The sequence below is a fragment of the Desmonostoc vinosum genome (assembly GCF_059505385.1).
On the sequence record NZ_JCACKM010000296.1, the window covers coordinates 4,566 to 62,236 of the forward strand.

General features: G+C 41.0%; 45 protein-coding genes (1 of these 45 only partly in view). 15 read left to right on the forward strand and 30 right to left on the reverse strand.

Annotated elements, in window-relative coordinates:
• Positions 1 to 863: calcium-binding protein (locus AC5JMF_RS30515; RefSeq protein ID WP_495799454.1), on the reverse strand; the 863-nt coding region annotated here is incomplete at its 3' end.
• A gap of 552 nt (positions 864 to 1,415) precedes the next feature.
• Here AC5JMF_RS30515 and AC5JMF_RS30520 point away from each other — a divergent pair.
• Both AC5JMF_RS30520 and AC5JMF_RS30525 read left to right on the forward strand, forming a co-directional pair.
• Positions 1,416 to 2,849, forward strand: coding sequence for a folate/biopterin family MFS transporter (locus AC5JMF_RS30520; RefSeq protein ID WP_495799455.1), 1,434 nt, complete (start codon positions 1,416 to 1,418; stop codon positions 2,847 to 2,849).
• Positions 2,850 to 3,047: 198 nt separating this feature from the next.
• Positions 3,048 to 4,553, forward strand: coding sequence for a carotenoid oxygenase family protein (locus tag AC5JMF_RS30525; RefSeq protein WP_495799456.1), 1,506 nt, complete (start codon positions 3,048 to 3,050; stop codon positions 4,551 to 4,553).
• A gap of 41 nt (positions 4,554 to 4,594) precedes the next feature.
• Here the strand turns inward: AC5JMF_RS30525 and AC5JMF_RS30530 are convergent, their stop codons facing one another.
• Positions 4,595 to 8,593 carry an ELWxxDGT repeat protein gene (locus AC5JMF_RS30530; protein ID WP_495799457.1) on the reverse strand — a complete coding sequence of 1,333 codons (3,999 nt, stop codon included), beginning with the start codon at positions 8,591 to 8,593 and terminating at the stop codon, positions 4,595 to 4,597.
• 366 nt (positions 8,594 to 8,959) lie between these two features.
• Between AC5JMF_RS30530 and AC5JMF_RS30535 the strand changes: the two genes are divergently transcribed.
• Positions 8,960 to 10,249, forward strand: a complete 1,290-nt coding sequence (locus tag AC5JMF_RS30535; RefSeq protein WP_495799458.1) for a Glu/Leu/Phe/Val family dehydrogenase — start codon at positions 8,960 to 8,962, stop codon at positions 10,247 to 10,249.
• 115 nt (positions 10,250 to 10,364) lie between these two features.
• On the opposite strand, the gene AC5JMF_RS30540 is transcribed toward AC5JMF_RS30535, so the two are convergent.
• The 7 genes from AC5JMF_RS30540 to AC5JMF_RS30570 all read right to left on the reverse strand — a co-directional run bounded on the left by AC5JMF_RS30540 (position 10,365) and on the right by AC5JMF_RS30570 (position 17,679).
• Positions 10,365 to 10,967 carry a hypothetical protein gene (locus AC5JMF_RS30540; RefSeq protein WP_495799459.1) on the reverse strand — a complete coding sequence of 201 codons (603 nt, stop codon included), beginning with the start codon at positions 10,965 to 10,967 and terminating at the stop codon, positions 10,365 to 10,367.
• Positions 10,968 to 11,147: 180 nt separating this feature from the next.
• Positions 11,148 to 11,342: a hypothetical protein gene (locus tag AC5JMF_RS30545; protein WP_495799460.1), complete on the reverse strand. Its 195-nt coding sequence runs from the start codon at positions 11,340 to 11,342 to the stop codon at positions 11,148 to 11,150.
• 324 nt (positions 11,343 to 11,666) lie between these two features.
• Positions 11,667 to 12,323: a hypothetical protein gene (locus tag AC5JMF_RS30550; protein ID WP_495799461.1), complete on the reverse strand. Its 657-nt coding sequence runs from the start codon at positions 12,321 to 12,323 to the stop codon at positions 11,667 to 11,669.
• Between the two features lie 333 nt (positions 12,324 to 12,656).
• Positions 12,657 to 13,757, reverse strand: coding sequence for a D-alanine--D-alanine ligase family protein (locus AC5JMF_RS30555; RefSeq protein ID WP_495799462.1), 1,101 nt, complete (start codon positions 13,755 to 13,757; stop codon positions 12,657 to 12,659).
• An 88-nt stretch (positions 13,758 to 13,845) separates the two neighbouring features.
• Entirely contained in the window at positions 13,846 to 14,766 is a 921-nt protein-coding gene (prmA, locus tag AC5JMF_RS30560; RefSeq protein ID WP_495799463.1) for a 50S ribosomal protein L11 methyltransferase, read from the reverse strand.
• 316 nt (positions 14,767 to 15,082) lie between these two features.
• A complete protein-coding gene (serA, locus tag AC5JMF_RS30565) occupies positions 15,083 to 16,663 on the reverse strand; it encodes a phosphoglycerate dehydrogenase (protein ID WP_495799464.1) in 1,581 nt (526 codons plus the stop codon).
• 779 nt (positions 16,664 to 17,442) lie between these two features.
• Complete coding sequence (locus AC5JMF_RS30570) at positions 17,443 to 17,679, reverse strand: hypothetical protein (protein ID WP_495799465.1); 237 nt, start codon at positions 17,677 to 17,679, stop codon at positions 17,443 to 17,445.
• Positions 17,680 to 18,290: 611 nt separating this feature from the next.
• On the opposite strand from AC5JMF_RS30570, the gene AC5JMF_RS30575 reads away from it, so the two are divergent.
• Positions 18,291 to 19,286, forward strand: a complete 996-nt coding sequence (locus AC5JMF_RS30575) for a cyanophycin synthetase (RefSeq protein WP_495799466.1) — start codon at positions 18,291 to 18,293, stop codon at positions 19,284 to 19,286.
• A gap of 235 nt (positions 19,287 to 19,521) precedes the next feature.
• Here the strand turns inward: AC5JMF_RS30575 and AC5JMF_RS30580 are convergent, their stop codons facing one another.
• A complete protein-coding gene (locus AC5JMF_RS30580) occupies positions 19,522 to 23,085 on the reverse strand; it encodes a WD40 repeat domain-containing protein (RefSeq protein WP_495799467.1) in 3,564 nt (1,187 codons plus the stop codon).
• Positions 23,086 to 23,275: 190 nt separating this feature from the next.
• Here AC5JMF_RS30580 and AC5JMF_RS30585 point away from each other — a divergent pair, with 190 nt between their 5' ends.
• Both AC5JMF_RS30585 and AC5JMF_RS30590 read left to right on the forward strand, forming a co-directional pair.
• The gene (locus AC5JMF_RS30585; RefSeq protein WP_495799468.1) at positions 23,276 to 27,352 is read left to right on the forward strand and encodes a putative Ig domain-containing protein; all 4,077 of its coding nucleotides are present in this window, start codon (positions 23,276 to 23,278) and stop codon (positions 27,350 to 27,352) included.
• 191 nt (positions 27,353 to 27,543) lie between these two features.
• Positions 27,544 to 28,206, forward strand: a complete 663-nt coding sequence (locus AC5JMF_RS30590; RefSeq protein ID WP_495799469.1) for a PEP-CTERM sorting domain-containing protein — start codon at positions 27,544 to 27,546, stop codon at positions 28,204 to 28,206.
• A gap of 283 nt (positions 28,207 to 28,489) precedes the next feature.
• On the opposite strand, the gene AC5JMF_RS30595 is transcribed toward AC5JMF_RS30590, so the two are convergent.
• The gene (locus AC5JMF_RS30595) at positions 28,490 to 28,828 is read right to left on the reverse strand and encodes a hypothetical protein (protein WP_495799470.1); all 339 of its coding nucleotides are present in this window, start codon (positions 28,826 to 28,828) and stop codon (positions 28,490 to 28,492) included.
• A 418-nt stretch (positions 28,829 to 29,246) separates the two neighbouring features.
• On the opposite strand from AC5JMF_RS30595, the gene AC5JMF_RS30600 reads away from it, so the two are divergent.
• Positions 29,247 to 30,185: a DMT family transporter gene (locus AC5JMF_RS30600; protein WP_495799471.1), complete on the forward strand. Its 939-nt coding sequence runs from the start codon at positions 29,247 to 29,249 to the stop codon at positions 30,183 to 30,185.
• An 11-nt stretch (positions 30,186 to 30,196) separates the two neighbouring features.
• Here the strand turns inward: AC5JMF_RS30600 and AC5JMF_RS30605 are convergent, their stop codons facing one another.
• The 8 genes from AC5JMF_RS30605 to AC5JMF_RS30640 all read right to left on the reverse strand — a co-directional run bounded on the left by AC5JMF_RS30605 (position 30,197) and on the right by AC5JMF_RS30640 (position 37,605).
• Entirely contained in the window at positions 30,197 to 31,168 is a 972-nt protein-coding gene (locus tag AC5JMF_RS30605) for a protochlorophyllide reductase (protein ID WP_495799472.1), read from the reverse strand.
• A 140-nt stretch (positions 31,169 to 31,308) separates the two neighbouring features.
• Entirely contained in the window at positions 31,309 to 31,446 is a 138-nt protein-coding gene (locus AC5JMF_RS30610) for a hypothetical protein (protein WP_495799473.1), read from the reverse strand.
• 519 nt (positions 31,447 to 31,965) lie between these two features.
• Positions 31,966 to 32,091, reverse strand: a complete 126-nt coding sequence (locus AC5JMF_RS30615) for an SUMF1/EgtB/PvdO family nonheme iron enzyme (protein ID WP_495799510.1) — start codon at positions 32,089 to 32,091, stop codon at positions 31,966 to 31,968.
• Between the two features lie 21 nt (positions 32,092 to 32,112).
• Positions 32,113 to 33,171: a reverse transcriptase domain-containing protein gene (locus tag AC5JMF_RS30620; protein WP_495799474.1), complete on the reverse strand. Its 1,059-nt coding sequence runs from the start codon at positions 33,169 to 33,171 to the stop codon at positions 32,113 to 32,115.
• Between the two features lies 1 nt (position 33,172).
• The gene (avd, locus tag AC5JMF_RS30625; RefSeq protein WP_495799475.1) at positions 33,173 to 33,520 is read right to left on the reverse strand and encodes a diversity-generating retroelement protein Avd; all 348 of its coding nucleotides are present in this window, start codon (positions 33,518 to 33,520) and stop codon (positions 33,173 to 33,175) included.
• Positions 33,521 to 33,707: 187 nt separating this feature from the next.
• A complete protein-coding gene (locus AC5JMF_RS30630) occupies positions 33,708 to 35,636 on the reverse strand; it encodes a bifunctional serine/threonine-protein kinase/formylglycine-generating enzyme family protein (protein WP_495799476.1) in 1,929 nt (642 codons plus the stop codon).
• 561 nt (positions 35,637 to 36,197) lie between these two features.
• Positions 36,198 to 37,091 (reverse strand): hypothetical protein, encoded by an 894-nt coding sequence (locus tag AC5JMF_RS30635; protein ID WP_495799477.1) that lies wholly within the window; start codon positions 37,089 to 37,091, stop codon positions 36,198 to 36,200.
• Between the two features lie 391 nt (positions 37,092 to 37,482).
• Entirely contained in the window at positions 37,483 to 37,605 is a 123-nt protein-coding gene (locus AC5JMF_RS30640; protein WP_495799478.1) for a hypothetical protein, read from the reverse strand.
• Between the two features lie 601 nt (positions 37,606 to 38,206).
• Here AC5JMF_RS30640 and AC5JMF_RS30645 point away from each other — a divergent pair.
• Positions 38,207 to 38,560, forward strand: a complete 354-nt coding sequence (locus AC5JMF_RS30645; protein ID WP_495799479.1) for a hypothetical protein — start codon at positions 38,207 to 38,209, stop codon at positions 38,558 to 38,560.
• Between the two features lie 189 nt (positions 38,561 to 38,749).
• Here AC5JMF_RS30645 and trpC read toward each other — a convergent pair whose 3' ends face one another.
• Positions 38,750 to 39,634: an indole-3-glycerol phosphate synthase TrpC gene (trpC, locus tag AC5JMF_RS30650; protein ID WP_495799480.1), complete on the reverse strand. Its 885-nt coding sequence runs from the start codon at positions 39,632 to 39,634 to the stop codon at positions 38,750 to 38,752.
• A gap of 63 nt (positions 39,635 to 39,697) precedes the next feature.
• The gene (locus AC5JMF_RS30655) at positions 39,698 to 39,976 is read right to left on the reverse strand and encodes a HetP family heterocyst commitment protein (protein WP_495799481.1); all 279 of its coding nucleotides are present in this window, start codon (positions 39,974 to 39,976) and stop codon (positions 39,698 to 39,700) included.
• Positions 39,977 to 41,197: 1,221 nt separating this feature from the next.
• On the opposite strand from AC5JMF_RS30655, the gene AC5JMF_RS30660 reads away from it, so the two are divergent.
• A complete protein-coding gene (locus AC5JMF_RS30660; RefSeq protein ID WP_495799482.1) occupies positions 41,198 to 41,530 on the forward strand; it encodes a sensor histidine kinase in 333 nt (110 codons plus the stop codon).
• A 98-nt stretch (positions 41,531 to 41,628) separates the two neighbouring features.
• Positions 41,629 to 42,489, forward strand: a complete 861-nt coding sequence (locus tag AC5JMF_RS30665) for a response regulator transcription factor (RefSeq protein ID WP_495799483.1) — start codon at positions 41,629 to 41,631, stop codon at positions 42,487 to 42,489.
• Positions 42,490 to 42,502: 13 nt separating this feature from the next.
• Here AC5JMF_RS30665 and AC5JMF_RS30670 read toward each other — a convergent pair whose 3' ends face one another.
• The 4 genes from AC5JMF_RS30670 to rsmA form a co-directional block, all read right to left on the reverse strand.
• Entirely contained in the window at positions 42,503 to 43,210 is a 708-nt protein-coding gene (locus AC5JMF_RS30670) for a Uma2 family endonuclease (protein WP_495799484.1), read from the reverse strand.
• A gap of 14 nt (positions 43,211 to 43,224) precedes the next feature.
• Positions 43,225 to 43,545 carry a DUF3082 domain-containing protein gene (locus AC5JMF_RS30675; RefSeq protein ID WP_495799485.1) on the reverse strand — a complete coding sequence of 107 codons (321 nt, stop codon included), beginning with the start codon at positions 43,543 to 43,545 and terminating at the stop codon, positions 43,225 to 43,227.
• A gap of 31 nt (positions 43,546 to 43,576) precedes the next feature.
• Positions 43,577 to 44,530, reverse strand: coding sequence for a 4-(cytidine 5'-diphospho)-2-C-methyl-D-erythritol kinase (gene ispE, locus AC5JMF_RS30680; protein ID WP_495799486.1), 954 nt, complete (start codon positions 44,528 to 44,530; stop codon positions 43,577 to 43,579).
• A gap of 90 nt (positions 44,531 to 44,620) precedes the next feature.
• Positions 44,621 to 45,460, reverse strand: a complete 840-nt coding sequence (gene rsmA, locus AC5JMF_RS30685; protein ID WP_495799487.1) for a 16S rRNA (adenine(1518)-N(6)/adenine(1519)-N(6))-dimethyltransferase RsmA — start codon at positions 45,458 to 45,460, stop codon at positions 44,621 to 44,623.
• Between the two features lie 528 nt (positions 45,461 to 45,988).
• On the opposite strand from rsmA, the gene AC5JMF_RS30690 reads away from it, so the two are divergent.
• Positions 45,989 to 48,241 (forward strand): DUF4912 domain-containing protein, encoded by a 2,253-nt coding sequence (locus AC5JMF_RS30690; protein ID WP_495799488.1) that lies wholly within the window; start codon positions 45,989 to 45,991, stop codon positions 48,239 to 48,241.
• 12 nt (positions 48,242 to 48,253) lie between these two features.
• Positions 48,254 to 48,781 carry a DUF937 domain-containing protein gene (locus tag AC5JMF_RS30695; protein WP_495799489.1) on the forward strand — a complete coding sequence of 176 codons (528 nt, stop codon included), beginning with the start codon at positions 48,254 to 48,256 and terminating at the stop codon, positions 48,779 to 48,781.
• A 16-nt stretch (positions 48,782 to 48,797) separates the two neighbouring features.
• Here the strand turns inward: AC5JMF_RS30695 and AC5JMF_RS30700 are convergent, their stop codons facing one another.
• Positions 48,798 to 51,464, reverse strand: a complete 2,667-nt coding sequence (locus AC5JMF_RS30700; RefSeq protein ID WP_495799490.1) for a PAS domain-containing sensor histidine kinase — start codon at positions 51,462 to 51,464, stop codon at positions 48,798 to 48,800.
• Positions 51,465 to 51,622: 158 nt separating this feature from the next.
• Positions 51,623 to 53,092: a site-specific integrase gene (locus AC5JMF_RS30705; protein WP_495799491.1), complete on the reverse strand. Its 1,470-nt coding sequence runs from the start codon at positions 53,090 to 53,092 to the stop codon at positions 51,623 to 51,625.
• A gap of 283 nt (positions 53,093 to 53,375) precedes the next feature.
• Between AC5JMF_RS30705 and AC5JMF_RS30710 the strand changes: the two genes are divergently transcribed.
• Positions 53,376 to 54,023 (forward strand): sporulation/spore germination protein, encoded by a 648-nt coding sequence (locus tag AC5JMF_RS30710; RefSeq protein ID WP_495799492.1) that lies wholly within the window; start codon positions 53,376 to 53,378, stop codon positions 54,021 to 54,023.
• Positions 54,024 to 54,050: 27 nt separating this feature from the next.
• Here AC5JMF_RS30710 and AC5JMF_RS30715 read toward each other — a convergent pair whose 3' ends face one another.
• Both AC5JMF_RS30715 and AC5JMF_RS30720 read right to left on the reverse strand, forming a co-directional pair.
• Positions 54,051 to 54,329 (reverse strand): CopG family transcriptional regulator, encoded by a 279-nt coding sequence (locus AC5JMF_RS30715; RefSeq protein WP_495799511.1) that lies wholly within the window; start codon positions 54,327 to 54,329, stop codon positions 54,051 to 54,053.
• A 157-nt stretch (positions 54,330 to 54,486) separates the two neighbouring features.
• Positions 54,487 to 55,077: a ParA family protein gene (locus AC5JMF_RS30720; RefSeq protein ID WP_495799512.1), complete on the reverse strand. Its 591-nt coding sequence runs from the start codon at positions 55,075 to 55,077 to the stop codon at positions 54,487 to 54,489.
• 447 nt (positions 55,078 to 55,524) lie between these two features.
• Here AC5JMF_RS30720 and AC5JMF_RS30725 point away from each other — a divergent pair, with 447 nt between their 5' ends.
• Complete coding sequence (locus tag AC5JMF_RS30725; RefSeq protein WP_495799493.1) at positions 55,525 to 55,647, forward strand: DUF8629 family protein; 123 nt, start codon at positions 55,525 to 55,527, stop codon at positions 55,645 to 55,647.
• A 264-nt stretch (positions 55,648 to 55,911) separates the two neighbouring features.
• Positions 55,912 to 57,576: an MBL fold metallo-hydrolase gene (locus AC5JMF_RS30730; RefSeq protein WP_495799494.1), complete on the forward strand. Its 1,665-nt coding sequence runs from the start codon at positions 55,912 to 55,914 to the stop codon at positions 57,574 to 57,576.
• An 84-nt stretch (positions 57,577 to 57,660) separates the two neighbouring features.
• Here the strand turns inward: AC5JMF_RS30730 and AC5JMF_RS30735 are convergent, their stop codons facing one another.
• Positions 57,661 to 57,671, reverse strand: partial view of a DUF6679 family protein gene (locus tag AC5JMF_RS30735; protein WP_138497463.1) — the end only. It continues 301 nt past the right edge of the window; 11 of the gene's 312 nt are visible here — the last part of the coding sequence; its start codon lies off the right edge, out of view — the gene reads right to left on this strand; its stop codon occupies positions 57,661 to 57,663.

Below are 57,671 nucleotides of genomic sequence, written 5' to 3' on the forward strand. Positions count from 1 at the left end.
AAGTCGCCTTTTTCGAGTGTGCCAGTCGGTAAAAGGGTGATGCTTTCACCAAGTTCGCTGTAATCAGCAGTATCGCTACCATTGCCACCATCTAAAATATCATCACCCGCACTGGCAATCAGAAGATCATTGCCACCATTGCCAAACAATAGGTTATCTTGCTCGTCACCTGCAATCGTGTCATTTTGATTTGTCCCTTTGACATCATCAAAGTTGACAACTTTAAATGGCCCAACGCCAGGAACGCCATTGACTTTTAAAGTGAGATTTTGCAGGTTGACATTAATCGATGCACCTACTGCTGTAGATGCATCAATCGTATTATTTAGTACACTAGCATCAGCAATGATAGTCTCGACTTTCACAAGTTGGTCTGTACCCAAGTCGCCTTTTTCGAGTGTGCCAGTCGGTAAAAGGGTGATGCTTTCACCAAGTTTGCTGTAATCAGCAGTATCGCTACCATTGCCACCATCTAAAATGTCATTGCCAGAACTTCCTGCTAGTCTGTCATTGCCATTACCACTGTCTAGCTTGTCATCGCCAATACCGCCAGAGATTATGTCACTGCCGTCATTACCAGAAATCGTGTCATTTCCACTACCACCAGAAATTGTGTCATTTCCACTACCACCAGAAATCGTGTCATTTCCACTACCACCAGAAATCGTGTCATTACCAGCATTACCAAATATGGTATCATCGCCGTCATCGCCATTAATGGTGTCATTTCCAACACCACCGTTTATCTCGTCATTGCCACCACGACCAGAGATCGTATCATTCCCATCAAGCCCAAAAATCTGATCGATATCATTCGTGCCAACAAGGGTGTTAGCTTCCGAATCACCAGTAATAAGAGCCATAATGCTAATTATTTAGTGTTATTTGATTGATACCTGACTCTTCTCATTCTGACTATATACGGAAAATTTTTAGTAAAAATTTATAACAAAAATATTAAGTGGTGATTAAGGAAGCAAAAATCAAGTTAGTTATATTTGTTCAATTAGTTGGATTATTAAATCATTATCACAGGATAAAAATTACTACATAGTTATGAAAAAACATCAACAAAATAAGAAAAAATAAGAACTATAAAGAAAAATATTAGGTAGTAGTTTTAATTATTGTCGAATGTATAAAAACACTTAAACGCGTTGCGTATAAAAAAAATTAAGTGTTGCGATCGCTCTCATCAATTTTCAATCACATAAGGTACGGTTTAGTCTCTAATTTCTAGCCCCTAGCCCTTATTCTTAAAGAAATGTACCTTATTTAAAACAAGAAACGCTGTACTGAGTGTTCAATTTACATAAAATCACAGCGTATTGCTAATTCTCAATTCCCCAAACACAGAAAGTCATAAGAAATCGATATGATATAAAAGTCGATAAAACTTCAAAAATATTCATCAAATGCTGATTCACTCCTCTGGCTTGTCCAAGGTCAAAGACTCAGTAACAGAGAAAATCTTTTTGGGTCATGAACCCAACGCCGAATTAATTGCAATTCTGACTGTCTACTTTGTCCAAGGAATTTTGGGTTTAGCACGCTTGGCCGTTAGCTTTTTCCTCAAAGATGAGCTAATGCTGAGTCCAGCTCAAGTATCGGCAATGCTGGGAATTGTCGCGCTACCTTGGATGATTAAGCCAGTGTTTGGCTTTATTTCAGATGGTTTTCCGATATTGGGCTATCGCAGGCGTCCGTATCTAATTTTGTCAGGAATACTAGGAACTGTCTCTTGGATCAGTCTTGCGACAATAGTTCATAATAGCTGGACAGCAACAATTGCGATCGCTTTAAGTTCTCTTTCTGTGGCAGTGAGTGATGTAATAGTTGACTCACTAGTTGTTGAACGGGCCAGAATAGAATCGCAGGCAAATGCAGGTTCTCTACAATCTCTGTGCTGGGGTGCTTCTGCGATCGGGGGCTTGATCACAGCTTACTTCAGCGGTATGCTATTAGAGCATTTCACCACCCGCACTGTTTTTTGGATTACTGCTTTATTCCCCCTCATCGTTTCAGGAGTAGCTTGGTTGATTGCCGAGTTACCTTTAAGTCAAGATACAAAAGACAGTAACTATAACAACTTCCTCAACGTTAAGCATCAAATTGGGCAGCTACGCCAAGCCGTTACCCAAAAAGCAATTTGGCTACCAACAGCTTTTCTCTTCATCTGGCAAGCCACTCCAACTGCTGACTCTGCTTTCTTCTTCTTCACCACTAACGAACTTCACTTCCAACCAGAATTTTTAGGGCGAGTACGTTTAGTTACAAGCTTTGCTTCTTTAATTGGTGTTTGGATTTTCCAGCGTTTTCTTAAAACTGTCCCCTTCCGAGTAATTTTTGGTTGGGGGACTTTCATCTCCGCGACTTTGGGGATGACAATGCTGCTATTAGTCACTCACACAAATCGACTTCTGGGTATAGATGACCATTGGTTTAGTTTAGGTGACAACCTAATTCTTACTGTGATGGGACAAATTGCCTTTATGCCGGTGTTGGTGTTAGCAGCAAGACTTTGCCCCCCTGGAGTTGAAGCAACATTATTTGCATTGTTAATGTCAGTATTCAATTTAGCAGGAATGGTATCCTATGAATTCGGAGCATTAATTATGCATTGGTTAGGAATTACAGAAAAAAACTTTGAAGCACTTTGGCTTCTAGTTATAATTACCAACCTCAGTACCCTATTACCCCTGGCATTTCTTCACTGGCTACCTGCGGCTGAAGAACAAACACAGACATCAACATCACAACTAGCCTCTGCAAAAAATGGAGAAGAACTATTTTTGCCCAACGTCTCTGAGTTAATGCTGCAAAAACCCCAATCAGAGGCAGTTGAGTAAGTCATTTGTCATTGGTAATCGCTTCAATTACGAATTACGTTAGCGAAGCGGTAGCGGTAGCGAGTCATCGAGCGTCGGTACGAGCGTCAGCGTAAAGCCTACGGCATAGCTTCGCTTAGAGCGACACAGGAGCGTCGCGTCATTACGAATTACGAATTACGAATTACCCAAATTGGTGTGAGTTAAAAAACTAAATTTATGACGCAGAGTTTTAAGCTTCAAGAAAGCCAAATTTCCCCAAAATCTTACACTCGTGGTGACTGGCAGAGAGGATATGAATCTCTACCTCAAGAATTTGATTACTGGATTGATGATATAGAAGGGCAAATTCCTCCAGAACTTCAAGGTACCTTGTTTAGAAATGGCCCTGGTTTGCTAGATATCAATGGACAATCTATTCATCATCCCTTTGATGGCGATGGCATGATTAGTCGGATTACTTTTATAAATGGGCGTGCCCATTTTCGTAATTGCTTTGTTCAAACTGAGGGTTATTTAGCAGAACAAAAAGCTGGAAAAATTCTTTATCGCGGTGTATTTGGTACACAAAAACCTGGCGGTTGGTTGGCGAATATTTTCGATTTCAAATTCAAAAGTATTGCTAATACTAATGTTATTTACTGGGGTGATAAACTGCTGGCATTATGGGAAGCTGCTGAACCTTATCGCCTCGACCCCTATACTCTAGAAACATTAGCAAAAGAATACTTTGATGGTGTATTATCACCTGGCGATGGCTTTGGCGCCCATCCCCGTCTTGACCCTAGTTGTGAACAAGATGGGGGTGCGCCTTGCCTGGTCAACTTTTCAATTAAGCCTGGATTATCAACTACAATTACTATTTTTGAACTAAATCCAACTGGTCAAGTTGTTAGAAAATACGCTCACATTTTTCCAGGGTTCTGCTTTATTCATGATTTTGTCATTACATCAAACTACTGCATCTTTTTTCAAAATCCTGTCACCTTCAATCCCATACCTGTTGCTTTAGGAATTCGTGCAGCAGGGGAATGTATTAAGTTTCAAACAAATCAGCCAACTCGAATTATAGTTATTCCCCGCACGCCTAAAACAGAGCCAACACAAGTCAAAATTCTCGAAACTGAGTCTGGTTTTGTCTTCCACCACATTAATGCTTATGAGGTAAAAGATGAAGTTGTAATTGACTCTATTTGTTACCAATCTCTACCACAAGTAGAGCCAGAAAGCGATTTTCGACAAGTTGATTTTGAAGCAGGTTCACCTGGGCAACTTTGGCGATTTAATCTTAATCTCCAAGATGGGGTGGTACAACGAAAGTTAATTGAGAGTCGCTGTTGTGAGTTTCCTAGTATACATCCGGCAAACGTTGGACGTTCTTATCGATACATGTATATAGGTGCAGCTCATGCAGAGACTGGTAATGCTCCTTTACAGGCATTGCTGAAAATTGATCTAGAATCTGGGACAAGACAACTCTGGAGTGCTGCGCCTGGTGGTTTTATCGGTGAGCCGATTTTTGTTTCGCGTCCAGGTTCTGTGACAGAAGATGATGGTTGGGTACTGGCTTTGGTTTATGATGCAACTCATCATCGATCTGATGTAGTGATTTTAGATGCGAGTGATTTTTCTCAAGGCGCGATCGCACGTCTCCATCTTAAACATCATATCCCCTATGGGCTACATGGAAACTTCACTTCTGAGGTTTTTGTGGGTAATTCGTAATTCGTAATTATTGACTCTCCCTCATCCCCCCATCCTTCCAGCTACATGATCGCAATTTGGGTATTGGTCAATTGTGGTTTGTTGGATAACTGAGCTATGATAGCTTGTGCTGCAATGCCAACTCCATCAGCATCAAAGAATAGATTGCCTGTGGTTTGCTCGTAGATCAAGCGATCGCTTGTCGTTGTAGCACTAGCCCCTAACCGGAATATACTAGCGTTAAGTATACCCATTGCTTGGCTGAGTCCGAATTCTGACTTGGATAAAATGATTGTGTCCTCTAAAACATTAAAATCAGTAATAATATCAAAGCCACTACTCAGAGTCTCAGTTAGGTAAAAGCTATCTCGACCAACTCCGCCAGTCAGTTTATCTTGATCAGTTCCACCGATCAATATGTCATCACCAGCATTACCAGCTAAGTTATCATTACCAGCACCTCCGACTAAGATGTTAACGCCAGAGTTACCCGTTATGGTGTTATTGAGGTTGTTGCCTATACCGTTAGTTACTTGAGTTCCAGTTAGAGTTAAGTTTTCTAGGTGATTTCCTAGCTGATAATTAATAGAGGATTCAACTAAATCTATACCTGCATTCAAGTCTTCAATGACTATATCCCCAAAGCTATCTATGATGTATGTATCGTTGCCAAGTCCACCATTTAAAGTATCATCCCCAGCACCACCATTGAGAGTATCATTATTATCCAGCCCTTGAAGTGTGTCATTACCTTCAAGTCCTGATATAATGTCTACATAATTGCTACCAATGAGGTTGTCTGCATTTGCAGTACCTTGAATTACATTGGCGATCGCTAAATTAAACACATCACTAATATTAGCCCCAAAATCATCTGTAGCTGTGACTTTGATATTCAAACTACCGATATCTGCATTGGTCGGTGTACCGCTAAAAATACCAGTTGTCGCATCAAAAGTCACCCAACTAGGTAATGAGAGACCATTTTCTAACTCAACTGCATATGCGATCGTATCCTCAGCATCTACATCGCTGAAAGTATTATTGGCAATAGTGAAGCTGAAAAGACTATCCTCAATAGCTGCTTGATCATTAATTTCAGTAGTTAAAACTGGTGCATTATTGAGCGACACAGCCCAAAGTTCCGTTCCAATAATGCCATTGTCAGCAGTAAAATAAAGTGTACCATTAACGTTGGTCAAGCTACTAACAGCAGAACCTTTAGATCCTGTGTTGATATCCTTGAGAAGCACAGCATCACCCGTAACTTTGTCAATCTTCCATAACTCATTGCCGTTGATACCGTCATTAGCAGTAAAGCAAAGCGTACCATTAACATTGGTTAGATTGTTGACAGAAGAACCCCCAAACCCGACATTGATATCTTCAACTAACACCACTTCACCTGTGAGATTGTCAATCTTCCACAACTCATTTCCGTTGGTTGGGTCAAAAGCGCTGAAGTAAAGCGTGCCATCAACGTTGGTCAAGTTACTGCAAGAAGAACTCCCAGAACCCAAATTGATGTCTTGAACAATTACAGCATCACCCGTAGTGTTAATCTTCCATAACTCATTGCCTTTAATGCCGTCATCAGCACTGAAGTAAAGCGTGCCACCAACGTTGGTCAAGTTATTAACAGAAGAACTTGCAGAACCTGGGTTGATGTCTTGAACAATTACAGCCTCACCCGTAGTGTTAATCTTCCATAACTCATTGCCGTTAGTGGGGTCAAAAGCACTGAAGTAAAGCGTACCATTAACGTTGGTCAAGTTATTAACAGAAGAACTTCCAGACCCCACATTGATATCCTTGACTAACACTGCTTCACCTGTGGTATTGTCAACTCTCCACAACTCAGTGCCATTAATGCCGTCATCAGTAGTGAAGTAAAGCGTTCCATTGACGTTGGTTAAGTTAGTTAAGGTAGAACTTGTAACTCCCGGATTAATATCCTTAACTAAGGATGGATTGCCTGTGGTGTTGTCAACCTTCCACAATTCAGTTCCTTGACTAGGGCTATATGCAGTGAAGTAAACTGTGCCATTAACGTTGATTAAGTTACTAGGTGAGGAACTTCCCTGACCAAGATAAACATCAACTACCACTGCGTTACCTGTGGTGTTATCAACTCTCCACAACTCAGCCCCATTGTTGAAGTTATAAGCGGTAAAGTAAAGTGTGCCATCAACGTTAATCAAGTTACTGGGAGAGGAATTATCAACTCCCAAATTGATATCTTTAACCAGGACTGCCTCACCCGTGGCATTGTCGATTCTCCATAGCTCAGTGCCGTTGGTTGTGTCAGTAGCTGTGAAGTAAAGCGTGCCGTTAACGTTAGTTAAGTTATTAGCCGCAGAATTGCCTAGACCTGGGTTAATATCTTTAACCAGCACTGCCTCACCCGTGGCGTCGATTTTCCACAACTCAGTGCCGTTGGTCGAGTCAGTAGCTGTGAAATAAAGCGTGCCATTAACGTTGGTGAGATTTTGGGGATAGGAAGGATAACTCAGGAATGAACTCCTCAAAATCACCACATCACCAGTAGTGCTATCAATTTTTCGCACCTTATACCCGTGGATGCCGTCAGTGGCACTAAAGTAAAGTGTGCCGTTATCATTCTTGAGGTTACTAGGAGAAGAACTGCTAGACCCCAAATTAATATCTTCAACTAGGACTGCTTCACCCGTGGCGTTGATTTGCCACAACTCAGTGCCGATGGTTGGGTCAGTGGCGGTGAAATAAAGCGTGCCATTAACGTTAGTTAAGTTATTTGCAGAGGAACTCCCAGACCCGACATTGATATCCTTGACTAACACTGCTTCACCTGTAGCGTTGTCAATCTTCCACAACTCATTACCGTTGGTCGGGTCAGTGGCGGTAAAGTAAAGTGTGCCATTGACATTGGTTAAGTTGTAGGGGTAAGAACTTGCCGACCCGACATTAATATCTTTAACCAAGACAGCATTACCTGTAGTGTTGTCAATCTTCCACAACTCGTTGCCATTAGTCGAGTTAGTAGCACTGAAGTACAGCGTGCCGTTGACATTAGTAAATCTATTGGGATAAGAACTTGCCGACCCGACATTAATATCTTTAACCAAGACAGCATCACCTGTGGCGTTGTCAATCTTCCACAACTCAGTGCCGATGGTTGGGACAGTAGCGGTGAAGTAAAGTGTGCCATTGATATTAATCAGGTTGTTAACAAAGGAACTTCCAGAACCCGAATTAATATCCTTGACCAGGACTGCATCACCTGTGGCGTTGTCAATTCTCCATAACTCACTGCCGTTGATTGGGTCAGTAGCGGTGAAGTAAAGCGTGCCGTTGATGTTGGTCAAGCTGTAAGGAGAAGAACTTTCAGACCCGACGTTAATATCCTTGACCAGGACTGCATCACCTGTGGCGTTGTCAATTCTCCACAACTCACTGCCGTTAGTTGGGTCAGTAGCATTGAAATAAAGCGTGCCGTTGACATTAGTCAAGCTGTAAGGAGAAGAACTTCCCGACCCGACATTAATATCCTTAACCAGGACTGCATCACCTGTAGTGTTGTCGATTTTCCACAACTCAAGACCGTTAGTTGGGTTATAAGCAGTGAAGTAAAGCGTGCCATCAACGTTGAGGAGGTTGTTGATATTGGAACTGATGAAATCTGGGTAGATATCTTTGACCAGGACTGCATCACCTGTGCTGTTGTTGATTTTCCACAACTCAGTGCCATTGGTTTGGTCAAAAGCACTGAAGTAAAGCGTACCGTTGACGTTGATTAGATTATTGGGATAGGAACTTCCAGAACCGAGATTGATATCTTTAACCAGCACCACATCACCTGTAGTGTTGTCGATTTTCCACAACTCGGCCCCGTTAGTAGGATCGTAAGCAGTAAAGTAAGATGCGTCATTGACGTTGGTCAAACTATATATATTAGAAAAGTCTAATAATGATGTATTTATATCTTTGACTATGTATGGCTCAGAGTTTAATGCTGCCCCATAAGCCTTGATTGTGATAGGTAAAAATGCTACCTCTTGGATATAACTTTTTTTTTGTAACATAAGCTGGATAATTCTAATTTAAGTGTTAGGACATAGGGAGTGGCACTTCGACTCTGCTCAGTGACCGAGAGTAGGGAGTGAGAAAAAAGTGTTTATTTTATTCGTAGCGGGTGGTGCGCCGCCTGTAGGAAACTTTGATATAAAATACAGAACACGCATTTTACGTAAGTATTGTCTTTTTTATATGAAATTTGCCAAGATAAAAAACCGTATAAATACTAGGATTTTCGGCGATCGCAATTTTGGTGTGTGGTTAAGCTTTAGCCTTTAACAAAATTTACAAATACCCTAGTTCCGCAGAAAAACAGGATAAGCTAGGCGTACATAATCCGGTTCGCGAAAATACCGCGAAGAGGAGAAAATTTTATGATTTCCAAATCTTTACTACCACTAGAAGCTGCTTCTCCGGCATACATATGCCCATATGACCAGGCTTGTAGCTACCTGGAGGCAGCAGCTAAAGAATTAAAATTAGATCAAGGTTTACTAGAAATTCTTAGTCATCCACGCAAAGTGGTGACAGTTTCCATCCCCGTCAAATTGGATAATGGTGAGGTACGGGTTCTCCCTGGACACCGAGTACAACACTCTGATGTTTTGGGCCCTTATAAGGGTGGCATTCGTTATCACCCAGCCGTCACATTACGAGAAGTATCAGCTCTGGCGATGCTGATGACATGGAAGTGTGCTTTGTTAGGTATTCCCTACGGTGGCGCGAAGGGAGGTGTCCCCATAGATCCCAAACGCTATAGTGTTGGTGAATTAGAACGCATTACCCGTCGTTACACCAGTGAGTTAATTAAAGATATCGGCCCTGCCATCGATATCCCTGCGCCAGATATGGGTACTTCGGCGCGGGAAATGGCTTGGATGATGGATACTTACTCTGTGAATGTTGGTCACGCTGTACCAGGAGTTGTCACTGGTAAACCGCTTGCTATTGGTGGTTCGCGGGGACGAGAAATGGCAACCGGACGCGGTGTGATGATTATTGTACGTGAAGCACTGACAGATCGAGGTCAATCTCTAGTAGGGGTGAGAGTAGTTATTCAAGGTTTCGGTAATGTTGGCTGTGCAGCAGCAGAATTATTATACCAAGCAGGAGCCAAGATTATTGCCGTTTCTACAGGAGCAGGAGGAATATTTGCTCAAAATGGTCTTGATATTCCAGCTTTAAAAGCCTACGCCGCAGAAAACCACAAGAGTATTGTAGGATTTCCAGGAGCGATCGCAATTAGCAACGCAGATTTACTAACTCTATCCTGTGATGTTTTAATTCCAGCAGCTTTAGAAAACCAAATTACTCAAGAAAATGTTCATCAAATCCAAGCGCAAATTGTCGCAGAAGCTGCCAACGGCCCAGTGACTCTTGAAGCAAATCAGTTGTTAGAAGCGCGGGGTGTGACAGTGCTACCAGATATCTTGGCGAATGCTGGCGGTGTCGTTGTCAGTTATTTGGAGTGGGTGCAAGGTCTTTCATATCTATTTTGGGATGAAGAACGCGTCAACCGCGAAATGGAACATTTGATGGTGCAAGCCTACCATCAGGTAATTCAACAATCAAAGACACGACAAGTTAATCTTCGGCTTGCAGCTTATACGCTAGGCGTAGGTCGTGTAGCTCAAGCGCTTACTGTTAGAGGTCTTTATCCTTGAGTAGAGAGTGGGGAGTGGGGAATTGTCGTTTGTCATCCGTCATCCCTTCTCCTGGCAAAGACGCTACTCGTAGCTTTGCGTCCTCCTCATCTCCCCGCTCCCACTCCCCAAACATCTACGAATTAGAAAGCTTGAATACGCCTCCATTACTAATTGGGAGGGGATAGACAATTTGATCAAGTCCAATATCAGCTAAAGTTTCACCCTTTAGATCTTTGAAGAAAGTACCCCGCTGTTCAGGGGTTATTAGTAGTGTGGCAGTATCTGAACCTGAGAGCGAGGATAAGAAAATTTCTACATACCCACGAGCCTCAAAATTGGCTGCGGTTAGTAGTCCAGGTTGGTTAATAAAATCAGGTTGCAGTATGAGTAAGCTAGTAGTGTTATCAGGAATTGTGAATGTCAGTCGTGCTTTGTTATTCTGAGGCACTATTTCTGGCACAAGGGTAGCTTGAGAAAAAGCCCCCGAAAAAAGGTTCTGTCCAGAAATATCGACAGCATTGATAAAGTCTTTAAATGAAGTAGGTGTCTCTGCGGGATCAGTAGGATCTGCGGGAAACTTAATTGTAAAGACTAGAGATACGGTGACAGGAAAGAAGTTAACATTAGCAATGGTCAAGAAATAGCCTTGAATAACTGTTCGGCTAATCTGGTTGAAACCTCCTGGATTAGTGGGAAATTGGGGTTTGAGCAAAACTTCAAAGGTAGAAACAAGCATAGGATTTGTCTTCCTTGAGAAATTTACCACTCAAACATAAGTTTTTATAGGTTGAAATAGATATTACCCCTGAGGGTACTTTTTTTAGCCTAGTTTTTATGACAAGTAAATATGGATTTAGGGGTGTAAGGGTTTTGTACACCTAGACCCTTACACCCCTAAACCTTTCAAAATAAAGGGTTACTCTTCAGAGTTTTTACCAAAGTAATCCTTTTTACATCCATCTCCATTACACTTATCACTTGTATGATGATGGTGGTGATAGACGCAAAAATCATATTTTTTTCTGCATCCTCCATATCCTCCAGAAAGAACTTCTTGCTCTGCTGTGGATAACTCGATTAATGCATCGCGTTCTATAATTTGAGTTGTCATGATTGTGGCCTCACTTACGTTAAAAGTAGTTACTACACATTGTTTAAATAAAACTCATGTGTAATATCTATGTTTTATTTTTAAAGGCATTTTTTAGAGATTAAACTATACTCCAGTTATAAATAAATAGATTAAATTTCTTACTTTAGACTCAAGACAAATGCAGTTGTCTGCATAAGTTACAATCACGATCAGGAAAATGACACCAAGGCACGCGATCGCCACTCTTACTTTTAATACTGAAAAAAATTGGGTAAGGATCTATTTCGACCTTACCCAATTTTTCTTTAAATGTTGACTCTTAATGCACCAAAGGTTTTGAAACTAATTTTTCTGTAATATGGTAGACAGCGAACTTTGTTTGCGAATGTCCAATAATTCTGCTAAAGATTCTTGGCGTTTATCTAGGTGATGCTTGTGTTCTGGAGGCAGAACTGTTACCAGTGGTTTTGATTTTGCTGTTAGCGGTGTCACTGGCGTCAATTGTTGCTGTGGGACAAAAACCGGCGGATTTTTGGGAAGGCGTGGTTCTGTCTTCGGGTAGCGGCTTTGTGTTAAGTGTGCTTGATGGCGGTTGATACTTGGTTTTGGGACTTTTAGTGGTTGCTTGGAACGGTTAAAAAGTCGGAAAATAATTAAGCAACCGCTACCACAACTGAGAGCGATCGCTGCTACCATCCACAAAGGCGTAGGATTGCTATTCTCAGAGGGCGTTGTAATTGGCTGCTCAACCACAACTTCTGGGATTTTTTCTGGTTCTTCCTCTGCCACACGCCCAACATGACTTATGCTGTACAAGGCAACGGCCGCACTTCCTAAAAGCATGGCTAATAACCCAGTGAATAATAGCCAAGGATGGTGTGCAACCAGATTTATCAGAATACTTGAGCTTTTGATTGATATCGATTTACTGTTTGTCAGCTCTGGAGTAGCCCCTATAATTTGGGTTGGCTCATGCTGTACATTCTGACTATTTTCCATGATTACTTTCAGATTTGTACCCCTCTAGTCCACGATTGTACTGGAGGAGCGAAGAATCATGTATCCGTAACGAAACTTGGGATTTAGTAGCTTTTTTGTAATACAAAAGCTACCAAATAAAACAAATTTTTTCAAAAAATCTGTCTTTTTTGCTACTTTTCGTTGTAATTGGGGAGTGGGGAGTGGGGAGTGGGGAGTGGGGAGTGGGGAAGAGGACGCGGGGATGCGGGGATGCGGGGATGCGGGGATGCGGGGATGCGGGGATGCGGGGACGCGGGGACGCGGAGAAAATTACTCCCTCATCTCCCTCATCTCCCCACTCCCCACTCCCCTTCAACTAGCAGGATGCCTTTCCAGAGCCAATTGAATCAATCGGTCGATTAATTCTGGAAAAGGGATACCACTGTGGGCCCAGAGTTGGGGATACATGCTGGTTGCAGTGAAGCCAGGTAGGGTGTTGATTTCGTTAATCAAAATTTCTCCTGTGGCTTCTACATAGAAAAAGTCTACTCTTGCTAAACCAGCAGCATCAACAGCCATAAATGCTTGTAGTGCCATGTCTTGAATTTGACGAGCGATCGCATCGGGAATCGGGGCTGGTATCAGTAAATCTGCTCTACCTTCAGTATATTTGGTTTCATAATCATAAAAATCGCTGCTATAAGTAATTTCGCCTATAACAGAGGCTTGGGGTTGGTCGTTTCCTAAGACTGCACATTCTACTTCTCTAGGGGAAGCAACACCAGCTTCTACGATTAGCCGTCGATCATAACCAGCAGCAGCATCTAATGCTGTTTCTAATTCAGAGCGCGATCGCACTTTGGCAATGCCTACTGATGAACCTAAATTAGCAGGTTTGACAAAACAGGGATAACCTAATGTTGCTTCAATTTCATCACATAATTTAGGAAACACACAGGGATTAGACCACACTTGCGCTCTAGTTAAAGCCTTGTACTTCGTCTGTGGTAGTCCTGCTTGCTCAAAAGCCATTTTCATAGCTATTTTATCCATACCCATTGCAGAACCTAATACCCCAGAACCAACGAAAGGGACTTGCATTAAGGTGAGTAGTCCTTGAATTGTCCCGTCTTCACCGTTAGGGCCGTGGAGAATGGGAAGCCAAACATCCACTTCATTAACTTGAGCAGGTGATTGCCATTTGCTGAGGGTTTGGGAGTTGGGTATTAGATTTGGCGCTTCCAGTGCTGCTACAGGAGATTCTAATAGGGGGATACCAGTTCCTAGAACCTTTTGGGGTGTTTCTCCTGCTAACCAACGGCCATCTTTTTGAATATAAAAAGGTAGTATTTCGTACTTATGGAGATTTTGCCCTGCACTTAAGGCTTTAGCGATCGCTCGTGCTGAGCTTATCGAAACCTCATGCTCTCCCGAACGACCACCAAACAATAACCCCACGCGCAGCTTAGTCATTTTTAGTACCTCTACATTCCTCAAGCAGATAGCGTATCATAACTTTCCTGCTACGCCACTGCGGTCTTAATGATAAAAATTTACTGTCTCAAGAACGGCGCACGTTCAAGCAACACCATTCTTTTCTTTTCCATAGGGTAGCAACTACCCAATCATGTTTTTCTAAAGCATCGGCAACAGCTTTGGATTGTTCGAGTAGAATGCCACTAAAGATTGCCCAAGTGCTGGGTTTAGCGATCGCATTCATCTGTGGGATTAGTTCTATAATCACATCAGCCAAAATATTGCAGACGATACCATCCACTGGTTGAGAAATTAGCTGTGTTAAAACATCTACGCTGCCTAGTGCAGGTAATAAACGCTCTGAATTAATATCGTTGAGTGTGCGATTGCTAATAGTTGATTGCACTGCTAAAGGGTCATTATCTACTGCATAAACTTTCTTGGCTCCCAGTAGCAATGCTCCAATTGCAAGGATACCAGAACCACAACCAATATCTGCAATTACTGGGGGTTCTTGTTGATCGTTAGTATTCACAAAAGATTGCGGAATTTCACTTAACCGCATTTCCAAGGATTCCAAACATAGCTGCGTAGTGGCATGATTACCAGTGCCAAATGCAACCCCAGGATCGAGGCGAATGACTAACCGTGTCGAGGCTTCGGGTAATGGTAGCCATGCGGGATTAACCAAAAAGCGATCGCCAATTTCTAGGGGTTGCCAGTATTGTTTCCAGCTACTTGCCCAGTCTTCTTCGTCTATCAACTGCCAATCTAGAGTGGGAGATGACAGTCCTACGCACAGAGCATCTTGACGCAGCCACAACGATAGCGCCGCCAAATCTAATAACTGCGCTTGAAATCTGGGTAAGTAAGCCTTCACCAAAGAAGAATTTCCTTTCGTTTCACTAGCTGTACCACGACAGCCAAAATCATCTAGTCGCCAAAAGACCGAATCTTCTAGATCTGGCTCACATAAAATCTTGAGTTCCCACCAAGTATTTGTCAAGTCGCTTTGCTCCAATTCGTAATTGCTAATGACGCTCTCTACGAGACGCTAAAAGCGACTGCTGCGAGGCGCGTAATTTGTAATGAATTAGTTATTAATTTTGTCCGTAATTACGAGTTACGTTAGCGTAAAGCCTACGGCATAGCTTCGCTTAGAGCGAGGTACGAGCGTCAGCGGTAGCGAGTCATCGATAGCGTTAGCGAAGCGGTAGCGAGGTACGAGCGTCATTACGGATTACGAATTATTCGGTCATAAATTCAGTTATCAGTTATCAGAATTTTGATAACTGGTAACTGATTAAGTAAGCTTATCCCGACTATAGTGTTACCGTATATGCGTCTCGAATGCCAGGGACTTTAACAATTTCGTCTAAGATCCCTTCTGGCAATGGATCGTCGATGCTGAGTGCCATCACTGCATCACCACGGACGATTTTACGCCCTACTTGCATACTGGCAATGTTTACATTAAAACTGCCGAGTAAAGAGCCGAGTTTGCCAATGATTCCTGGCATGTCGCGGTGTAGGGTGAATAGCATATATTTGCTGGGTGGGACGTTAATGGGAAAACCATCAACGTCTGTGAGGTGGATTTCTCTTTCACCTAACAAAGCACCCGTCACAGAATGAGTGCCAAGAGAGCCTGTGGCTTCTAGATGCAATGAGCCGGCGTAGTCACGGATGGAGGCATCCCGCGTTTCAATCACGCGGATTCCCCGTTCTTTAGCCTCTAGGCTGGCGTTGACGTAATTTACCCGTTCCCGCAGGGCTTGGTAAAGTAGCCCTTTCAAGGCTGCTACTACTAGAGGCTGACTCTTGTTGGTTGCCAGTTCACCTTGCAATCGCACATTCAGTAATTCTACTCGACCGCCAGCTAGTTGTCCTACTAGGTTCCCTAGAGTTTCTGCTAGTTGCATGTAAGGTTTGAGTTCTTCCAAGACATCGGGGCCGAGTCCGGGAATATTGACTGCTGAACGTGCTGGTAGTCCTAGTAGAACATCGCGAATTTGTTCAGCAACATCAATGGCAACATTGACTTGAGCTTCTGTGGTTGAGGCTCCCAAGTGGGGGGTAAGGATGACTTGTTTGTTTAGCGATCGCAAATCAGATTCACCTAGCGGTTCTGACTCGAACACATCCAAGGCTGCACCCGCTATTTTGCCATCTTTGATGGCTGCTGCAAGAGCTGCTTCTTCAATCAAACCACCGCGAGCGCAGTTAATAATTCTGGCGGTAGGTTTCATCTTCGCCAGAGTCACACCATTGATTAAGTGGGTGGTTTCTGGTGTTTTGGGGATGTGTAGTGTAATGTAGTCTGCTTGCTGCATGAGCAAATCTAGATCTACCAACTGACAGCCTAGTTGTTCGGCTCGTTCTGTGGAGATGTAAGGATCGTAAGCTAGCAGTTTCATCCCCATGGCTTTGGCTACAGCAGCCACATGGGAGCCGATTTTACCTAAGCCGACAATGCCGAGAGTTTTTTTGTAAACTTCTGCACCGATAAAGCTGCTACGATCCCAGGCACCGCGTTTTACAGAAGTATTCGCATCGGGGATGTGGCGAGACAAAGCTAACATCATGGCGATCGCATGTTCGGCGGCGGCTATGGTGTTGCCTTCGGGAGAATTGACAACAACGATTCCTCGGCGCGTGGCTGCGGGAACATCCACATTATCCACACCCACCCCAGCACGGCCAACAATTTTTAGCTGTGTGCCAGCTTCAATGATTTCTTTAGTAACACGCGTGCCGGAACGAATCATCAGCGCGTCATACTCACCTATGATGTTTAACAGTTCTTCTGGTTTTAGCCCTGTTTTAACATCAACAGTAGCAACTTGGGAAAGAATATCAATTCCAGCTTGGTCAATAGGATCGGAGACAAGAACCTTGGACATAATTATTTCATTTCAAGCTACAGGTTTTGCTATACAAGACTTTTTAGTCTAGTCTTTATCCGTTACGATTCAGTAAAAATTATTTGTTTTAATATCGATTTAACCATCATTTACCTCTGGTGATGATGGTATCAGACAGAGCGGACACATGAAAACAACAAATTAAGGGTTTGGGTAAGGCGGCTTGTGATTGTCGGAATATTGGTCGAGGAAAACCTTTACACTCCTATATCCTGTTTCAATATACAATCTTTACGCATAATTCTTAACTTGCGTTATGAGTAGGGACTGCGTGCAATATTTTTGTTCAATTCGGTGTTGGAAATTTCTATTCTTAATCAAAATACGAAATCCCACTCACCTATGCTCGCAGTATCTCTGTGTATCTAAAATTTAGATGGCTATTTGCGCCATGTTATCGCTAAATAAAAGAGCATGAATTGTGCTACATACTTAAATCTTATCAAATTCTTAAGTTTGTCTTGGCACACCACTAGACAAGCTATTGTCAAGCAGTTAGTATGTTAGCACGATATTTTTGTATGATGTTTAGTAAAGTTAAATACCCACTTTGAGTGGGTATTTTTGTTTTATAGCTCAAAGGGTATGTGGCGATAAAAGGATGTAGATGCGTAGCGGCAAGATGCAAAATTTCAAAAATTAATACTTGTAATTTCCTCTGAGTTACTAGCTTTTTCCTGCTAGTAGGGATTCGTTTTCTTTTTATCCCTTTGGATAGACAATTCTTTTGCTGTATCTACGTTGTTTTTGATCGTGAGCTAATTTACAACTTCTTCGCGTTGACAATCAAAGACAACCATAAAAGAAGCGTTAGGTACTATCTGACACAGGTGCTGCATATAGCCATCTGCATCAGAGCGATTGCGGAAGCGAGCTACAATTTGCCTTTGTGTATCAGGAAGTAAACGAGCGATCGCCCATGAATTCAAGCGTTCTTTGTAGGCGATCGCTTGAGTTTCTGAGTTGGTAGCTTTGTATTCCGTATTTTGTGGCATGATTGATGTTATCCGTATGAAGTTTAGTAAGTAGCGTTACTGAGTCTCTTGGCGAGGATAACAGTAACGCCTTTTTAAAGATGCTGCCACCTTGTTATTCGATTATTTATAAATTGTCAATACTTAGCACAAGAGGTAAATTAGCCAAGTTACCCTCAATGCCTTAACTGGCAAGCGAAAAAAGAAAAATGAAATGAGAAATAGCAAAAGTATTTTAATCGCATAATTTGTATAAATTTACATCAGTAAAATTATAAATAGTAATTAAAATATATAAATTGTTTTCAAATTTTAATAGTTGCATCCGAGAAAATAGAATCCCAATTACCTATTACCAAATTTGTGGGACTTTCCTTGCTACCCATACTTTTGTTGAAGTTTCTCGTCGCAGTCAATAAAAATTTCTCTTCTCTAGTCCCTAGTTCCTATTGAATATTGTCAAATTTTACTAAGCTAAAAAACATCTAAATTACATAATCAAATTAAATAAAACTCTTGTGGGGTGGGCATCTTGCCCGCCCTAATTATGCAAGTTATATGTGGAACAGCTTATCTTGACCAATTTCTATAAATTAGTTAAAATTTTTGCGCTTAAATTATAGACAATAAGAATGAAAACGCCTTTTGTAACCTCAATAATTCAGAAAGTAGCAGAGCAAGTAGGAGCAGTTGTTGTAGTAGAACCAGAATATAGTTTTGTGGGATGTATTAAGTTTAAGAACGGGCATCAAACCTTTTTTCGTAACAATAAATTTGACATTAATTGTTTTGGCTCAGCAGAAATAGTCAAAGATAAAAATATAGCAAGCTTTTATTTGAAGCAATTTGGCTATAATGTTACTGAAGGTCAAACATTTTTTAGTGAAGAGTTATGTGAAAAAATTTCTAATTCTAGAAATGTTGATGCCGGCTTTGATTACGCTAAAAATATAGGATTTCCTGTTATTGTTAAACCAATTAATCTTAGTCAAGGAATATTGGTAACAAAAGTTTATAATAAAAAAGAATATTATCAAGTAGCCAAAAAAATTTTAAAAGACAACTCAGGATTCATCGTGGAACGATTCTATAGTGGTAATGACTATAGAATCGTAGTATTGGATCACGAAGTTTTCTCAGCATATCAAAGGATTCCTCTATCTATAACAGGGAACGGAAAATCTACTGTTTTAGAACTTATGCAGCAAAAACAAGACACTTTTATTAAAAATAGTCGTCGAAAAATTATAGATTTTGAAGATTATAGAATCAAAAAAAACCTACAAAGATACAAACTAAATTTTAATAGCGTTATACCCCAAGATACTATTGTTTATCTTTTAGATAATGCAAATTTATCAACTGGAGGTGAAGCAGTAGATTTAACTGAGAGTATTCATCCTGATTTTCAGAAGTTAGCGATTCATATCACAAAAGATATGAATCTGAGATTAGCAGGAGTGGATATTATTGCTGATGATATAACTTTGCCACTAGCAGATTACACCACTCTTGAAGTTAATGGTTCTCCTGGATTATTTCACTATGCCTCAATTGGAGAAACTCAAATGAAAAGAGTAGAAAATTTATATCTCAAAGTTCTTATAGCATTAGAGAATGAGATATAATATTATGTCCGTCTGAAGACTTATCGTTATGGCTGACGCGGGGACGCGGGGAAGCGGGGACACGGGGACGTGGGGACGCGGGGACAGGGAGAAATTTTAATAATAAGTAATTACAATTACCCGTGTTCGCTTGAAGACTTATCGTTAGGACTAACGCAAAGACGCACAGAAATTTTAATAATAAGCGATTATCCGAACTTGATATGACATCTGCTTGCGCGGTCAAAGTCGTGGATCAATTCACTTCTAACGCCCCCAAAGCTTTTAAAGTTGCTGCCTGTGCTTCAGTCAAACCTGTTACTCTAGTAATAACCATGCCTTCATATGGACGGGCTGGTCTTAGGGTTTGTAGACACTTCTCGGTAGCAATATCCCAACAGTTGATTGTTTCATCCCAACTTCCACTGAGCAAAGTTTGATCGTCTGGGGTTATATTGAGTGACCACACCCAATGGAGATGATTTTGTAGTGTTGCAAGGCAGTCTCCAGTAAGTACATTCCAAATTTTGATAGTGCGATCGCTACTACTGCTAATCATGCGGTTGCCGTCGGCGGTGAACAGAATACAGATTACCTGGCTGGTATGTCCTGTGAATGTACGCAGGCAAACCCCTGTGTGGATGTTCCACAGTCGCACCAAGGAGTCATCACCACCAGTAGCAACGTATTGAGTATCTGGACTCACAGCAACTGCCCAAACACGGTTTGAATCTGCCTCCCAAGTGTTCAGACAATTGCCTGTTTTCACATTCCAGCGTTTAACTATCGAAGCATAGCCACTGCTGAAAAGAGTTTTGCCATCTTGGCTAAAAGCGATCGCCAACACAGAACCAGGATGCTCATGCAATGTCTGCAAACACTCACCAGAATGCACATCCCATATCTTGATTGTATGGTCGTAGCTGGCACTAGCAAGGAAGTTACTATCTGGACTAAAAGCAATTGCCCAAACCCAACTACCGTGACCATGTAAAGTTTTGAGGCATTGCCCTGTATGGGGACTCCAAAGCTTGATGGTGCGATCTGCACTGCCGCTAGCAAGAAACTGACCATCGGGACTGAAGGCAACAGAAAATACACGATTGCTGTGTCCATGTAATACACGAAAAGGCTGGAGGTCAACTTTTAAGAGTTGTGGTGTATCTAGGTTGACATCCCAAAGTTTGATTGTTTGGTCTTCGTGTCCACTAGCAAGTAAGTTTTGCTGCCAACTGTGGGCGATCGCATAAACAGCATTGCTGTGTCCTTGGAAGGTTTTGGTACATTGTCCACTCTGAAGTTCCCAAACTCTAGCCGCGTGGTCATCTCCACCACTAACAATCAAGTGTCCTTGAGGATGGAAAGCCACTGACCAAATCCGATTTGTATGTTTTTCTAGCGTATCCAGACATTTACCGGTGTTTATGTCCCAAATCTTCACGGTTTGGTCATAGCTGCCACTTACGAGTTGTTCACCGTTAGGGCTGAACGCTACCGAGGTGACGACTTCTGCGTGTCCCAACAATGTCATCAAACACACGCCAGTATGTAAATCCCACAGTCTCACGGTTTGATCGAAACTGCCACTTGCTAACATTTGCCCTTCTGGACTGAAGGCGATCGCTTTTACCCAGTGCTGATGTTGTTTGAGGGTTTGTACACAGCATTCAGTTTCTAAATCCCACAGCTTGATTGTGTGATCTTCACCAGCCGTTGCTAAGATTTGACCTGCCGGATGAAAAGCTACACTCCACACACAAGCATTATGTCCTTTGAGAGTTTGGACACATTGCCCTGTGGCCAGATGCCAGACTTTAACTGTGGCATCATAGCTAGTACTAGCAAGCAGTTTCGCATCAGGACTAAAAGCGATCGCTGTGACAATGCTGGTGTGTCCATACAGCGTTTTGAGACATGCTCCTTTAGTAATGTCCCAAAGTTTGATTGTATGATCCTGGCCGCAACTAGCTAAAATTGGCTGCACAGGGCTAAAGGCCAGATTCCAGATCCAACTGTTGTGTTGTTTACAGCTAAAGAGTTGTTTGCCATTGCTGACATCCCAAATGTGAATTTCACCATTTGTATCACTGGTAGCCAGACTGTGCCCATCTGGACTAAAGACAACGCTAGTAATCCCGCCAAAGGTCGCAGCAAAAACACAATCTCGAAACGTTGTTTGAGTAAAATTGACTCGATGTAAGTTGAGCCGCAAATCACAGTCACGGATATTGAGGCGCGAAAAGTCGTATCCAGTTAAATTGGTTTCTAATTGTGCCAGTAAATTCAACAGATTACCGCCACCATACCCAACTGGATCTATAGCTTCATTTTGGAGCTTTTTAACTAGTCTGTCAAGTTTATGCTCAAGTTGGTGAGTAGAGCCAAGCCTGATTTGTAGTTGACTGAGGATAGGTCGTACAATCAAGTGAATTTGACTGTCGCGGATGTAATCTTTTGCTTGAGCTGGCATCAAAGCATGAGTCAGCAAGTATTGCGGTGATTCTGTGATTATTTCCTGGCAGATTTGTGCAATCAAGCAGTCTGTCACGTATTCCATGACGACAGGTTGCTGTGTGAATCTCCCAGTATTGCTTTCGATCAAGCTACGCCAGCGTAAAGACTCTAGCACCTCCATTAACTTAGACTTAGCCATTGCTGGTGTGAAGGCTGTTTGTAATTCTGCGACAGAAACCTTCTCGCGGTTAATCGCCAGCCAATACATCACTTGCTGTTCCCTGGTGGAAAGTCTTTGGAATTGCTGGTCTAAAAGATTACTTATACCCTTAAATACGCTTGTACCTTCGGTAAAGAAGTGGGCGATGTTGCCTTCATGTAAGTCGCGAATTGAGGTGGCAGCAATTTTTAAAGCTAGTGGATTGCCACGGTAACACTCAACCAGTTGGCGGGTTTCGTCCTGTGAGCCTGATAGCCCTTTGAGTGTTAAGATTGTTTGCCCAACTGCGACTTCTAAGCCCGATAAAGCTAAGGTGCGAACTGGCAAACCATCACCTTCTAAAGCAGCGATTTGGTCAGGTTTTTCGCGGCTGGTAAGCACGATACAGCTTTGATGCTTAGTTTCTCCCAATCGCCACAAAAGTTCACCATAAGATTCGTAGCCTTCACGGTAACAGCTTGTCCCTTGACCTTGCTGTAATAGCGTGTCGAAATTATCTAGAATTAGCAAGCATCGGGATTTGCGTAAGTACTCGATTAAACAAGTAATTTGATCGTGAGGGTTAGCAGGCAATGTTGTAACTTGCTGATGAGAAAGGATTTTGATACATTCCGTCACCTTGTCATGAAAAAAAGGTGCGTGCCGCACCGATCGCCAAATCACATACTCAAATTCTCCCTGCAATTGTTCTGCCAATTTCACCGAGAGTGCGGTTTTGCCTATACCACCCATACCTAGCAGTGTGACTACACGAGTATTATCGCGCCCAATCCATTGGCTGAGGGTTTCTAATTCAGTAGTACGCCCATAGAACTGGGAAACGTCGATTGCTTCCCCCCAATCTGTGTAATTCGTGAATGGTTGGAAGTTGATGGGGGCGTTTGTGTCCTTTTGTGCCTGCGTGGTTCGCTTCAATACTCCGTGCAGATTATTCTTGGTAACTTTTTCGCCTAAAGCTTGAGAGAGCGATCGCCACAGTTCATAACCAATGTCTTTGATATGACCGGGGTCGTAATCGGACTCTACAGCCATATCTAAGTAAGTTTGTCCTGCCCATGACTGACGAAACACAATTTCTTGAACTTTCGTTAAGCGTCCCCGTTCTAATAATTGCTCGACTAGTGCGATCGCTTCTTCAACCGTCATCTATCTACATACCAATACTGAGATTAACTACGATATTCGCACTATAACCTTTGTGATTTTGAAAAGTTTACGTAAATCTACCAAGAAGAACCGACTTTTTTCCGACTTTTTCCGACCGTCAAAGTTTATACCAAGCAGTAGAGTATTGAAACAATAACTTTTAATCGTTCGATAAAAACTGCTAATAAAGATGAAAAATGCACGTTTGATTGTTAAGTCTTCTTTAATCCTTGACCCAAAACAGTTAACTTCTATAGAACAAGCCCTAGTTTTAGCGCCAGAAAATTTACAGAATTTTGCGAGTCAGCCTGATTTTAGTCAAAAAATAGCGATCGCTTTTGGTGAGGGTGCTAAAGTTGATTCCCTAATGACAGCGTGGTTAGCTGGGGATTTTAGTATTTTTCCTGAAATAGAGATTCGTCACACAGCAGATATCAATGGGGCGAATGGAGCTTTTGCAGCGGCGACGAATAAGATTTATTTATCGCAGGAATTTATCATAAATCATCAGGGGGATGTGGGGGCGATCGCGCGTGTCATTTTAGAAGAATTTGGTCATTGGGTTGATACTCAAGTTAATACGACTGATGCACCTGGCGATGAAGGGGATATTTTTGCCAAATTGGTGTTAGGAGATACTCTAACTGAGACAGAATTAAATGCTTTGAAGCAAGAGAATGATGTAGCAACAGTTGTTCTTGATAGTGAAACAGTTCAGATCGAGCAGGCAAGTTCAACACCCTCCAATCCTTTCTATAAATATGAAATCATCGCCAAGACTGGAGATAAAGGAATCCAGAAAATTGAGAATAGGACATCAATCAATGATTTAGGGAAAGTTGCCTTTGTTGGAGATCTAAATACAAGTGTTTTTGGTTCAAATGCTATTTTTGTTGGTAGTGATTCACTAACTTTAACTAATATTGTTCCAGGTACAGTAACAAGCAACCTTCAATTTGGTACAGCTGTACAAATCAATAATAAAAATCAGGTGATTGGAAGTTGGCGAACTTCTGGAACTTCGTCCATATCAGACTTGCGTCTATATAACAGTGACAGTACTGATAGTGGTTCGCTGATTGCTACTGGTGGCGGATTTCAAACAGGTGTTTCTTATCCCTTCGATTATTACTCTGTTTTGCCGATCAATAGTGTTAATAACAAAGGAGAGAGTGTATTTGTTGCGTTTAAGCAGAATTTTGAAGTTGATATATTTTCTGGCCCACGATACGAACTTGGCGATCGCCAGCTTGTCACTCCATCTACGTCTCTATTTTCTAAATTTAATGAAAGATTATTACCAGGTTCGGCTACGGTTAATATAGCAATTGCGGACGACGGGAGCGTTTTAGTTTCTGAATCTCAATCTGGTATCAGAGCAATTAATTTATATAACAATCAATTAAGTACAGCCAAAACAATTGCTGTAACAAGTACCGATGGATTCACTCAGCTTGGAAACAGTCCTGTTATTAGCGATGATGGGCAAATTGTCACATTTTATGGTGTTCTCAATGAAGCGGGAGCAACTGCACTGAAGATAACTCCTGGTGCAGGCATTTTCGCCAGTATCAATACAGGCGGCACTAGTCGGGTAATTCAGCGCATTGCTGGAATTGCAGGCAATGGGTTTTTAGATCCGGGTGAAGAATTTGATGATGTTAATAAAAACGGAATATTAGATACAGGTGAAGATAAAGGAATTTTTTCTAGCTTTGGTGTCAACTCTCGTATTGGTGTTAGCTACAACTTGTTCCAAGAAAAGGGTTTAGGAATAGGAACAATCACTTATCTAGCTTCTGACCAATCTGGCAAAGAGGGGCTTTACACTAACAATCTCAGTGTGTCCTTAAAAACAACGCCAACATTTAATGTCGCCGATCCCAAGTTAGTTGTTAAAGTAGGCGATACCGTAACTTTATTAGAGAAAGAGGGTACTGTTCAAGATTTAGAGATTTACGATCCCATTAACCAGGCGGGTCAAATTGCTTTTTGGGCTTCATTTTCAAACGGAAGTAGCGCAATTTTACGCGCTGATCCTCCCCCACCAAAAGTTTTAAACATTGCAACCCACGGTTTCGGCAGAGACGTCTTTCCCAATTTTTTAGATGGGTGGTTCAAGCTGGGTAAAAAGTTAGATGCACTCTCTTTCGGCACTCCGCTTCAAGGAGATGTCAAAACTTATGTGTCGAACTGGGATTCCTCAACCGGATGGGTTGCAGGTATAGGTTCGATGGTTACTTCAATTGCATTTGGAGCATTCGGTCAAGTAAAATTGGCTGCCATTGCTATAGCTATCGCAAAGCTTCAACTCAAAAAAGGCGGTAGTTTAGCTGAAAATGCAGCACAGACAATTGTTCAAGACGTAAGACTTTCTAATTTACTGGCAGATCCAGAACTTAGCCAAAATGGAGAACAAATTATCCACTTAGTTGGACATAGCCGAGGTGGAGCAGTCAATGCTCGTGTTGCTACCTTATTAACAAAGATGGGGTATCACATTGACCAATACACTGCACTAGATGGCTACTCAACTGATTGGCCCGGTATCAGCAGTATTTTGAGTGATATTAGTATTCCAGACGAGGTTAACGCTGCTGATATTGAGCGGAGAGTTAATTATCGAGTTCAAAATGGGCTTGAAACCAAAATCACCACTATTTTTAATCTGATTAAATCTGAGCTAGGTGATTTTAGCTCTGCCACTCAAACGTTGGTTCAAAACGCCTTACCTGATTGGAAAGCACCAGAAAGAGGAGGAACCCCAAAATATGGCGAGGCTTTTGAAAACTATGTGATCAGAGGATTAGATGAGCCTTCAGATCACCTTAATATTACAGAAATTTATACAGACTCAGATACTCGTCCTTTGACTGGTGAGAGGTACATTCTAGAGAACTTTGTAGGAAAACAAACCACAAGCTCTAAATTACTCAAGTTTGCAGCAAGCTTTAGCTCTTTGAGTGCAGAACCCGACAATGCTTTTACTCTCAATCAATCTGTAGCAAAATCAGCATCTTCCACTACAGCAGATGATTTTAGCAACTTTACAGATGGCTCATTTGAAGATTTAGCTGATTTACGCCAAGAAATATTGGCAGTTGATTTCACACCCACAGATGATGAAGCAATTAACAATTGGGTTGCACAAGCACGAGATGCTTCTAAAATTGTCACCGTTCTCTGGGATGTCGTAGGAAATGTAAAGCTGGTAGATGATGGAACAAACGCACAGGTTGAACTTGTCCAGACGGCTGATACTTCGCTAGGACAGGTGTTGAGTTTCAATGACAGCAGTCCGCAAAGTATCGAGTTTGATCTGTCAGTAGAGACGGTTGGAGAGGGCGATCGCCTTCAGGTAGTCTTTGATAATAGTGTATTAACCGATTTGGATCTCAGTACTTTGCCTACTAATGGACATTATTCAGTGTCCCTTGCAGGCTTAACCTCTCAATTTGGTGAACTAAGCTTCCGACTAACCGGGCCGCAGGATTCACCAGCGATTGTTAAGCTAGACAACCTCTCTGTTTTATTTAAAGATACCCCCCCTGTTAATCATCCACCAACTTTAAATCAGGCGATCGCCTCTCAAACGGCTACCGAAGATGCAGCCTTTAGCTTCACTTTCGACGCTAACACCTTTATTGACATAGACGCTGGCGATAGTCTTAACTATAAAGCAACGTTAGCTAACGGTAATCCTTTACCAGCTTGGCTCAACTTCAATGCCGCTACACGAACATTCAGTGGTACACCAACTAACAGCGATGTTGGTACTCTCAGCCTGAAATTAACAGCAACAGATATTGCTGGCGTGAGTAGTGAAGATATCTTCAATCTGGAAGTTATTAAGATTGACAACCCACCTATCATCGGTACTTCTGGACGTGATGTATTAACTGGAACCTCAAAGAGCGATCGCATCATTGGTCTCCAAGGTGGAGATACACTTACAGGGGGTGGCGGTAATGACCAATTTGTGTATATTGACATCCGCGATCGCGGTGACACGATTACAGATTTTGAGGTTGGCAAGGACAAGATTGTCTTTACCCAACTGCTCGATAGCCTAGTTACAGGAGGCTACAACGGCGTCAACGCCATAGCCGATGGCTATGTCAAAGTTGTGCAAGGTACTAGTGCTAGCAACTTCAGCGTTCAAATTGATGCTGATGGCCCTACAGGTAAAGATATCTTCCGACCTTTAATCACGGTAAATTTAGCAAGTAGCGGCTCTCTTAATAATCCTAATAACTTTGTATTTTAGGAGCTTAACTTTTAGTCTTTAAACAATTCGCAATTCTGTTACTCTAGCAATCCTATTTGAGTTAAGGCTACCGCCAAGGCGACAAGTGCGCCAAGAAAAGAAACAGAGAAATTTAAAACTTATTTAGGATTGCTATATCTACTGGATGTTTACTAACAATTTGGTTCAAAAATTTTTAGGAGGTTTATATTATGTTGATTGCAACTGTTATCAAACAAAACATTAATAAAGCTATAGTGTTCAGCTGCTTGAGCTTAAGCAGTTTTACGATTGCTTCCCCTGCTTTTGCTGCCAGTCTTGATTTAAGCAATTGGGACAAATCAGGTGATGTTGTTGCAGTTCCAAATCAAGCGACACTCACAAATGCTTTCGCTGATGGTACTGATGATGATGTCAATTACAATGTCTCAGGTAATGACCCAGATTATATTAGTTCCTTAGAAACTTTTTTAGGTCTCGACTCAGGAAACCTTGGTCTTGATGCTACCGAAGGATCTGCAATTAAGAAAGCTTTTAATGTTCTGGCTGGGGATGTAATTAGTTTTGACTATTCCTTTTTAACCTATGATACTTCCTTGAGCGATCGCGCCTTTGTCACAATTAGCAATTCAGTTATCCCTCTAACTGGAAATTCCTCTTTTAGTTATACCTTTGCAACAGCTGGTACTTATAATGTAGGCATCGGTGTTATCGATGTCATTGATAACATTGGTTCTTCAACATTGTCGTTAACGAATGCTTCGGTGACAAATGCTAATCCTCAACCAGTCCCCGAACCTTTAACTACCCTTGGTTCTATATTGGCTGGCGGGTTTGGAGTTATGTTAAAAAGAAAATATATAAAAAAAGCTTAACAAAATTAGCTAAGAAAGCATACTTTCTGCTAATTTAGCGATCGCCCTCTTTGAGCCAATGCTGAGCAAAATTGTATAACAGCATCGGCTCTCAAACATCGCAACGATACAGCACCTTTGCAAATATCACTTATTCATCAATAAACCTCTTGCATAAATATTTTTTTGTTGGGCTACGCCCCGCTTTGCTAACATGCAGAGGCGCAAAGACGCAGAGAAGAGAACGCAAAAAAGGACTTTTACAAGAGGTCTAATATCTAAAACTACAACAAATTTTCAACTACTACAGTAAAGATTCAAATTCAGCCTGTAGAGCAACAATATCTGCAACTCTCGCTACCAGCAAACTATCTCTACCTGCGGCATTTAAACTTACTTTCCAAAAACGAATACTCTCTGAGTTATTTAACCAAAACTGAATTACTGTATCTACTACTTGATCTAAATTCCAATCTGACTTTACCGGAACTGATTCTACAGATTCTAGAAATGCATCCAGAGTACACTTGTGAGTTCCTAGATATTCCACTCCTTGGTGTTTTGGTTTTTGCCAACTTTGCTGTTGATGATTAAAAAACGGCAAAACTGGCGATACTCCTATGATGTCAAAAGTGTATTTCATTGCAGTCTTATCCCTTTTGAATCAATTATATAAAACTTTGGTTTAGAAAAAATAATTATGTCTAAAAAATCTTAATTTTCATCTAAAAGAAGTAGAACTATGCCTATATCGTAGTGATTAAACTTTCGTCATCGGTTAAGCTAAAAAACATCTAAATTACATAATCAAATTAAATAAAACTCTTGTGGGGTGGGCATCTTGCCCGCCCTAATTATGCAAGTTATATGTGGAACAGCTTAGCACTTGCCAACGGAGAGTGCTAATTTTATTTATTTTTTTTGATGTATGATTAAAAAGTTTCCGATGATAATTAACGAGTTCCGTGGGTTTAAGTCCCCTGGTTCTATAATCGGCAAGTTTTGTGTTGCGGTCAAATCGCCATTACAAAACTTAATTACGAATTACGAATTATTTAAAGGTGTATATTATTTTTAATAATTATTTAATTATTTCGCCTCATGCTTGGAGTGGTGAGGTGGCGGCTTTATCTGCTGCTTGTTTGTGGGCAGTAGCATCGGTGATATACGGGCTTTTGGGGCAACGGATTGGGCCACGACAATTAAATTTAATTAAAGGAGTAATAGCGATCGCCTTACTTGTGATCACTATATTGATCAAAGGAGAATTCTCGCCAAACCTTTCACCTATGCCTGTATTCCTACTTTCTCTTAGCGGAGTTGTAGGCATTGGCTTAGGGGATACAGCTTTCTTAGCTGGGATCAATTACTTAGGGGCACGTCGCGTTTTACTAATAGGAACCCTAGCCCCACCACTGACAGCGATCGCAGCTATGATGATTCTGCAAGAACATCTCAATATCAGTGCTTGGTGCGGGATTTTGCTAACTATTTTGGGAGTTGCTTGGGTAGTCACAGAACGTGTCCCTGGTACAGATGATGCTAACTCAACGCATATATGGCAAGGAGTCGGCTTTAGTTTATTAGCAGCAATCGCAAATGCTATCGGCACAGTTATCTCCCGCGTCGCATTTACAACCGCTGGTGTTACACCGTTGTGGGCTGCCTTATTACGATTGAGTGCAGCCGTGTTAATCCTTTTAATCTGGGCATGGTTTCCTATACGTCAACAAACAGCTTTCTCCTATCCCTATTGGCAATCTTGGCGCATAATTCTAGCTAGTATCTTGGCTGCTTTTTGTGGCACCTACCTGGGAATTTGGTTGCAACAAACAGCAATTAAACTGACAGCGGCGGGAATCGCCTCAACACTATTGCAGACTAGCCCATTGTTCGTTATCCCCATCGCGATTTTAATGGGCGAAAAAGTGAGTTGGCGAGCGATTGCTGGTGTGATAATTGCGATCGTCGGAATTGGATTATTGTTTTATTTGAAATAGGTTCCGACTTTTCACGCAAGTCCAACCAACTTTTCGCTCAAATCCCACAAGCGTTTTGCTTTGTCATCATCGCTCGCTTCGTCTGAGACTTCTTGAACAAACGACTTACCATTTTTTTTCTGTCTATTACCCCAACTCCAATACACACCGGATTTTTTATATGCAGGATTAGCAACCACCTCTGCAACCCTCTCACCTGCCAGTTCCTCAGATACAAATCCCCCTGTAATATTCTTTTGGAAGAGTGGGAAAATTTTCTGAAATAAGGAATAGTGATTTCTAAATAGAGCTGTTGTTGCTACACATCCAGGGTACAAAGAACTAAAAGTGATGCCAGTTGATTCGTGATAGCGCCGATGCAGTTCTCGCATGGTTAACACATTGCAAAGTTTGCTATCTTTATAAGCCTTGCCAGATTTAAACTTCTTGCCGTTAATCATTGAATGAGGCGCTTTGAATCCCTCTACAAAACCTTGTAAATCTCCCAAGTCGGGGGGTGCTGGAATTGGAATCTTACCACCCAATTCTTTTGGGTTAGCTGTCACAGTTCCCAAAATCACGAGTCTTTTATCTAAAGCAGGTGAATTTTTCAGATCCTCTAGCATAAGTTTACACAAGAGGAAATGTCCCAGGTGATTTGTAGCAACGCTCAATTCATATCCATCTACGGTTCGCATCGGTTCTTTTAATAAGGGCATGTACACTGCCGCGTTGCACACCAAAGCGTCTAAAAATCTACCACTTACTCTAAAGTTCTTGACAAACTGCCGAACACTCTCTAAAGAGGCTAAGTCAAGTTCCATAATTGTGTAGCTGTCTGGTGACATTCCCACACTTTGAGCAGCTGTTTCTGCTTTCGAGAGATTCCGACAAGCCATTACTACATGCCATTGTCCTGTTTGGGAAAGCGCTCTAGCAGCTTGCAAACCGACTCCTGATGACGCACCTGTGATTACAACTGTTGACTTGCGATGTTGTTGCATTCTGTTCTGACTTTTTTAACCGCTATTAACTTTTCCTATGATCTCATACCACGCTCGTCACCATGATAAACACTTGTAGAGACGCGCCATAGCGCGTCTCTACCAAAGGATTTATTATTCAGGAACTGAAACAACTGAAATTAAGCGTTAGCAAACATTGCCAGTGTGACTAATAGTACAGCTAATGCACCTATCCAAAGAGCTAAAGATCCCCAACTAACAGAATCTTTTTGTACTCTCTGCCACAAGTTGGCGACTAAGTTATTTCGTATTGCCATTTCGTAACTCCCAGATTTTCATTAAGTCTGAATGAAACTTGACATGTTCAATCTGCGCTCAACTAAATTTCATTTTTGAAAGTATTAGTTTGGATTTTTATAACTTTCAAAAAGTAAATAATTGCGCTTGAAATTATCAACAAAGTGACAGCGATCGCACACATCTAAACGCATTCACCCGTTGAAAAGTAGACAGAAATTTTTAAGGGGATATATTTTAATTCTTAACTTTATTCTCCCATATGTCGTTGTTGACACTACTAAATTTCACTATGTCGTAAAAAATCTTAACCTTGTTTTAACTTTACCTGAAACAGCAAGCAAAGTGCCTAAAGTCCTTACTAAGAACTGATAAATTTATCATGTTTATGTCGAATAGCTGTTCAGTATTGCAACTTACCAAGCTACCCGACTTAGTTTGATTTTTGGAGGTCGTCGCCTTCCTCGCTGGAACAGGTCTGGACTCCCTGATGTACACCCGATAAATTCCCATCTATCAGTTCTGACCTTTGGGAGCGCTCACGCGGGAACGACAGAGACAACACGAAAACCAATGTTGTTGTTACGGTTGTCGGCTTCGTTCCTGTTGCGGTTCGCACTGCGACAGTTTTCTGGGTTGTTGTTCCAAGAACCACCGCGCAGCAGTCGGAAGTGCCTGTCCCTTCTTCACACTCTCGAAAATACGAGAGTAGCGAATATCTTATCTCGTAAATGCCAGGTATCCCCGTGTTCTAAATGTGCTACCCAGCTTTGTAAGCTTTGTAATACTTGTTCTAGATTAATTTTACCTTGAGCATAATCTATTTGCATTTGTCGCAATCTGCGCCGTGATCGACGTAAATTTTCTGTGCGGACACGAATATAGTCTGGTAATATACGGAAACCTAAAAAATTTACTCCGTGTTTTGTCTCGAACAACTGACTCTTTACAGGATGAATTTTTAACCTTAAAGTTACTAAATATTCTTCTATTGCTTGACGAGCATCTACTAAAAAATTGCGATCTTCAGCGAAGATCGCAAAATCATCTACATATCTGATATATTTTCGTGCTTGTAATTTTTCTTTAACAAAATGGTCAAAACTATTTAAATAAATATTTGCAAAAAACTGACTTGTCAGATTGCCAATTGGTAAACCTCGCCTGTGTTGTATCGGTGCAAACAAATCATCTCCTGGGAAATACTCTACTATATTTTCTTGCTCGTTACTATTATCAATAATTGTATCTATAAGCCAAAGTGTATTTGGACATTTTATTTTCCGTCGTACTATAGTTTTTAAAATATTATGGTCAATACTGGGAAAATATTTTCTAATATCGCACTGAAGAATATAACGACTGGAACGAGAAAATTCTGTAAAACGTCGTAAGGCGCGATGAGTGCCAAAGCCAAGGCGGTTAGCGTAGGTATCAGCTATTAATGTGCGCTCGAAAATAGGTGTGATGATATTACATAAGGCATGATGTACTACTCTATCTCTATATGGTGCAGCAGATATCATACGCGGTTTTGGCTCTACAATTGTAAAGGTTTTATAACTACCGGGAATATATGTTTTTGACTCTAATTTTATTTTTAGTTTTTCAAGTTCTGATTCTAAATTGTAGTTGAATGCTAAAACGTTTTCTCTATAACGCTTTCCTTTTTGTGCGTTTTTGGCAGCAGTTAGTAAGTTTTCAAAGTCTATAATTTTTGTCCACAAATTGCCGTAACGTTTCATGTTATTTTGTTATTGATTGCCGTTGCTGTTTAATCCAAGCGCCTAAGTCAATTCCAATTTGATTGATTAATTTTCCTATGTACTCATATCTATCAGATTTGATTAACTCAAAATCTAACAATAATCTTGTTTGATGACGTAAAATATCTAATTTGCTGTTTATAGCTTCTAGTTGGGTGAGTTTCTCTCTAGAATAACGGGCTTTGATTAATTCTTCTAAAAGGTCGTATAATCCTTCTATAATTCTGTCACCCAAGAGAAATTTGTGGTTATGTGGCAGGCGATTTAATATAGGTACATACCATTTAATTAAGTCATAAGTTTTTTGAATGATAGGTAATTCACTCATGATGAAAACGTGTTATACTTTTTTTAAAGTTAACTTACTTATGTTATCTTTTCTCGCAACTCTACAATAAATTTGCTTTTAATCGCTTAAATGTAAAAAAAATTTTTGATCCGCCTGCGGCGGACAGAAAAAAGAGTAAAGAGGTGTAAAGGGCAAAAGGGCAAAAGAGTATAGGGCAAGGGAGTCCTCACGCGGGAACGACAGAGACAACACGAAAACCAATGCCGTCGAGACGGTAGTCGGCTCCGTTCCTGAAGCGGAACGCACTGCGACAGTTCTCTGGGTCGTTGTACCAAGAACCACCGCGCAGCAGACGATATTGATTATCATTATCATTGAACCATGCACTACCATTAGTGGGTGCGCCTTGATAATTATCATGGTAATAATCTTGACACCATTCCCAAACATTGCCATGCATATCGTATAAACCAAAGGCATTGGGCGGAAAAATGCCTACTTCTGTTGTTTGCTGACGATATTGACCTTTTGATGCTGAGGCGTAAGTATAAGTGCCTTTGTAGTTTACTAAATCACTGGTAATAGTTTCGCCAAAATAAAAAGGTGTGGTGGTTCCAGCACGACAAGCATATTCCCATTCAGCTTCGCTGGGTAGTCGATAGGTGCGTCCCATCCTCTGGCTCAACTTTTTACAAAATTCTACAGCATCATTCCAACTCACCTTTTCTACAGGTCTTTTTTCTCCTTTGAAATTGGAGGGATTATTACCCATGATTGCTTGATACTGTGCCTGCGTGACTTCATATTTACCCATGAAGAATTCAGGGACTGTTACTTGATGTTGCGGCCCTTCATCTGAGCTTCGTTCCTTCTCCCCTGCTGGTGAACCCATTGTAAAAGTTCCGCTTGGTATCTGCACCATATTTAAAGTGACGCCACCTCCCAAGTCTTCAACGAAGTATTTCGCCTGACGGTTGCGGCGGTTAGCGATGTTTCCCCGCACATCCACCGTTACAACCTCAAATTGAGAGGTTTGTAAGGTTAGTCCTTGTTTAGGTGTTGAACTTTTGGAAGTTGGAGACTGGGTAATGGGGGGTTCTGGTTCTGGTGGTGTTGTGGTTGTACCAGCGTCAATAATAGGGCTTTCTCCTGCATTCGGGCGAAATAATAAACGTTCTGCTGCTATTGCTAAACCAAACCCAACACCTAATAACCCCATAGTCTGAATTACTCGCCGTCTTGGTATGTCGGGCGTTGATGACTGCTGTGATGATATTGGTGGCGTTGGTTGTGGTTTTTGTCGTGGTGCTGGCGCTGGTTTTTGCGGTGGTGGTGCTGGCGTTAATGCTTGCAGTGCATCTGTTGCTGTGCGATGGCGCTGGTTGAAGTGATAACTCACCATCTTGGTTAATATCTCTGCTGTGTTCTCGCTGACGTTTGCCCAATTGCGCCAAATCACTTCGCCGTTGGTGGGATCTTTGGGCAACTCATGAGGCTGTAAACCCGTCAGGGCATGTATTCCCAACATCCCTACTGCATAGATATCGCTGGCTAGTTTGGGGTCGCTGTTTGCCTGTTCGCTGGGCATATAACCAGCTGTCCCTATTGCAACTGTAAAGCTACTTTGTCCTTGGGCATTCATTACTAAGGTACTGATTTCTTTGACTGCACCAAAGTCTATCAGTACTATTTTGCTGTCTTGCCGACGCCGCATTAAGTTTTGCGGTTTGATGTCTCGGTGAATGATATTTTGTTGATGGACGATGGCTAAGACTTGTAGTATGTCTTGTAATAACTTTTTGACTTCGCTCTCACTCAACCGCTTACCAGGAATAATTTCTCGGCTCAAGTCTTCTCCATCAACAAATTCCTGCACTAGATAAAATTCACCTTTCTCCTCAAAGTGGGCGAATAGTCGCGGAATTTGGTCGTGGTTGTTGCCTAATCTATATAGTGTCTGTGCTTCACTGTCAAATAGTCGTCTGGCTATTTGTAATGTGGAAAGCGAGGAATCTTTTGGTTTGAGGTGTTTAACAACACACACCGGATGGTTCGGTAAATCCACATCTTCTGCTAGGTATGTGTCACCGAAACCGCCGCTTCCCAATAGTCTGATTATTTTGTAGCGATTCCGAAGAATTGCGCCGATGAGCATTAGGTTTACCTAACAGGAGAATGGATGGTGTTATTTTGCCAAATTTAATACCTATTAAGCAAGGGGGAGGGGTGATTCTTCTGGAACGATCAGATTGGCAAAAGTGCGATCGCGCCTTCATTTAATATATCAGCCCAAGGATAGCAGGAATAATTGAGCAAGCGATCGCTTAGATCTTGCACCTGTCAAACTTTCAGTCGTCCGCCAGTCCACCAGTCCACCAGTCCACCAGTCCGCCAGGGATTGTAAATCCCTGTCTTATAGCGAAAGTCCATTAGAAATGGACTCAATACACTGGCAAATTTAATACTTATTAAGCAAGGGGGAGGGGTGATTCTTCTGGAACGATCAGATTGGCAAAAGTGCGATCGCGCCTTCATTTAATATATCAGCCCAAGGATAGCAGAAATAATTGAGCAAGCGATCGCCTACCATCCAAGCGACAGCAATTAGTTATTTTTAATCTAAATTATTTCACAGACCCTAGTTCACCTTCTCCCTACACCGCAGTTTGGGCAGAAGTTGGTTTACAAAATTAAACTATAGAGAGATTTTTCTAGCTTAAGACTTACTTTTCTTTGCTTCTTGTTGTGCTGCTTCACTATATTTCTTATAAAGTTGAGTCCGAATTTTCGCTTCCTGATGTCGATTATGGCTTGATGGCACTGTACTCATTAAATCTGAAGCTCGTTGCCACATAGCCGCTAACTCTAACCACTGAGTTGAAGTTATAGCTGTTTTACCTGATGCTGATGCTTGATTAGCAACACGCACCGCTGCTACAAATGGATCATTCGATGAAATGTCTAGACTCTCTTCAGCAGTATGAAGTGAGGTTTTAGTTTTAGCACTATTTGGTGTATTTGAAGATTTGTCTACTTTTGGCTGTATTAAGTTGTTTACTCTACTGCCTAACTGAGCATAGACAAACCACCCCAGTAACAGTAATAAGCAGAAACCAGTTACTGCTACTATTTTACCATTTCTCGGTTTATTTTTGTTATTAATTACTAAAGATAACGACGATTTTGTCTTAGGTAGATTTGGCTTTTTAAGTTCGATTCGAGCTTCCGAAAAATCTTTAATTATTTGTTTGACAATACTAGGTGTAGCTAAAGCAATCTCTTCTGACCAAAGTAATTGATTTTCGCGATCGCGATTAATCTCTTCTAACCAAAGTAACTGCTGTTCCCGAACAATTCGACTGTTAATATTGACTCGACGAATGTTACGAGGTGCAATTGCATCCATGATTTGCTGGATTTGTTGTACTAAAGCAGATTGCTCAAGTTGCTCTACCTTAGCTGCCTCGCACAGAAGCTGTAAGACACCATTGGCAAAAATAGCCCTAATCCTGACACCAGAATTGGCTAGTTTTTCGTTCAATAGTTGAATAATCGCAGCAACGCTACCCTGGTGAGCCTGCCAAGCGATATCGTTTATCCGATCCATCATTTGAGATTTAATGATAGTTCTTTCACCCTGACTGATTGACGGATTCATTAATTTAGGGGTTCTATTCTACTGACCTTTGACTTGTCTTCGATTTTACGAGCAAAAAGATGAGGTTGCCAAATAAAATCATAAAAATCTTACACCCTTGTGTTGGTAGTTAGAAAGGTCTATATTTACTGCTTCACAGCCACATTTAGACAAAACTAAATTTTATCAGAGTCAATACCCAGCGATGTCTAACGACAAGCCGCTTCTCTTCCCCTAACTAAAGACGCTGACGCGAACGAGACGCTAAATAACTACTTTAACCTTGCACAAGGGCAAGTATTTGATTTTTACTGAGACGTTGATATCATACAATAATTTTTCTTGCTTAGTGGAATGCGTCAAACTAGCCCAAAAATTCTGATAGTGCTGGTGAAAGGGCAAGCGATCGCAAATCAGCAGCTTGGAGATGAGGCGATTTAGATAACCGATGAATTTTTGCCTGAGTAAAATGAAACTGAGCTAGCAAAAATGCTAAATATACTTAAAAATGTTGATTTTGCAATACATACATCAACGTTTGTTTGAAATTTTTTTTGTTATGTCTGATCAGTTATTTTTACTCCTTGTAAGTGTAAGTCACAGATATTACTAAAAGTTTGATTAATTCATTGGTATACTATGATGCTGCTAGTATTCCATTTGACAGATATTTTCAAATATTCATTTACACAGCTGTAAGATAAAAACTATAACTTTTACTTGAAAATAAGTAATTTTTTGGGCATTACAGTCTTTTCAACTGTCCTAACTGGAGTAACTTGTGTATTTATATCCAGAATTTATGGGTTTACACCAGTTTAAATAGCAGAGTCTGGGGATTGATTTTTAAGAATGAATCTACGAGCCATGTCTGATGTGAAGCGGCTTTGCATCTATACATAAGCAAGACTAAAAACTCTTACTGAATGGCTGACTAGAACTAGAGTTATATCATCATAGTCATCTTTGTATCTTCAAAGGAGTGATTTCCAGTGGTTTTACTGCGTTCAAAGTTATATCTATTAAGTATAAAAAAGATATACAGTTTAGCTCCTTTAATACGTATGTTTTTGAAGAAACTTAATATCATGGCGATAATGCTGGCTTTTTCGTTTAGTGGTGCGGCGATCGCCCAGACAACGGATAATAATATCTATATTCAAGTAGGTGAGGATAATAATGGAAACCCGATTACTCTTGATGTCACATCTATTAAGGGAACTGAATATACCCTTTTATATGAGCAGGGTGAAGAAATAGCAAGAACAACTTTTCATGCTTCTTGTGGTAAGGGTAGGTTATTTTCTAAGAGAGTTTCTTTCTACACTGCTGCTGGTAAGTTGACAAGAGAGAATAAAATTGAGCGAGAAGTTTTCCCTAAGCCTGGGACGGCTGATGCTAACTCTATGGCGATTGTTTGTCAGGCAGCAGAGACACAATGAGTATTCAAAGATGAGACAAAATTTGCTATTTAACTAAGTCAAAGTATTTGATAAAAATCACAAAGATTTCAAAAATTTTCCCCTTGCGTTGGAAAGCGCAAAGGGAACTTTTTTAAGTGTTATTGATAAAATAACAATTAAAACTTGTACAAAAACTAGAATATTATCAAAATCTTTAAGCTTTCAGAACTATCTTTCTCTTATCCCTTTTTTTAGGAGATCGTTACGAGTGAGAGGATCAAGTTTGAGAAGACTACGCACAGCCTGTTGTATGTCTTCTTCTTTTACTAAAGCTTCTCCTAAAAGAACTGCATGTATGCCGGCTTGAGCCATTAAAGATAAATCAGTAGGTGTATACAATCCAGATTCGCTAACGACGATTACACCCAGGTTTTGCAGTTGCGATCGCCTTGCTGCTAGTAATTGTTGAGTGGTGCTGATATCGATGCTCAAATCCTCTAAACTCTGGTTGTTAATTGCTACTAAACGGATGTCATCCAGTGCTAGTACTCGATCTAGTTCAGCCAAAGTATGGACTTCTACTAAAGCATTCATCCCTAAATAGTGAATTACTCGTAAAAAGTCTTGGAGTTCTCGATCACAGAGAATTGCTGCTATCAATAGTACAGCATCTGCGCCTGCTGCCCTTGCCAGATAAATTTGACAAGGATCTAGGATAAACTCTTTGCACAGTAGAGGTACAGCTACTCGATGACGAATAGCACGTAGATTTTCAAAGCTGCCATGAAAGAACTTTTGATCTGTAAAGACGGAGATGCAGGTTGCGCCTCCACGTTCATATGATTTGGCGATCGCCACTGGGTCAAAATCTGATCTAATAATTCCGTTAATTAGAGATGCTTTTTTGATCTCTGCAATGATGCTAGGTCGATAAGGACTTTGTTGCAAAGCAGTTATGAAATCTCGTACTGTTGGAGCAGCAGTTAACTGGCGTTGCAAAGAAGCTAAAGACATCTGTTGCTGAATTTGTGCAACCTCATACTTTTTATGCCATACAATTTCTTTAAGAATGGGTTGCAAACGGTTGTTAGGAGTAGTAGCTGAGTAAGTCATAAGCTGCTAGGAATGAAGAGAGTCCTGATGAGACTTGTATTTATCAAATTTATACTGTTGTTCTCAAAGCTGAATCCAGGTTGATTTGATATCAAATACTTCTGTGGACTCACGATTAGTTTGATTTGGCTTTGAGCTTGCAACTAAGTAGTTATTTTTGAGTAATCGAATGTAAGTACGGTAGGGTATGTAGTCTATGGGATTGTAACCAGAAAAACGCAATATTAAAACACATGCCCAGGAATATTTACCTGCGATAATTGCTTTGACAATTTGCTCAATTTGTTCGGTGTTAATTTTTCTACTTACTGGTGTTTGATAGTCAGTTAGGTTTTGAGTCATGGCATGTACTGTTTTTTGTAAATTTAAACTGGTTTATATCTAGTAGATTTTCTCCTTTCTTAACTTGGTTTTTATCATACGCTAAATTCAAAAATACTTTAATTTCTGTCTATTTGAGAAAAGCTCAAATAGTGTGGATATTTCTGCTTTATAAGACGCGATCGCGTCTTATTATTGGAAAAATCAAATACTACCTAAACAGAAATCTATGTCACAACATAGATCAAATTAATAATTATTGCAGATTTATATTTCAAGGAGAGGTGGGTTTAAACAGCCTAAATAAATATGCAGTTAAACCCACACTTAACAGATGAACCGTATTGCAGAAGCAGCTTCTTGATTAAGTTTACTCACCTTCGACGATGAATATATGATCTTTTTTTTGTTAAATGTGCCTATTTTTTCGTTCTTGAAATTTTTATTCTTATTAGTTGAAATAGTTGGTATAGCTATCCTCAGATTTTAGATGATAAAACACCTTACTAATTGACTTGTCACGAGTTGTAATATTTTTTCATTCTACTTTTGAGAAGACAGTGACTGATAGAAGTTACTCATGATATTAAATAATCTTCCATTAAAAAGAATTACTATTGATAGATTTTAGTCTATGTAATTAAATCTACGTCAATACTAGCACTAAGTACATTAATTTATTGTAATAAAAAACACAATAAACTTAATATATTACTGAGATATCTCAAAAACAGCAATTCTTTTTATTAGAGCGCTATGAAGTTCTTGTGCGGTCTGTAACACTAGGATTAGTCAGTTAGTTTGCTTGGTGTTACCAAACACTATTAAGCTTAATTTTTTTGTAGTTACGAATACATAGACTATTGACGGTATCTATTTCTTTAGATAGATACTTTATCTTGATATATAAAATTATACAACTATAATGTATTCCCAATGACAGATGACCAGGCTCATTATTATATAGTTAAATCCCTGAGTGAGTAAATAAAAATAAACCAGATTGATGGGCATAAATTTCATGATATAAACCCTAAATCACTACTATCTTAGTTATTTGTAAGTGCCATTTTAACTAAAACATTTGATAGTTATAGCAGTTCTCTCTAATTCGTGAAAGTAAATGTTAAATAAGTAAACCGCACAGATGCAGAGTATACAAATGAAAAGCACGGAGCGATTTTTACAAATGATTTGGGAGCGCTATATGTTATTTCACACATATTTATTCAAAGCTTATTGATGTTGCTTGATGAACATAATTCACTCTTGCTCGTTAAAATCAAATATTCTCCAGTTGATTTCAAACTCTCTTGTAAGGATGGGAATATTATTTTTCAGGTCAAAGATAGAGGAATTGGTATTCCAGCAATAGATCAAAAGCGATTGTTTGAACCATTTTATCGGGGCAGCAATATTAATAAGAAACCGGGTAATGGACTTGGGCTATCGGTTATTAAAACACTTGTAGACTTACATGGTGGTCAAATTGCTGTGGAAAGTAAAGTTGATGCAGGTACTACTTTTACTATCAGATTGCCATTTGTCAAACAAACTTCAGCCAATTTTGAGTAATGAGTGTTGAATCGTAACTTAACACTTATAACTTCAGAAAAGATGTAATTCAAAGATTTTGCTAACTACTCCTCACCAAAAATTCTAGTGGTAGAAAAATGATGTACGAATCGTCTACAACTATTCTGGTAATTGAAGATGATGCTGACACCCGCAATATCTTCTTAGCCAGCCTTGAGGCTGAAGGTTTTGCAACTATGGGTGCTGAAAATGGTATTGTTGGTATTCAGCAGGCACGAGAGCATTTACCCGACTTGGTGATTTGTGATATTTTTATGCCTGATATGGATGGTTACGATGTGCTGATGGCACTTCGCCAAAATCATGACACGGCGATTATTCCCTTTATTTTTCTGACTGGCTGTAATACTCAAGCTGCTCTTCGCAAGGGTATGGAATTAGGAGCTGACGATTATCTTACCAAGCCTTCTACTGTAGAGGATTTGTTGAGAGCGATCGCAACTCGACTTGAGAAGCAGGCTCTGATGAAGCGCTGGTATGCGAATCAAATTTCTAAAGCCTCAACTTTATCAGTAGCTACTGATGCTTTCTTTCCATCGATTCCTCAACTTAAACCGGTTTTCGATTTTATTGAGACTAACTATTGCCAAGGTATTACTTTATCTGATGTAGCTGAGGCTGTTGGCTATTCGCCTGCTTACTTGACTAGCCGAGTGGCAAAACAAACAGGAGAGACTGTAAATGGTTGGATTGTGAAGCGTCGCATGGCAGCAGCTCGTCCTTTACTGCAAAATACTAATCAGTCAATTGAACAGATTGCGATCGCATTAGGCTATCAAAATGCGTGTCATTTCTCTCGCCAGTTTCGTCAACACCACGATATATCTCCTAGAGTTTGGCGACAACAGCATCAGTCATATCAGGCTCCCAAAAATCACAAGTTGCAACTTCTTAAAAATCGTGGTGCGTTGGAAAAACTTGTACCTTTGGGTTGTTGATTTCTGGTGAGTGTCAATTCTTCTGCAATTGCGCCACGAACTTATTATGTTCAGGTGAATTTAATCCTGACTGTAATACTTCTAACACTCGCACCATCTGATTGTTTAGCAGTGCTTCTACAGCTAACCACAATCCTGAAAATACCTGGGAGCGAATAATTCCATCTGCACCCCGGGGTAGTAATTTATAGTCGCCATCGCTGAGGTAAAACCATTCGATTTGATTCTCGTAAGATAGCCAGACGACATATTCCAACACTCCGTTACGGCGATAAGCCTGCTTTTTGCTGCCTCTATCAATGGCGGCGCTACTGGCGGCAATTTCCACAATTAACTCTGGCGATCCTTCTATGTAACCATCGCTGCTCAATTGAGTCTGTCCACCCACAGCAGATTCAATAAATAATACTGCGTCTGGTTGAGGTTCGTTATCTAAATCCAGGCGTACTGTAGGTTCGATGCTCAAGTCAACACCAGGGGTCATTGCTTGATAAACTCCTAACCAGGTCATAATTCGACTGTGGGGTTTGCCATGCTGCTCATGTCTTAAGGGAGATGCCACGTAAACGATTCCTTCGATCAGTTCTGCTTTTTTGATGTGGGATGCAGCCGTGTAGCGCCGCTCAAATTCAGGGCGAGTTAAGCGATCGCCACTTTCAAGTGGGGGTAGATGTTCTTGTGCTGAATTGGATTGTGTTTGGGGTAAGTACTCTCTAACCATCTAAACCTCCGCACCTAAATATCTTTGTGCTTGGTTAACTGTTGCACCAATAATTGCACTGCCAAAGCTAGTAAGCCGACTGCGACAATACCAAATATTCCAGCTCCCAAGGCAACTATACCTACAACTAAGGTACGAACGGCGGAGGAAATTTTTATTACTAGTAGATTATCTGAATGGATAGGTTTGGTGGCAAAGTTTGTAGCGATCGCAATCATCAATGAATATAAACCAAATCCCATTGCTCCAGAGATGACTGCACCTAATAAACTGCGTAAGGGAGTTGCTGAAAACTGCTGTTGGGTTTGTTGTTGCGTAACGTTGGGTTCGCTCATAAAATTTTAGGTTTGGGATTAACGGCTTTTGTTAAATTGATGATGCAATTTGAATGCCATGACTAACTGTTCTGGTTACAAATAATTCTAAATCTTTGTCTGGAATTGCGGCTCTCACATTTAGCTTAGCTGCTTCTGCTTGCTGTTGAGAGCCAAAAATCGCAAATACTGTGGGGCCAGAACCAGACATCATTGTTCCTAAGACATCTTGCTGGTTTGCTAATACTTCTCGTAGTTGTAAAACTTGAGGATAAGCTGGCAAAACGACACGTTCTAAATCGTTATGTATTTTCTGAGCGATTTCGCGGGTGTCTTGTTCTAGGATAGCTTTGACTATTGAGCCGGAGTGGACTGCATTAGCGCGTGCAGCTAAGCTTTTGGTATCTCGAATGTAAGAATTGCCGAACTGTTGGCGATAAGTTTTATAAGCCCAAGCGGTGGAGACTTCTAAGCTACGATATTTCGCTAATACTATATATATGTGATCCAAACTTGCTAAGGGAGAAAGTTGCTCGCCTCTACCTGTGGCGATTGCTGTGCCACCTGCTACACAAAATGGTACATCTGAGCCAAGCTTAGCTCCTAGTTCCTCTATTTCTGATTGGGTTAGTCCTAATTTCCAAAGTAAATCTATTCCTACTAATACGGCGGCTGCATTTGTCGAACCTCCAGCCAAGCCGGCTGCTACAGGGATGTATTTGTTAATTGTAATTTCGACACCACCATGTTTACTCAAGGCTTCTGGAAATTGCTTGGCCATTAATTCGGCTGCTTGATATGCGAGATTACTGTTGTCTGCGGGTACTTGTGGGTGATTGCAGTGGAGGCGGATGGTTTCATCTTTAATCGAGTGCAATTTAATTTGGTCAGCTAGACTGATACTTTGCAGAATCATGGCTAACTCGTGATAACCGTCGGGGCGATCGCTGATAATTTCTAAGTACAAGTTAATTTTGGCTGGGGCAGTGAGGGTGTAGGAGTGCATTTTCAGAAGGGAGTAGGGAGTAGGGAGTAGGGAGTAGGGAATGAGGAACTTTGAGGCAAAGTCCCAGTATGGGGGATTGCGAATGAATTATTATCCTTCATCTCCCCACTGCCTACTCCCCACTCCCAATTCATTTGCTAGAGTTACCCATTGCTGGACGCTGAGGTCTTCGGCGCGGGCTTGGGGATTTATTTCTAATTGTTCCAGTAAGTGTGTCAGGCGATCGCGTTCTAGTATTGGTTGTAAATTATTTCGTAACATTTTTCGTTTGGCCCCAAATCCTAGCTTGACTAAATTTTCTAGTTGTCGGGGTGAGACTGCTGGGTTTTCTAGTTGTCGGGGATGCAAACGCACGACTGCGGAATCTACTTTTGGTGGTGGGTGAAATGCGCTAGCTGGAACTGTACAAATTAACTCACATTCTGCTAAGTATTGTACTCGTACTGTTAGTGCCCCAAAGGTTTTTGAGCCTGGTTGAGCATATAATCTTTCTGCTACTTCTTTTTGTACTAATAGTACTATCGAATCGAATGGTTCTGGGTTGGGATTGGCGATTGTGCCTAATAATTTTTCGATGATTGGCCCAGTAATGTTGTAGGGAATATTAGCTACAACTTTATTTGGGTTTTGGAAATTCGTAAATGCTGCTAAATGAGAGGTTAAATCTAAAGTTAAAAAATCTCCTTGTAGCAGTAAAAAGTTTTCGGTTTTACCGAGTTGTTTTGCTAATAGTGTACATAAGTCGCGGTCGATTTCAACTGCGACTAGAGATTTTACCAAGGGGAGTAAGCGACGAGTGAGGATGCCGGTGCCGGGCCCGATTTCCAGGACGCGATCGCTTGGTATACAGTTGGCGGCTTGAATTATGGCGTTGAGTGCCTTGTCACTTTTGAGCCAATGCTGAGCAAAGACCCTGCGCGGTCGTACCATCTATATTTCTTACCCTATCTAGCTTTTGGCTTTTACATAAAAACTCATTTCTTACTTTTTTCTTACTTTTCACTACCTCATTTTTACAGTTTTTATATTGACAAAAAACATATAATATGCATAAAAGCTCTAATAAGTATTATATTTTTTTGCCATCCTGCACTAGTATGACCAATAATTTCTACCTTAAGGAGGAATTAATCAGAAAATGAATAGCGAGAATTAAAGGTAGTTTTACCATAGGTTGGTCAGTTAAATACCCTCTAAATATGCAAGTACTTTAGCTGCTTCCGTCTTTGATATGCGGAAGTATTTTAAGTACCTATGCCAATAAAATTCCCCATCAAAATCACCTCGAATAATCATTCAACTGTGTAATTAATTTTGTCTATAAGACTCCTATTTTGATTTCTGAAATCAAAAAGGTTTTTCCCCACTCCCCACTCCCCACTCCCAACCTACGCAAGTAATATCAAAAATCAAAGCGCATGACTATAGATACTTACTATGAGGAAGCATATTAGTAAGATGTTTCGTCAACGAAAATCACAGACATCAATAGCAATTTTATTTGCTTTGACTGCTGCTTCTACTCCCACAGCAGTCTCTTTTGTTATTCATCCACCAGCGCTTGCTCAATCCCCATCATTTCCAGTACCACAATCGGTTCCCAGTGGTACAGATGTGCGGATCAATGGCACAACCAGCATGGAAAAGATTAATCAGGCACTGGCAGAACAGTTCAAAGCGAAGTATCCCGGCACAGATGTAAAAATAGCATACGACGGCACCGATGCATCCTTAAAAGCATTGCCGGATGGGAAAATTGACTTAGCTGCGGTTGGTCGATCGCTAACAGAGGCTGAGAAAGCACGAGGATTAGTTAGCACTCCCATAACTCGCAACAAAATAGCCGTCATCATCAGCAAAAATAATCCCTATAGAAACAGCCTCACCTCTGAACAGTTCGCCAAAATCTTTCGGGGTGAAATTACCAACTGGTCACAGGTTGGCGGTTCTTCCCAAGCAATTCGCCTAGTTGACCGCCCGGAAAATAGTGACTTACGGCAAGCACTGCGAAATTATCCTGTATTTCAAAAAGCCCCATTTCAAACTGGTGCCAATGCCGTCAGACTCTCACAAGACAGCACAAATGCGGTAGTCAAAGAACTAGGAGCAAATGGCATTGGCTATGCAATCGCCGATCAGGTAATCAATGACCCCAATGTGCAAATTATCTCTCTACACAAAGTTCTTCCCACCGATCCTCGTTACCCCTTCTCCCAACCCTTAGCATATGCTTACTCCAGATTGAATCCCAGCCCCGCAGCCCAAGCCTTTTTAGGCTATGCTACAGCCCCCGAAAATCAGCGAGTTGTCGAACAAGCCAGGGCTGCAAATGCGATCGCCACCCCTGAAACGACACTTTTACCGCCAACCCCAGCAACTACAACCGCACCTAAAAACGAATTTCCTTGGTGGATATTATTACTCATACCATTATTAGGTGGATTACTGTGGTGGTTGTTGAGTCGGCGTCGCCCCACCACCCCTAGCGTCGCACCTGCACCAGTCCCCGCTACCCTAAACCCAGAGAGTCGGCTCATCCTCACACCTCGAACTTGTCGGGATGTTTATGCTTACTGGGAAGTTCCCAATGAGGTAAAAGCAGACTTACAACGGCAAGGTGGACGTTATTTAAAATTGCGTCTTTACGATGTCACCGACATCAACGACATGGATCGTCAACCACCGCACAGCATGAAAGAGTTTGATTGCGATGAACGGTCGCAAGATAGGCACATTCCTATCACAGTAGACAATCGCGATTACATAGGGGAACTTGGTTATGTGAGTAGTAGCGATCGCTGGTTGAGAATCGCTCGTTCGGCTCATGTGCGAGTACCAGCCTGTGAACTTGATGGTGCTGTACCTGCGGCAGTTACAGGTGTTGCAGCCCATTCTTTAGCAAGCGATCGCCCCACAACCACAAAAGATGAAAGTCGTGTAATTCTCGTGCCTCGCGACAAAGCCGATGTTTACGCCTACTGGGAAGTTCCAGAAGCACGCAAAGCAGAACTGCGTCAACAAGGTGGACGCCAGCTGGCGCTACGTGTTTACGACCATCCAGAACAAGAACCTACAAGTTTTCGGCAGTTTAATTGTGATGAATCAACACCTGATTTGCATATTCCCATTGCCGAAAACAATCGTGAACACATCGCCGCCGAATTAGGCTACCTCACCGATGATGGTCGTTGGTTAAAACTTGCTCATGCCGCACCGACAGAAGTTCCATCTCCTAAACCTGCATTCGGTACTGTACCTGAGCAAGTTGAGAACATCTCAAAAGTTGCAGGAATGGGAACAGCTGCTAGATCATTCCTTGACAGAAGGCAGCCTTCCTTTAATGGCGATCGCACAACCAGCGATCAACCAGAAATGAAAAGTGACTGCCGGATTATTCTTGTACCCCGCAACTCTCAAGAGGCTTATGCTTATTGGGAAATTTCCGATGAGTATAAGGCAGCTGTGCGTCGTCAAGGAGGGCGTAGATTGATGCTCCGAGTTCACGATGTTACAAATCTTGACATTGACAACCAACAACCCTACAGCACCCAAGAATATCTGTGCGATGAGCATGACCAAGACAAACACATTTTAATCCCGATGAGCGATCGCGACTACATCGCCGAAGTCGGCTACTACACAGATGATCATCGCTGGTTGAGCATTATTCGCTCCTTCCACGTTCACGTACCATCACATAGCAGGGTTTAAGGACAATTAATTATGGGACTTTTCTTTGATGTTCTGAGCGCAATCAACAACCCCAATCAACAAGGAAGTGTTAATCAGCTAGAAACGATTGTCAACTCAATTCAGCAAGTCGCAGCTAGCCGAGGAATTCAGGCATCTCAAATGCAAAATGTCATGTCAGTTTTGGGTAACGTGCTGCGTCCTGCACTCAAGCAGCAAGCAACCCCAGGCGGCAATCAGTTACAAAATCTCATGGGTCAAGCTTCTGGTATCGGCGTGGGTACATCTGGAATGCAATCTTTGTTATCACCTCAGTTACAGCAGCAAATCGTGCAAACAGTGTCTCAAAGAACCGGAATCAGCGCCAACGCTATTCAAGCAGCTTTACCAACACTCACATCAGGAGTGTTAAGCCTGCTGAATATGGGTTCTACAAAACCTGGCACTCTCGGTGGAAATTCGCTTTTGACGAATTTTTTGGATAGCGATCGCGACGGCAACACAGATTTAGGCGATGTTTTCAGATTTGCTAACCGTTTTCTCAACCCACAGGCTATGTAGTTCATCGTTTTCATATTCAGTGAGTTGACTGAACAATCGGAATCTCAACTACAAATTCTGCCCCTTGTCCAGGTGTTGAGTAACAAGATAATTTCCCTCGGTGTTTATCTACCACAATTTGATAACTGATTGACAGTCCTAACCCTGTACCTTTACCGACATCTTTAGTAGTAAAGAAAGGATCAAATAATTTTGAATGTATTTCTGTGGGAATCCCTAAACCATTATCTGCAAATTTGATTGTTACCCAGTTGTTTTTGAGTACTTGAGTACAAATGTGAATTGTGGGATAGTTATCTGTTTCTCTGTTAACTATTGACACTTCCAAAGCATCAATAGCATTACTCAGGAGATTCATAAACACCTGATTTAACTGACCAGGGTAGCACTCAATTAAAGGAAGTTTACCATATTCTTTAATCACCATAATTTCTGGATGATCTGGTTTAGCTTTCAAGCGGTTGTGCAAAATCATCAAGGTACTATCAATACCCTCATGGATATCTACCTCCTTGAATTCAGCTTCATCAAGACGAGAAAAATTCCGCAGTGATAGAACAATTTCTCGAATCCGTTGCGTTCCTACACGCATAGATTTAAGGATTTTCATTAAGTCTTCTTTTAAGAAATCAAGGTCTATAGCGGCAATTTCTGCTTTAATTTCTTCTGAAGGTTCAGAATAGTGTTCTTGATAAAGTTCTACTAAACTTAGTAAATCTTGAATGTATTCACTCGCTGGGATGAGATTACCATGAATAAAATTAATCGGATTATTAATTTCATGGGCAACACCTGCAACCATATTACCAATTGAAGACATTTTCTCACTTTGGATGAGTTGAGATTGAGTGCGTTGTAGTTCCAACAGAGTATTTTCTAAATTTTGAGCTTGTTGTTGCAGTTTAATTTCAGCTTGTTTACGTCTAGTAATATCAGTTGATACACCCAAAATTTGTTTTAAATCACCGTTAATATTCCGATTAAATGGAGTTTCTCGAGAGTATAACCAATGCCAGTCTCCATTCACTTGTCGCACGCGAAATTCCAGTTCTAAAATATCACCATCCTGAATGTGAGAAAAATTTTGTAAGTGAGTGACAACCTTCTCCCAATCATCAGGATGAGTAATCAAAGGTAAAACTTGTGTTCCCATTTGTTTAATTTCTTCATTGGAATAACCAAGAAGAGAAGTAAGTTCCCGATTTACATAAATATTGCGTTGTTCTTCTAAGTCAAAAATATAAAGAATATTAGGTGAAGAATCGGCAATGCGTTGAACAAAATGTTGACTTGCTTGCAGAGCCTCTTCTGCATGTTTTCGTTCTGTAATATTAAACGTAGTTCCCACCAGTCGATAAATTCGACCTTGACTGTTTTTGAGAGGATTAATTGTAGTTAACCACCAAGTTTCTTGACCATCAAAAGTCAAGCATTCTTCATAAGTAACAGCGAAACCTGCATTTATACAGTTTTGATATCGCTGATGTATTACTGCACCTGTAACAGTCCCAAACGCATCTTCAGGAGTCATTCCAATTACCTGTGCATTACTAATTCCAGTGACTCGTGCTGTATGTGAATTCCAACCAGCATAACGAAGTTCACCATTTTCCAAAACGTTGACTACAAATATTAACTGATCGATACCATCATAAATACTGCGTAAGAACTGCTCTTGGTCTTGTAATTGTGCTTCTGCTAGTTTGCGATCGCTAATATCAAACATACAACCATACCAGAGAATTTCACCCGCTGATTGGCTGACTGGCCTAGATATTGCCTTCACCCATTTCCATTGACCAGAAGGGGTCATTATCCGCCATTCAAGTTCATAGTTTTGCAGAGTTTGAGCAGAGTGGGTCATTGCTTGTTGCACATTGCTAATATCATCAGGATGAATATGGGCAAACATTAGTGATGCATCATTTTTAATCTGTTCCGGTTCTAAACCCATAACTTCTCGACATCCAGAAGAAGCAAAGGGAAAGAACATAATGCCATCAGGCTTGAGACAAAACTCATAAATCATTCCTGGTACATTATCTGCCAGTCGTCGCAGCCGTGCTTCAGTTTGATGTAAAGCAGCGGTTCGTTCCTCAACTTTGTTTTCTAATTCTTCATTCAGTTGTCTCAGCGACTCTTCTGCTTGCTTACGCTGAGTAATATCTAGCAGTACCCCACAGAAAATAACCTCTCCTTGCTCATTTCGTGTCGGAGTTGAGTCTCCCTGCCACCACACAACCTCACCATTAGGTTTCACCAAACGTCCTTCATAATGCCAAGGTGTAGCATTTTCTACCGCATCTAATACTGAGGTGAGATGGTTCTCACGATCCTCTGGATGCACAAGCGCTATAAAACAATTTAAATCCTGCATCATTTCCGTTGCAGTGATGCCTGCAAGCTGCCAAATAAAATCGCTAATATAGTCCACTTTCCAAATACCATCACGGTTAGTAAATTGAAAAATTGCACCAGGCATATTAGTAGCGATATCCCGCAGCCGTCTTTCACTCTCAGCAGGCGTATACTCAACAAACAAACCCATTTGCTCTAAATTAAAATTGAAGCTATTTGAAGATTGAGCAAGTTCCAAATTAGCAACAATCCTACGTAGTTCTATCAATTCTTGCTGCAAAGATTCATAAGTATTTTTATCTACGCAAATAAGATTACCAGCCATAGTCTCATCGTTTGCCAGCTAGGGATTTTAAGTTAACTTAAGCTCTATATTTCCCAAACACTTACAGCAAACAACATGAAACCTCTTACAAAAGTTCTAATTTTTGCGCCTTTGCGTGTTAGCGAAGCGGGGCGTAGCCCGACAAAAAAATATCTATATTAACTCAACAACTCACCCAACTGATGCTGAATCAACAACCCCCTTAAAGTTGCATTTTCTGCCTTAATTGCATTATTCTCAGCTTCTAATTCACTGATTCGCGCTTTTAAAGCCTCCTTAGTTATACCTTGCCTATGAATAACCACTTCTTGATAAATTTCTAAATTAGCATCTTCATTCATCCATCGTTGATAAGTCTTAGTATGTTCTTGTACTGTATGTCCCATATAATCAGCCATCGTCTTAATCGGAACTCTCAAGCGATGTCCCCGGATTGCATAGGCGTGACGTAAATCATAGGGTCTAAACCCTATATTCGTCATTCTAAATTTGATGTGGAGTTTTGCAGTTTTATTACTTAGCGTACCTTCGTTATAAGGTAATCTCACATTCTTCAAATCAAATAATTCTATCCAATGAGGATACAGTGGAGGAATACCACAACTCCGTTCACCAGTCTTAGTACCACCTGTCAAATGGGGATTTAAATTTACCAAATGAAAAGTATTTGTTGGTTCTATAAACGCTGCAATATCTACAGCAAATAATTCATGAGGTCTTAAACCATAAGTTGCCAACATGCCATATACCCATTGCCATTGCTCTGGCTGTGTCAGATTGTCTTTACTAGCATATGCTGATAACTCCTTACCTATTTTGATAAATCCTTGCAGAATCTCCTCATCAATCGGCACTTTCCGAATAGCAGGATGAGGTTTAGGAGTAGCATACGCATCTATTGTTTTAAATCCATTAACACCACAAAATTCACAAAACTTTTTTAGTTGCCATGCTAAAAAAAACCTAGCCGAAGTATTAGGTTTAGTCTTTTCTAGCGCCTCTTCTAATGCTTGTAAAGTCATAGGCACGTCTTGCGGAAGTTTTTTGAGATGTCTTATGTAATGAGTTTCCCAAGTCCGTATCCCTTGCCTATTATGATCATGAGTTTTCCAAAATTCTTTTTCATATTCTGTAATCAACTCACTGATCAGCCGATTGGGCTTTAATTCATCTAATATCGCTATTTTCTGTGCTTGTTTACCCAGTAAATCCGGCGTCCATCGGAATTGTTTTGTAATTAATAATAAGTCTAACTCTCGTGCTTTTAAGATTGCCGTTTTCACACCAGCATCATTAGCAGTAAAACCAAATGAAATGGTATACTGCTTGTTAGGACTACCATTTTTACCAATATCACCTCGTCTACATGGAAAAGTACCTTGTAGACCAATAGATTTAGCGCTAGTAAGCTTAAGTTTAATTTTTACTTTATCTAAACTGAGTGCAAAATTAGCTTGCTGAATAGAATGTTTTATCTTGAGATAATCGCGCTCAATTTTAACGCATTCATCTGAAGCAGAAGATTTAGGCTTCCATTGCTTCCACTTAGAAGGCTCCCATTGCTCAATTGGTGTACCATCCCATTCACCTTTACGGGGGTCATACGTGTTAAATTCGTTGCTAGGCATATCTAGAAGGGGCTGAGGAAGGATTTTCACACCTTGGTTGTAGGTGCAAAGTATGGTTAGCTATTTTGAAAATAGGGAACAGGAAAACCTGGTAACTGAGTTTTTGATTGAATTTTAAAATTTTAGCCCATCTTGATTTTGAAAATAGCTAATACAAGTAACAAAGTAAAGCCTCGCAAAAAACTTTTATGCTTCAGGCTTCATCAACTAACCTAAAAATTACAAATTCATGTGGAATTTATACCAGCTATACTGAAGTTATAGAAAATGCATCAATAAAACTATGAGCAACATTATTTACACCACAAAAAGATATTTTTTACCTTTATTACTTGTAGCAGTTTTTACTAGTATTAGCAGTTGTAGTTCTAACACTACCTCTGGGAACGTTGATAGCGAAACACCAGCGCCTACGACAACACCCACTAGTACATCATCTCCAACGCCTATTCAAATACCCAACAATGCCTCATCTCCAACTCCTAAGCAAGTTCCAAATTTAGCTCCGTCGAAAGAAAAAACAACCACTCAAGAATCTCCTCAAGAAGATACGTCTTCCCCAACGCCTAAAGCTACCACAAATAAAACTACAGACGTCACTCTATATACAAGTGATGTCCAATGTCAAAAGCTAATTCCTCAAAAAGCTTCAGTGCCAGCAGAAGAACCTGTAACAAATGCCGTGGGTAAAATCATAGAACAAAGAGATACCAGCGATTTTAGTTTGTCTGGGTATCGTGTAAATGTGAAGAATGGTGTTGCTACGGTTGATTTGCGATTATCTCCTGAGTCCAAGCGACAGATAATTTCTCTTTCGAGTTGTGAGCAATTCGCTTTGTTTGGCAGTCTTCGTAAAACCTTGACTAGTAATGCCCAATGGAACATTAAAGAGGTTCGTTTTACCTCACGAGGCGAGGAAATTGTGTTTTAAATTTTAATTACAAGGTTTACCACATCACTACTGTCCATCTTGACTTTTATTCTCAGATAACAGCCACTGCTCCACTAACTCCGTCAAGATATCACTCATTTGTCGCTCCTGAGAAGCCGCCGCCGCCTTGAGTTGTCGATGTAGCTGCTTAGGCAGATATACAGTTGTGCGTGTATAATCTGAGCTAGTACTTTTACTCGCAGTAGTGGGTTTCTCATCCATGAGCTGCGGCTTGTCTCTTTGTTGACGACTACGAGCAGCATCAATTAAGTCATCAAAACGGCTAGTTTTCTTTTTATTATTCAAAGTATTAGAAACCACTGACTTCAATTTTTTTGAGTGTATTTTAATTACGAATTACGTTAGCGAAGCGGTAGCGAGTCCTCGATAGCGTTAGCGTAAAGCCTACGGCATAGCTTCGCTTAGAGCGACATAGGAGCGTCGCGTCATTACGAATTACGAATTAATATACTATTTCCTTGCCAACTTCGGCATAACATCGCCAGGCAATCTGGGCGTAGGGGTCTTTAACGGCATTTACAGGAACACCCTCTAGAGCTGCTCTTTGAAACACAGCCAACCGTCGAATTCCTGACTTGAATATAGGTAGTTTTGCTTGTTCTAGAGTTTCTCTGGCTTCTTCTCCCGCCTTATTTGGGTTCGGTGGTACCAGAGTTAGCAAAATTCGATAATTTGTTTTGAGTTCTTTGATTGCATCAACCATTTGTAATGTAGCAGCTAAAGCGATCGCATCGGGGGTGGTAGGTATTACTAACAAATCACATCCCTCAGCAATGGTTTTTAACTCATCTTGATCGGGTCTGGCTGGTGTATCAATAACAATATGTTCATAAAGTTTTGCTAAATGCACTCCTTGCTTTTCATCAGCAACCTTGAATGGCAAGCAACCCCGATTCGACCAATCCAATGCACTGCGATTAAGATCGCCGTCTACTAAAAGTGTGTCTGCTTTGTTTTGCAGGTATGTAGCTAGGTGTAATGCTGTCGTAGATTTACCGACACCACCTTTAAAAGCCGCTACAGTGATGATCATTTTTTCATGAAACGCAAATATTGCCAAAATTTTACTGCATATCTAAACATTTAGACATTTAGTTTTTGCATTTAAACATCTAGACATCTATTAAACATTTAAATGTTTATTGTACTGATAATAAGTATTTAAACTATAAATATGCTAAACATTAGTATACAAATTTTATTCAGTATTCATAAGAGATGTATGTATTAAAAATTTAATAAATACTTCAGTATTTTATGAGAAGACAGACGAGTTGAGCATTTCATTTGGTAATTGCCCAGCAAGGATTGCCAGATAGATAGACAGTTGAACCAAAAAGTTCTACAATTTGACTGATTGTGGTAAATTTACCTATTGCTCAATCAACACAAGCATAGTAAAGATTTTCTAGTGATTCTGTCCTGTTGAGGAAGCGCACTATTAAGATCAAAAAATCTTGAGTAAAGGACAGCAAACTATATGGATGTAAAGCTGATTTTAGTGGGATTAACAGTTATATTTACTCTTTCGTGCTTGTTCTTTGGCACAAAGAATGGCTTTTATGATTCAAAGAACTATCATGGCAATGGGTCTGCCCATTAAAAGAAGTCTGAGCTGAGGCTCCCTGCGCTCAGAACTTCGGAAAGGAAAACAGGCAAGAGGCAAATTCCCTAAGTATCTAGTTTGAGGGCTTCTCGTTACCCAACTTTTCCGAATTAGTGCGGGTTCGGTAACAATCAAAAATCCGCACGCTCAGAGTGTGAGGGTACATAACGAAATTTACCCACTAGGTCATAAAACCAGAATCTGTGTAATTCTTGGCTTTTGGGATATGTCCATAAAGATAAAGCTTGAGGGGAGCGGAGCATGAGGGATATGTCAGCATCCTCTCGCATTGATGCAAGCGAAGCAGGTCATGAGTTAGAGTGTTTGCCCTATAGTGTCCAGCATGACGATGAGGGCGTATGTTTATTAGTGAAGATGGGCCCACACCGCATTCTCTTAGATTGTGGTGTGGGTGATATTTCATTGTTGGCAAGGGGACTAACTAAATCAGCACGTCGCGGTAGTTCGCCCCTACCAGCGGATTTAGTTCTTATCAGTCATGCTCACCCAGATCATGCTAGAGGCTTACTGGCATTGCATCAAGCTTTTCCCATGTTGCCCATCTATGCCAGCGAAGTGACCAGCAAATTACTGTCACTTAATTGGCTAGACCAAGACCCTCAAAAAATTTCCCAATTTTGTCAAGCCTTACCGTTGCGATCGCCTATAGAATTCCAAGAAGGTCTAGTTGCAGAATTATTTCCCGCAGGGCATCTACCAGGGGCAGTAGTAATTTTACTTACCTACACCACCCAGCAGCGTACTTACAAGCTACTATATACAGGGGATTTCTTCTTGTCGAATTCCCGGTTGGTAGAAGGTTTGCGTTTAGAGGAACTGCGAGGATTAGACTTGGATGTGTTGATTATTGAAGGTAGCTATGGCACATCTCGTCATCCCCACCGCCGCCACCAAGAAAACCAACTAGCAGAGCGAATTAATCGAGCTATTGCTGACCATTGCTCTGTAATACTTCCCACACCTGCATTAGGGCTTGGTCAAGAATTATTGATGCTTTTACGTTCTCATCACCACTTCACAGGACGTGATTTAGATATCTGGGTAGATGGCGCTGTTGCTGCTGGGTGCGACGCATACCTAGAATTACTACCCCACCTGCCCTCATCGGTACAGAACTTTGCCCGCCATCAACCATTATTTTGGGATGAGCGGGTACGTCCCCGCGTGCGTCGTTTACAGCCAGAGCATCGTCTTAGCGTGGGGAACTCACCTTGTATCGTGCTTACCGACTCCATCGCTGATTTGAGCGATTATTGTCAACCAAGCACTGGGCCTTGGCTAATCCTGTTACCAGAAAGAATTGATATAAAAGTTAACAAACAATATTTTGCACCTACTACTGTTGAAACATATCTTCTTGCCCAGCATAGTGATGGCCCTGGTACCACCCAATTAATCCATAATTTGCGACCCCAGCATGTCGTTTTTGTTCACGGTTCACCTGCCTATTTAGCAGACCTAACCAGCTTAGAGGAGTTGCAAAACCGTTACCATATACATTCTCCAGCAGCTGATACTTGGGTAGGACTGCCAATTGGGGATACATTTTTACAACCAGCAGCACCAGAGACAAATTATGAAGGGGAATTAACAGAGTTAGGAACAGTCATCTCAATCACCCTGCCTGATACAATTACAACAGATCCGCGATGGCGACAGTTTGCGGATACTGGTTTAATTGAAGCTCGTTGGCAGGGTGAAGAATTAGTATTGAGAGGACTGACTCAACGAGAACTCCTCAACCAAAATAGCGATCGCCACGCCTGGGCTGATGTAGACTGTTGTGGGACTTGCCGACATCAAAGAGGACAGCGGTGTTGGAACCCTGCCTCTCCTTTATATAACTTCAAGGTGACTCTTGAAGGTTATTGCCCCGCTTTTGAGTGCTTAAATGATAGTCAATAGTCATTTGTCCTTCGTCCTTCGTTGTTTTGAACAAATGACTACTTGCCCTAAGCGAAGGAGAAGGGATGACAAATGACTAAATAACTACTCTGGAT

What these genes read in the sequence shown, in the direction of transcription:
- AC5JMF_RS30635 (WP_495799477.1), bottom strand. Translation starts at nt 37,091, where the DNA reads ATGATGGATCGGATAAACGATATCGCTTGGCAGGCTCACCAGGGTAGC.
- AC5JMF_RS30555 (WP_495799462.1), bottom strand. Translation starts at nt 13,757, where the DNA reads ATGACTAAGCTGCGCGTGGGGTTATTGTTTGGTGGTCGTTCGGGAGAG.
- AC5JMF_RS30655 (WP_495799481.1), bottom strand. Translation starts at nt 39,976, where the DNA reads ATGACTCAAAACCTAACTGACTATCAAACACCAGTAAGTAGAAAAATT.
- AC5JMF_RS30730 (WP_495799494.1), top strand. Translation starts at nt 55,912, where the DNA reads ATGAGGGATATGTCAGCATCCTCTCGCATTGATGCAAGCGAAGCAGGT.
- AC5JMF_RS30665 (WP_495799483.1), top strand. Translation starts at nt 41,629, where the DNA reads ATGATGTACGAATCGTCTACAACTATTCTGGTAATTGAAGATGATGCT.
- AC5JMF_RS30630 (WP_495799476.1), bottom strand. Translation starts at nt 35,636, where the DNA reads ATGCTCATCGGCGCAATTCTTCGGAATCGCTACAAAATAATCAGACTA.
- AC5JMF_RS30575 (WP_495799466.1), top strand. Translation starts at nt 18,291, where the DNA reads ATGAAAACGCCTTTTGTAACCTCAATAATTCAGAAAGTAGCAGAGCAA.
- AC5JMF_RS30570 (WP_495799465.1), bottom strand. Translation starts at nt 17,679, where the DNA reads ATGCCACAAAATACGGAATACAAAGCTACCAACTCAGAAACTCAAGCG.
- AC5JMF_RS30610 (WP_495799473.1), bottom strand. Translation starts at nt 31,446, where the DNA reads ATGGCAATACGAAATAACTTAGTCGCCAACTTGTGGCAGAGAGTACAA.
- AC5JMF_RS30545 (WP_495799460.1), bottom strand. Translation starts at nt 11,342, where the DNA reads ATGACAACTCAAATTATAGAACGCGATGCATTAATCGAGTTATCCACA.
- AC5JMF_RS30605 (WP_495799472.1), bottom strand. Translation starts at nt 31,168, where the DNA reads ATGCAACAACATCGCAAGTCAACAGTTGTAATCACAGGTGCGTCATCA.
- AC5JMF_RS30520 (WP_495799455.1), top strand. Translation starts at nt 1,416, where the DNA reads ATGCTGATTCACTCCTCTGGCTTGTCCAAGGTCAAAGACTCAGTAACA.
- AC5JMF_RS30585 (WP_495799468.1), top strand. Translation starts at nt 23,276, where the DNA reads ATGAAAAATGCACGTTTGATTGTTAAGTCTTCTTTAATCCTTGACCCA.
- AC5JMF_RS30580 (WP_495799467.1), bottom strand. Translation starts at nt 23,085, where the DNA reads ATGACGGTTGAAGAAGCGATCGCACTAGTCGAGCAATTATTAGAACGG.
- AC5JMF_RS30525 (WP_495799456.1), top strand. Translation starts at nt 3,048, where the DNA reads ATGACGCAGAGTTTTAAGCTTCAAGAAAGCCAAATTTCCCCAAAATCT.
- AC5JMF_RS30725 (WP_495799493.1), top strand. Translation starts at nt 55,525, where the DNA reads ATGGATGTAAAGCTGATTTTAGTGGGATTAACAGTTATATTTACTCTT.
- rsmA (WP_495799487.1), bottom strand. Translation starts at nt 45,460, where the DNA reads ATGGTACGACCGCGCAGGGTCTTTGCTCAGCATTGGCTCAAAAGTGAC.
- AC5JMF_RS30670 (WP_495799484.1), bottom strand. Translation starts at nt 43,210, where the DNA reads ATGGTTAGAGAGTACTTACCCCAAACACAATCCAATTCAGCACAAGAA.
- AC5JMF_RS30720 (WP_495799512.1), bottom strand. Translation starts at nt 55,077, where the DNA reads ATGATCATCACTGTAGCGGCTTTTAAAGGTGGTGTCGGTAAATCTACG.
- AC5JMF_RS30535 (WP_495799458.1), top strand. Translation starts at nt 8,960, where the DNA reads ATGATTTCCAAATCTTTACTACCACTAGAAGCTGCTTCTCCGGCATAC.
- AC5JMF_RS30550 (WP_495799461.1), bottom strand. Translation starts at nt 12,323, where the DNA reads ATGGAAAATAGTCAGAATGTACAGCATGAGCCAACCCAAATTATAGGG.
- AC5JMF_RS30690 (WP_495799488.1), top strand. Translation starts at nt 45,989, where the DNA reads ATGTTTCGTCAACGAAAATCACAGACATCAATAGCAATTTTATTTGCT.
- AC5JMF_RS30675 (WP_495799485.1), bottom strand. Translation starts at nt 43,545, where the DNA reads ATGAGCGAACCCAACGTTACGCAACAACAAACCCAACAGCAGTTTTCA.
- AC5JMF_RS30590 (WP_495799469.1), top strand. Translation starts at nt 27,544, where the DNA reads ATGTTGATTGCAACTGTTATCAAACAAAACATTAATAAAGCTATAGTG.
- serA (WP_495799464.1), bottom strand. Translation starts at nt 16,663, where the DNA reads ATGTCCAAGGTTCTTGTCTCCGATCCTATTGACCAAGCTGGAATTGAT.
- AC5JMF_RS30540 (WP_495799459.1), bottom strand. Translation starts at nt 10,967, where the DNA reads ATGCTTGTTTCTACCTTTGAAGTTTTGCTCAAACCCCAATTTCCCACT.
- AC5JMF_RS30530 (WP_495799457.1), bottom strand. Translation starts at nt 8,593, where the DNA reads ATGTTACAAAAAAAAAGTTATATCCAAGAGGTAGCATTTTTACCTATC.
- AC5JMF_RS30645 (WP_495799479.1), top strand. Translation starts at nt 38,207, where the DNA reads ATGGCGATAATGCTGGCTTTTTCGTTTAGTGGTGCGGCGATCGCCCAG.
- AC5JMF_RS30595 (WP_495799470.1), bottom strand. Translation starts at nt 28,828, where the DNA reads ATGAAATACACTTTTGACATCATAGGAGTATCGCCAGTTTTGCCGTTT.
- AC5JMF_RS30660 (WP_495799482.1), top strand. Translation starts at nt 41,198, where the DNA reads ATGTTGCTTGATGAACATAATTCACTCTTGCTCGTTAAAATCAAATAT.
- trpC (WP_495799480.1), bottom strand. Translation starts at nt 39,634, where the DNA reads ATGACTTACTCAGCTACTACTCCTAACAACCGTTTGCAACCCATTCTT.
- ispE (WP_495799486.1), bottom strand. Translation starts at nt 44,530, where the DNA reads ATGCACTCCTACACCCTCACTGCCCCAGCCAAAATTAACTTGTACTTA.
- AC5JMF_RS30705 (WP_495799491.1), bottom strand. Translation starts at nt 53,092, where the DNA reads ATGCCTAGCAACGAATTTAACACGTATGACCCCCGTAAAGGTGAATGG.
- AC5JMF_RS30700 (WP_495799490.1), bottom strand. Translation starts at nt 51,464, where the DNA reads ATGGCTGGTAATCTTATTTGCGTAGATAAAAATACTTATGAATCTTTG.
- AC5JMF_RS30710 (WP_495799492.1), top strand. Translation starts at nt 53,376, where the DNA reads ATGAGCAACATTATTTACACCACAAAAAGATATTTTTTACCTTTATTA.
- AC5JMF_RS30620 (WP_495799474.1), bottom strand. Translation starts at nt 33,171, where the DNA reads ATGAAACGTTACGGCAATTTGTGGACAAAAATTATAGACTTTGAAAAC.
- AC5JMF_RS30695 (WP_495799489.1), top strand. Translation starts at nt 48,254, where the DNA reads ATGGGACTTTTCTTTGATGTTCTGAGCGCAATCAACAACCCCAATCAA.
- avd (WP_495799475.1), bottom strand. Translation starts at nt 33,520, where the DNA reads ATGAGTGAATTACCTATCATTCAAAAAACTTATGACTTAATTAAATGG.